Here is a 42138-nt window from a genome sequence, read left to right on the forward strand (position 1 = left end):
GACGACGAAATCGAATTCTAACGAATTACCGATTTCTGTCCCACTCTCTTTTTTTTGACCAAATTTTGAACAAGTTCATAAGATATCCATGGTGTGGTATAATAGGAGAAAGTATAGGTACTAATTTGATTGGGATTTCTCTCCTTATAATGAGATTGGATTAAGTGTTAGGAACTAGATTCCTGTGAAGGAATAAGACGATATGAGAATTATAAAAGAAAATGGGTTTATTATAACTGAAGAAAATGGCAAATATACAATGTCCTGGATGACAGGAGGTTTTCAAGATATAGAAGTTACTTATCCAGTTAGTAAAGAATTTGTGGACAAGGCTTTAAGGTCAGAACAGGATGCTTATGAGGTTGAGCTATTCTTACAAACTGGAGAATGGGTGACAAAGGAGAGTAAAGAAGTAGCTAGGCAAAATTACTTTAGATCCTCACCGGTTCGTATTTTGGTAAATCCATCATCCATTAAACAGTTGTTTTCTATTCAAGAATTTGAAAAACTGATACGAAAAGCTATTAGTTCAGAACTAAAACCAACTGAACTTGACGCTATTGGTAAAGTTGATAATCATTTAGAGCTTCTTCTGGTGGATTCAATCGGCTGGGAGGAAGAAATAGAAGCAGTCCATCTTGAAATTCTGCAAGAAAAAATTAACAATTATATTCATTTCCTTGAAAGCAAGCAATATGTAGAGAGATATGGCGATAGCTTTGATAAAAAAGTCATCCATATCACATTCCAGTATTCTCCATCGGATAATGGACTAGCCTTTCTCACAGCTGTTCAGAAGGTATTGCAACCAACGGATATGAGCTTGAAGGTAGAATTGCCGGAGTGAGTTCAGGGAAGTGAATATAAGAAGAGACGTTTGTCTTTTCTTTTTCATTATTAATGAGACTTTCCCATCCTTTCTGTACTTGATTTTAATCTGGTATAATGGGAAAAGGAAACTCTTTCCGACTAGTACCTTGCGCTTCAGAATTTGGTGTTGAGCCAAGTGATGGGCTTTGGTTTCGGCAAGGCGAGCGATTATATGAATACGAAGTTTGGTCGTGGTGGTACACCAGACCTAGCAGTTGATTTGCCAGGTGGCAGCAGAAAGTGTAGCTGGAGTTGTCGGCGGAGTCGAGCCAAGTGATGTTGATGTACCGAAGGTGAAGGATATACATAGCTCTGGGGATGCCAGTTTTCCAAAACCAACTTTTCAACCAAGTTCTGGAAATTCTTCAGTGGTGTCAAGGGTAGAATTCGAGAACAATTCAGTACCATCTGTAGGAAAAGCACAGAATGCAAATTTACAGTTTAATAGTAAGCAAAAATTAGTGAATCATTTTGATAAACACAGTGCAGAGGTTGCTCACGCATTGAAAAGAACGGATTACTCAATAGAACAATATTTAAAAGACGCAAATTTTGTAATTGAAACGGGTACTTATGTACCAGAATTAAATGCATATGTAAAATTTATAGAATATGAAGGCAAAAATACTTTGTACGCCTTTGTCGGATTAGATCTAAATACTGGAAATATAACGACATATCATGCAAAAACTGTTGATTATCTTATCAAAAAGGGACCTAGTCTAGGATTTCAACGTTAAGGAGAAATTTAATGATTTTTGTAAAAAAAATAGAATGGATAGATATTGATACCAAAGAAGCGGAGGTCACTTTATCGGATAATCAATATGAATTAGTTTGCTTTTCAGATGAATTTTTTGGAAAGATTGGGGGAAAGTTTGATGACATGCTATATGCTATTGTTGATGGAGACGTATATAAAAGCGAAGATAAATTATTTCTAGTAAAGCACCTGAATAGTTTTGAATATTTTATAATTGCTAAAATAATTGATAAAACAAGAAATATCGCTCAGGTAGGAGAATTTTTGATTAATATAGGTGGAGGAATTCCAAATGATCTTGAGAATGGTGAATTTGTTGAATTTCGTGTTAGAAGGATTGATATTTATTAATGCTCAGTGAAAGTCATACGAAAAATTGATTAACTCTATTGGAAAAGATTTTTGAAGACTACCAAGAAACGAAGTAAACTATAAAAATTTAGGTATCTGAGGTTATAGTAATTAATGAATAACACAGAATTCAAAAAAATTGTTGGCGAAACTTTGAAATCACAAGGTTTTGCTTATGAAAATAAATATTATACATTTGAAAATACTGATTTAAAGGTATTTATTGGCTTTTAAAAATCTAACTTTGAGAAGTCTTTCTATATCAATTATGGCTTTTTGATCAAAGGCATTTATGATGGGAAATTACCTCTATATAAACAAGGTTTGGAAGACTTTGGTGGTAGAGTCAATAAAAATGGTAAAATGTATTACGTGGAGGGATGATGGATAAATTATACATAGTTGTTGATGGAATTGAACATCAATACTTTGATTGTGATAGTACAGGATAATATTTGATTTCCTATGATCCTTTATCAGAGAATAATGGTTATAAATTATTTGATTCAGAATTGAAACAATATAGAGAATACTTGACAGAAAAACAGATTGAAAAAAAGTATAAAATTATAAATCATATTTGGTTCAATGAACAGAAATGGGATATTTTTCAACGAAGTGACGATAATTTAGATAAGCCTAATTCATGGGTAACTATTGTTTCTGACGATATACAATTTTTAAAAAGAAACGGACTATGGAAGAAGGAGAATTTAGTTGAAAGTAGGTATGGACATTTGTATTATTGCTCTCTACCAATCGAGGCTGAAAAGTTTTCTCTAATTCGAACTAGAAAAAATCTCCCTATATAGTTAAGATAGTAAGAAAGTAGTCTATGATGAAATCAGTTAGTTTTACAATAAAAAGCAACCAATCACTAAGAGCTCTGTTATTTCGAATGGTCCAAAATGTCATAAATAATTAGCAGCAATCAGTAGTCGCCATTTCCGTAGCCTTTTATTGTTTTTTTAAGCTTTTCCTGTTACAATAGCCTTATAGATAAAAAGACTGGTTTTCCAGCCTTTTTAATTGTTTTGAAGAAAGGTTTTTTATGAAACGCAAATCGATTTTGTTTCTATTTTTATTCTTGCTCTCGATTGGTCTGGCCTATGAGACGCAGTCTATCACAGCTGGTTGGATGACAGGCAGTCAGTATGGGATCATTGGTATCTCTGTCCTCTTGCTCCTAGTTTATGCGATTCCTGCAGTTTGGGCTCTCTTTCATTTCGCCAAGAAGTGGAAGTTGTCTTGGATTCCGGTTCTTTTTTCTCTTCTAGGTGGGGGCTTTATCGCAGGTTGGCTGTCAAGTTTTGCCAATACCTATTTCCACGAGATGATTCAAGCGGTAGCGCCAAATAGCGATTTTTGGAACCAGTATGAGAGTGCCATCGCAGGACCACTCTTTGAGGAACCCTTCAAGTTGATTCCGATCTTCTTTGTTCTCTACTTGTTCAATGTGCGTCGGATCAAATCCATCTTCCTTTTAGCGATTGCGTCTGGTCTTGGTTTCCAGATTGTGGAGGACTTTGCCTATATCCGTCAAGATATGCCAGAAGGTTTTGCTTACGCAGTATCTGGTATCCTAGGTCGGGTCATGAATGGGGTCGTATCACACTGGGTCTACACAGCCCTCTTCATGGTGGGTCTCATCTTAATCGTTCAAGCGACAAAAGGTCGCAAGGAGTTGATGTCCACTGGTTGGTTCTATTTTGTATCTGGTTTTGGCCTTCACTTTGTCGGCAATTCACCATTTGGTCAAATCGAGACAGAACTCCCTCTCGCTATTCCATTCTTGACAGCAGTAGGACTCTTCTTGGTCTACCAAGACTATCAAACCGTCGAGCGATTAGAACAAGGGAAATAAAAAAGAATGCGTATGTTTGCACACATACGCATTTTTGTTATTATATAAAAAGTGATTTACAATTTTTTAATAATGAGTGATACTGTAGCTGTTAAACAAATTTTATTTTTGAAGAAATACTTGAGACTTTCCGCCGTGAGAAAAGTGCTTGAAACATTATTGTTTCAAGCACTCGGGAGTTTTGAAACGTTAGATTCAAAACTAAGTCATGGAACTTCTTCGAAGTTCGCTGACGTCCGTACTCACCTAAGGAAAGTCTCTAATAGTATAGTATCTTTTAATTGATTTACTTACCAAGACAGAACTGGCTGAAGAGTTGGGTGATGAGCTCGTCTGGAGCAGCATCCCCTGTGATCTCTCCAAGGATTTCCCAAGTGCGGGTTAGATCGACTTGAAGCAGGTCCACTGGCATACCCATGGCCAGGCCTTCGTTGACTGCTTGGAGGCTTTCAACAGCTTTCTCAATGAGAGAGATGTGGCGGGCATTTGAGAGATAAGTAGCATCTTGCTCGACCAGGCCAGCATTTTCGAAGAAGAGGGCATTGATTCGGTCTTCGATCTGGTTGATATTTTGGTTTTTCAGAACGGAAATCTTGATATGATCGGCAGGAATCTCGTCCAACTCGATTTGCTGCGGGAGATCGACCTTGTTGAGGAGGATGATGCGGTTGCTATCTTGAGAGATTTCAAGGAGCTGGCGATCCTGATCGGTCAAGGGTTCACTGGAATTGAGGACCAGAAGGACCAGGTCGGCTTCTTTAAGGGCTTTGCGAGAGCGCTCCACCCCGATGCGTTCGACGATGTCCTCGGTCTCGCGGATCCCAGCTGTGTCGACCAGCTTGAGGGGCACCCCGTTGATGTTGACGTATTCCTCGATGACGTCACGGGTTGTCCCTTCGATATCGGTCACGATAGCTTTTTCCTCACGCAGGAGGTTGTTGAGAAGGCTAGACTTGCCGACGTTTGGCCGGCCGATGATAGCAGTAGAGATCCCTTCGCGGAGGATCTTGCCACGGCGAGCTGTCTTGAGGAGATTAGTCAAGAGGGCTTCAAACTCAGTGGTCTTCTCACGGATGATCTCAGTCGTTGCTTCCTCGACATCGTCGTACTCAGGATAGTCGATATTGACTTCGACCTGAGCCAGGGTATTGAGGATCTCTTGGCGCGTGTTGTTGATGAGATCAGAGAGGGATCCGTCCAACTGTTTGACAGCGATGTTCATAGCCTTGTCAGTCTTAGCTCGGATAATATCCATGACCGCCTCAGCCTGGGTCAAATCGACACGACCATTGAGGAAGGCCCGCTTGGTAAATTCACCTGGCTCAGCTAATCGAGCACCTTCGCGGATCACCAATTGCAGGATTTCATTAGTCACCGCAATCCCGCCGTGGGTATTGATCTCGATGATGTCTTCGCGAGTGAAGGTCTTAGGAGAGCGCATGGCTCCAACCATGACTTCGTCGAGGATCTCATCCTTATCTGGATCCACGATATGGCCGTAGTTGAGGGTATGGCTAGCCACACTATTCAAGTCTTTACCCTTGAAGATCTTTTGTGCGATTTTAAAGCTATCCGTTCCGCTTAGGCGGACAATTCCGATAGCCCCCTCACCGAACGGAGTCGAGATCGCAGCGATAGTATCAAATTCTCTAGTAATCATGTATCTTCTCTTTTCCTGTGTATTCTCTTCTATTCTATCGTAAACTAGCAAGAGGGGCAAGATATTGCTTTTAGAAGGAGAGGTTGAAAAGGTTTTCAGTTAACTAGTGAAATCTGTCGGCCAATATGCTATACTAAATATGAATAGAAATGGAGGTCTATGATGGTAAACCTAAAAGAACAGGTTGGCATTAAGGCGGCTGAGTTTGTTACTGACGGCATGATTGTCGGTCTTGGTACAGGGTCAACTGCTTATTATTTTGTGGCTGAATTGGGACGTCGCATCAAGGAGGAAGGCTTGAAGATTACTGCTGTAACGACCTCAAGCGTGACCTATGAACAGGCAGAAGGTTTGGGAATTCCTCTCAAAGCCATTGACGATGTAGAAGTGGTAGACTTGACCGTAGATGGTGCGGATGAAGTAGACCCAGCTTTGAACGGGATTAAAGGTGGGGGCGGTGCCCTCTTAATGGAGAAAATCGTTGCGACCAACTCAAAAGACTGCATCTGGATTGTCGATGAGTCTAAACAAGTGGAGACGCTTGGTGCCTTTAAACTGCCGGTAGAAGTGGTTCAATACGGAGCAGAGAATCTTTTCCGTCATTTTGAGAAGAAGGGTTATTCACCAGCTTATCGTGAGAAAGATGGCCAGCGCTTTGTGACCGACCAAGGCAACTTTATCATTGATTTGGATTTGAAAGTGATCCCAGATGCTGAAGCCTTAGCAGAAGAGTTGGACCGGACTGTCGGTGTTGTCGACCATGGTCTCTTCTTAGGAATGGTTTCTAAAGTCATCGTAGGGACACCAGAAGGTCCAAAAATCATTAGCAAATCACTTTAAAAAGGGCATTTTGTCCTTTTTTCTACGGATATGAAACTTATTTATAAAATTTTATATGAAAGCGTTACATTTTCAAAAATTTGTGTTATACTGTATTCAGTTTAAATTATAAAGGAGACATTCAAAATGCCAAAATTTAATCGTATGCATTTAGTTGTATTGGATTCAGTAGGGATCGGAGCAGCTCCAGATGCTAATAACTTTGTCAATGCTGGTGTACCTGATGGCGCATCTGACACACTTGGACACATCTCAAAAGCAGTTGGTTTGAATGTACCAAACATGGCAAAGCTTGGTCTTGGAAATATTCCGCGTGAACAACCCTTAAAGACTGTACCTGCTGAGAGCAATCCAACTGGTTACGCAACGAAGTTAGAAGAAGTCTCTCTTGGAAAAGATACCATGACAGGTCACTGGGAAATCATGGGTCTTAATATTACAGAACCGTTTGATACTTTCTGGAATGGTTTCCCAGAAGAAATTATTACTAAGATTGAAGAATTCTCAGGTCGTAAGGTCATCCGCGAAGCTAACAAACCTTATTCTGGTACTGCGGTTATTGATGACTTCGGACCACGTCAAATGGAAACAGGCGAGTTGATCATCTATACATCAGCTGACCCAGTTCTTCAAATCGCAGCCCACGAAGACATCATTCCTTTGGATGAACTCTACCGTATCTGTGAATACGCTCGTTCTATCACATTGGAACGTCCAGCTCTTCTTGGACGGATCATTGCTCGCCCTTATGTTGGAGAGCCAGGAAACTTCACACGTACGGCTAACCGTCGTGACTTGGCCGTTTCACCATTTGCGCCAACTGTTTTGGACAAATTGAATGAAGCTGGTATCGATACTTACTCAGTTGGTAAGATCAGTGATATCTTCAATGGTGCTGGTATCAACCACGATATGGGCCACAACAAATCAAACAGCCACGGTATTGACAACTTGATTAAGGCAATGAAATCAGAAGACTTTAAACATGGCTTCTCATTCACTAACTTGGTAGACTTCGATGCCCTTTATGGACACCGTCGTGATCCACACGGTTACCGTGATTGCTTGCATGAGTTCGATGAGCGCTTGCCAGAAATCATCGCTGCTATGAAAGAAGATGATCTCTTGATGATCACGGCTGACCACGGAAACGACCCTACATACGCTGGTACTGATCATACGCGTGAGTACATCCCGTTCTTGGCTTACAGCCCATCCTTCAAAGGTAGTGGCTTGATCCCAGTTGGACACTTTGCGGATATCTCAGCGACAGTGGCGGATAACTTCGGTGTTGAGAAAGCTATGATCGGTGAAAGCTTCTTAGATAAATTGGTCTAAGATGACGCGATTTGCCTTACTCGTAAGAGGAATCAATGTTGGCGGCAAGAATAAGGTAGCCATGGGGGATCTGCGTCAACAATTGACGGATCTAGGCCTCGGCCAAGTGGAAACCTACATCAATAGTGGCAATATCTTCTTTACGACGGATCTTCCGCGGACCCAATTAGCGGAGTGCCTGTCGACCTTCTTTGAGAACCATTATCCCTTTATTGAGCGCTTTTCTCTCCTGAGTCGAGAAGACTATGAAGCAGAATGTGCGAGCTTGCCGGAATGGTGGTCAAAAGAAATGGCTCGTAAGGATGTCCTCTTTTACACCGAGAGCTTGGGTAGGGAATCCGTAGAAGAGAAGCTGCTGGCTTTAGATTTAGGAGAAGAAGTGATCCACTTTGGCAAGCTAGCGGTTTTCTGGGGGAAATTCTCGGAAGCAAGCTATGCTAAAACGGCCTACCACAAACATCTGATGAAGATGCCTTTCTATCGCCAGATGACTATTCGCAACGCCAATACCTTTGACAAAATCGGTACATTACTTAAGAAATAATAGGAGGAACACAATGACATTATTAGCAAAAATCAATGAAACAGCAGCATTTTTGAAGGGTAAAGGAATCGAAGCTCCTGAGTTTGGTTTGATCCTTGGATCAGGTCTTGGAGAATTAGCCGAAGAAATCGAAAATGCCGTCGTAGTAGACTACTCTGACATTCCAAATTGGGGTCAATCAACAGTAGTTGGACACGCTGGTAAATTGGTTTATGGTGATCTTGCTGGACGTAAAGTCTTGGCCCTTCAAGGTCGTTTCCACTTCTACGAAGGAAACCCATTGGAAGTGGTGACTTTCCCAGTTCGTGTCATGAAAGTGTTGGGCTGTGAAGGGGTTCTTGTCACCAACGCTGCTGGAGGTATCGGCTTCGGTCCTGGTACCTTGATGGCTATTACTGACCACATTAACATGACAGGTCAAAACCCATTGATCGGTGAAAACTTGGATGACTTTGGTCCACGTTTCCCTGATATGTCCAAAGCTTACACTCCAGAATACCGTGAGACTGCTCATCAAGTAGCAGACAAATTGGGCATTAAATTGGATGATGGCGTTTATATCGGTGTGACAGGTCCTACATACGAAACTCCAGCTGAAATCCGTGCGTATAAGACTCTTGGAGCAGATGCTGTTGGTATGTCTACAGTTCCAGAAGTCATCGTTGCTGCTCACTCTGGTTTGAAAGTTCTTGGTATTTCATGCATTACTAACTTTGCAGCTGGTTTCCAAGAAGAGCTCAACCACGAAGAAGTCGTAGAAGTGACAGAACGTGTCAAAGGTGACTTTAAAGGATTGCTAAAAGCGATTCTTGCTGAATTGTAAGAACCTTGGAAAGAATTGTGAGATCTCTTCAAACAATTCCCAATAAACGAAGACTAGTCCTAGCAGCTTGTCTGCTAGGGCTTGTTTCGGGTTTAGCGGGTATCCTGCTTCATTACCTTTTAGAGTTAGTGGAAGGATTGGCTTTTGGTCGTTCAGAGCACCAGTCTGGCTTCTTGACGGATGGAGTGGCGCCTTCACGGATTTGGCTCAGTCTGTTTCTTGTTGGTTTCAGCTCAGCCTTGGTCTGGTATCTCCTACAGCGAAAGGGAAATATTCTCTCTGTTAAGGGCCAGATGAAGGAGGAATCTTCCCATCATCGTCTTCATTTCTGGAAACAGTTGCTTCATTCCACCTGGCAAATTATTGCCGTAGGAGCTGGAGCACCAGTTGGAAAAGAAGGGGCACCACGGGAGATTGGGGCCTTGCTGGCGCCTCCTCTTGTACGAGCACTAGACTTATCGTTTCAGGACCGCATGTTTCTGATTGCTTGCGGGGCTGGCGCAGGCTTGGCAGCGGTCTACCAAGTACCACTAACCAGTGTCTTTTTTATCTTTGAAACCTTGGGGCTGGCATTTTCGATGAAACGCTTTGTCTTGGCTGGGATTACAACTTATGTGGCTGCTTATACGGCAGGCTGGGTCATCTCAGATCGGGCCCTCTACCAAGTGTCTGAAATAACTTGGTCACCTACTGTCTTATGGCAGATGCTTATTGGAATAGTCATCCTTACTCCAGTCGCCTGGCTCTTTGCCCGTTTCACAAAGAAGGCATCCATTTATCGAATTAAGGACAAACGAATTCTCATCACTTTGCCATTAGCATTTGTTTTCCTAGCTGGTCTAGCAAGCTTTCAGCCCCACCTGCTTGGAAATGGGCGGATGATGGCTCAGGAGATTCTCAATGGGGCCACATGGCAGACGATTCTACTCCTGTTTACCCTAAAAGCTCTAGTCGTTCTGCTTACCTTTTGGGCAGGTGCCTATGGAGGGACTCTGACGCCTTCCTTTGCACTAGGAATGGCAGGAGCAGCTCTTATCTCTTTGGTACTTGGTTTTGGAAATGCGCCAGCTTTCTTGCTCCTGGGTTCGGTTATCTTCTTGACAGTGACCTTAAAAGCTCCCTTATCTGCGACGGGCTTGGTCCTTGGGTTTACTGGACAAGGCTTAACAGCTCTTCCCTATCTCTTGCTGACAGCTTTTCTAACTGTTGGTTTCTCCAAAGGATTGGATCATCTCATGGGGAAAAAAATCAAGGAGTCTCCAGTATATAAGATTCAGTAGTTTTTATGTAGGGGATTTAACCTATAAGCTAGATGAAACCTATCTTCTTATGGTATAATTTAACTAAGCATATAAATGAACCAGGGTTGTTGGGGCTGGAATAAACCCCACTTTTGATGCCTGGCCTCTATGATGAATTCGGAAATCTAGAGTTTGTGTTGCGATGTAAACATGAGCAGAAAGCTTTTCAAAAAAATACACACAGAAAGGTAGAGCATGTGTTCTGATTTGAACACGAGCGGAAAGCTTTTCAAAACAAAAAATTAAAGGAAGGGTAGTTCGGGTTTGAATTGAACCCGGGCTAGAGGCTGTGTAAAAAAGATAAATCCTTCTAGATGCGTAGCATCTTTGTCGGATTTCCTATTTTTACTTTGCCTCTTTAACGCCTATTCTAAAAAAATAAAAAAGAAAGGTAGAGCATGTGTTCTGATTTGAACACGAGCGGAAAGCTTTTCAAAACACTCAATAAAAAAAGAAAGGATGGGTTAACTGTATTCGCTGAACTGAATACGGGCGGAGAACTGTGTAAAAAAGATAAACTGTCTAGCATCTGCGATGCGTCGTCAGTTTCCTATTTTTACTTTGTTCTCTGTCACCCTTTATATCTTAATTATGTCTATCCATATTGCTGCTAAGCAAGGTGAAATTGCTGATAAAATTCTTCTTCCTGGAGATCCTCTTCGTGCGAAATTTATCGCTGAGAATTTCCTTGAGGATGCTGTATGTTTTAACGAAGTCCGGAACATGTTTGGTTACACAGGTACTTACAAGGGTCATCGTGTATCTGTTATGGGAACTGGAATGGGGATGCCATCCATCTCTATCTATGCGCGTGAGTTGATCGTGGACTACGGCGTGAAGAAATTGATCCGTGTGGGTACAGCTGGTTCTTTGAATGGCGATGTCCACGTCCGTGAATTGGTCTTGGCGCAAGCTGCCGCAACCAACTCAAACATCATCCGTAACGACTGGCCTCAATACGATTTCCCACAAATCGCAAGCTTTGATTTGCTTGATAAGGCCTACCACATTGCCAAAGACCTTGGTATGACCACTCACGTTGGGAATGTCTTGTCTTCTGATGTCTTCTATTCAAACTACTTTGAAAAGAACTTGGAGCTTGGTAAATGGGGCGTGAAAGCTGTGGAAATGGAAGCAGCGGCTCTTTACTATCTTGCTGCTCAACACCATGTGGATGCCCTTGCCATCATGACCATTTCTGATAGCTTGGTCAATCCAGATGAGGATACGACTGCAGAAGAACGTCAAAATACTTTCACTGATATGATGAAAGTTGGTCTTGAAACCTTGATCGCAGACTAATGACAGAAAACCTTCATGATGAGTGGCTCTACGACCTTCAGACCTACCAGTATAGTCGGGCCCTACGCTCTGCTAGGAAGCAGAAGAGTGTGCCAGAACTGGTCTTGATATTATTGCAGTTAATGGCCGAGCGTCGAGAGCTCAATATCCAACCAATCATGAACCAAAAGTTGAAAACTGACTTGCTAGATGCAACAGGTTTTCAGCTTTTTTGGCATGAAAATCCTGAAGAGGAACAGTTGGCGAACTATCTGTATGATTTAGAAGCCAAGCTCCGCAACGAGCAGATTATCGACTTTATTCGGGCGGTGAGTCCAGCTATTTATCGGATCTTTATGCGTTTGATTGAGATGCAGATCCCTGATATTGCGGACTACATTCACAACTCTAAAGAGTCCAGCTATGACCATTGGAAGTTTGACAAGATCCGGGCCTCTGAAAATCCAGCATTGCAACAATTCCATAGCGAGAGTGCGGTCAATTCGTCCAGTTTGACGGAGTTGATCTTACTCTTGGACTTGACAGATTCCATCAAGGATGCGGCCAAGCAACTGCGGGAGTTGGAGAAATCTGTCCGCAATCCTCTGGCCCACTTGATCAAACCCTTTGATGAGGAAGAATTGCACCGGACGACTGGTTTCTCCTCCCAGCATTTTATGGAACTCTTGGTGAGTTTAGCCCAGGAGACGGGGATTGTTTACCGGCGAGAACCTTTTTACTTTGACCAGGCCAATGCTGTTATCGAGGCACTCTTGTAAGGAGGAAGACATGGATAAACTGAAAGAGTTGCAAGAAATCATTGATCAGAGTCAACGGATTGTTTTTTTCGGTGGGGCAGGCGTCTCAACAGAGTCCAATATCCCTGATTTTCGGAGCTCTGATGGTGTTTATAGCGTCACCTTAGGGCGCCATTTTACAGCAGAGCAACTGGTCTCTCATACCATGTTTGAGCGTTATCCAGAGGACTTTTTCGACTTTTACAAGAAGTACCTGCTCTATCCAGATGCCAAGCCCAATGCAGCCCATCGCTATCTGGCTTGGCTAGAAGAGACCGGTAAGCTCATGGCAATCGTGACGCAAAATATTGATAGTCTCCATGAAATGGCAGGGTCTAAAAAAGTCTTGAAACTCCATGGTAGTGCCGACCGCAATTACTGTACGGGTTGCCAGCGCTTTTATGATCTGGAAGCCTTTCTAGCTTTGGAAGGGCCTGTTCCGCGTTGCTTGGACTGTGGCAAGGTGGTCAAGCCGGATGTGACCCTCTATGAGGAAGCCCTTGATATGGAGATCTTTAGCCAAGCAGCCAAAGCCATCCGAGAGGCAGATCTGCTGATTATCGGTGGTACCTCCCTCGTCGTCTACCCAGCAGCCAGCCTGATCCAGTATTTACAAGGGGAGAAGCTGGTCGTCATCAATAGGACCAGTATCCCACAGGACAAGCAGGCAGACCTGGTCATCGAAGGGAAGATTGGCCAAGTGTTTTCGAAATTAAGACAATAAAAGAACACCTGAGAGAAGTGGAAATCCACTTGTTTCAGGTGTTTTTATTGTGCATGTGTAGCTAGTTAGTTCCTATTTATCAAATTGGACTTCCTCAAGTAAGTATTCGATAAATTTCTCACCCATCTTAGAGAGGCTAGCTTTCTCGTGTTGGATGTAGACCAGCTCGATTGGGTCATCGATATCTAGCGGGATGGAGACGATATTGTCTCCGTTGAGGTTGCTGTTAAGGATACCAGTCGCAATGGTGTAGCCGTCCAGACCAATCAAGAGATTGAAGAGGGTGGCACGGTCACTGACGACGATGGACTTTTTGTGATGCTCTTGGGAGAGGATTTCTTCTGAGAAGTAGAAGGAGTTGTGGGTCCCTTGGTCGTAGCTGAGATAAGGGAAGTCTTCTAGATCTTCTAATTTCACCACCTCTTTGTTAGCTAGAGGGTTGGTCTTGCTGACGAAGATATGAGGTTGGGCAGTGAAGAGGTGGGTTGCCTTGAGGTGGCTGTCATCCAGCATTTTAGAAAGGACATCCCGGTTGTACCCATTGAGGAAGAGGACACCGATCTCACTACGGAAGTTCTTGACGTCATCGATGATTTCCCAGGTTCTGGTCTCCCGTAGGAAGAGCTCGTATTTCTCCATATCGCTTTTCTTGAGGAGAGAGACGAAGGCTTCGACTACGAAGGCATAGTGCTGGGAGGATACGCTAAAGAGCTCCCGATTGGCTACTGGGTTTTTATAGCGTTCTTCTAAGAGTTGGGTCTGCTCCACGACTTGTCGTGCATAAGAAAGGAACTCCATCCCATCCTTAGTCAGAGTGATCCCTTTGGGGTTACGGATGAAGATATCAATTCCCATTTCTTTTTCCAAGTCCCGCACAGCATTGGACAAACTTGGCTGGGTGATGAAGAGTTGCTTGGACGCCTCATTCATAGAGCCTGTTTCGACGATTTTGATAATGTAATGTAATTGTTGGATTCTCATGCTTATATTTTAACATACTTTTGACAGAAAATCCTAGCTAGTATCAGTCTCTAGAATGATTTTTCCCTATAAAACAGGTTTAGAATTGAAGGATTAATTGTAGCTTGATAAAATGAGGGAAATGATGGAGGAGATGTGATGAAGAAAATCGTTTTCTGGTACAAAAAATGGAACCAGGAACTGGAGACCAAATTTTTAGCCAGTCTATTAAAGATTAACTTTATGACCAACTTATTGATCTTTCTTGGATTGTACGTCTTTCTAATCCTTGGTAGCTTACCAGGAAATATCCAATCTTTGGGTTTCTGGAATGCTATTTTTGGAGTCGCAATATACAGTGTTACAATTCTTGTTCATGCCCTAGGGGTTAGTTATTTTGTTCCCAATATCTTTGTGATTCTGTATGTTATTACTCGCTGGTCTACGATACAGGCCCAGACCTTGGAAAAGGAACTGGTCGGTGTCTATGAAGAAAAAGAAGAAGAAAAAATTAAACGAAGGGTCAACAATCGCAAGTACTTTGTGATCCTATGGATAGGAGTCTTTGGCTGTATCCTGGAATCCTTCGTCATCTATCTGGTAAAGGATCTGACTGGTTATGATTGGACCCATCAGCTCATCAATGAGCAGAAGCATACCATAATTTGGTCGGAGGCTCTCCCGACGATTCTTACCTTAGCACTGATTTCCTTCCTAGCTCTGGTCATCTATTCTTATAGGGATGCCAATTCCTTGTCCCCGCTTTTGAACATTTTTTGTATTAGTGGGATATTGATGGGCTTGGTATTGTTAGGGGTGTTTGACATCCAGGTACAAGTCATCGGTTGTCACACGGTCTTCTTGTTGGTTTATTCTATTAGTCTCCTGCGGACCAGGATGAAGGAGTGGGAGGGCGAGTCTGATCCCAATAGGGCCTATGACAATCCAATTCTCCAGCGCTTTCACCTGATTCTCCACCAATCCAAACACTGGCCTTGGCTGGCAGTCGTCTTTGCCCTTCCCTTGTTAGCGGTATTGGTCATGGTCCTCATGCTCTTTGGTCAACGTCCTGATAGCTTGGTCAAGGCCTGGACCAATACGGCAGATTGGACCTTCTCAGAAAAGATCCCTCCTCAGAATCTCATCATGGATGAGCACTATCTCTGTACAGTTGCGGCTGGTGGCCATGAAAAAGTTGTCAAGCCCCAACGTATGGGTGTCCGGCACGGTCATCCTGTTGTGGTGAATCGCCAGCTCTGTATTGCCAATGCCTTTGAGCAGGTCTTAGAAGAAAAGACGCCACGTTTCCATCGATTCCTGCGTCGTAATTATGACCGCTATGGCTATCCCTTTGCCAAACATATCAAGAAGAAATGGGCCATGGATATCATTTACTATCTGATGAAGCCCCTGGAATGGCTCTTCTTGTTGGTTCTCTACTTGGTCGATCGCAAGCCTGAAAATCGCATTGCTTTACAGTATATCCCACCGGTACCAGAAGGGTTTTCTCCTGAGACAGATGGGAAATGAGCGGAGCCATCGGGCTTCTACTTGACAAGCGACAAGGAGAGCGATATAATGAGACAAATTTAACCTTTAAGGGGTCCAGAGAGGCCTGCAAGGAAAGACAGAAAAAGATCAACGGACCGAGTCTAGCTGATCATTTGTAGGACCTTGCTTTTGCGAGGTCTTTTTTGCTGGAAGAAAGAAGAGGAAGCCAATGGTCAGTGACAGCTGTAAGAAACGGTTTGGAAAAATCATGATGGAAGACATGGAGTTAATCGCTCAAGAAGAGATTGCGCCACGGATTTTTTCAATGGTCTTGAAGGGGGAAATGGTGGAGCAGATGCTACCGGGGCAGTTTCTCCATATCCGTGTACCGGATGACTCTAAGCTCCTCCGTCGTCCTATTTCTATCTCTGAGATAGATCCAGACAGCCAGACCTGTCGCCTCATCTATCGGGTAGAAGGGGGAGGGACAGCCATCTTTTCTCAGCTGGCTATTGGTAGCTTCCTCAGTGTCATGGGCCCTCAAGGAAACGGCTTTGACCTAAAAGGTCTTGGTCAAGGGGCGCGTGCCTTGATCATTGGTGGCGGGATTGGTGTTCCTCCTTTGGTCCAAGTGGCTAAACAGCTACATGAGCAGGGAGTAGAAGTCCATTCTGTTCTTGGATTTGCCAATAAAGAAGCGGTTATCCTGGAAGAAGAGTTGAAGCAGTACGGCCAAGTAACCATTACAACAGACGATGGTTCTTATGGTATCAAAGGTTATGTCTCTACGGTCATTGATCAGATGGATCAGGAGTTTGACGCTATCTATTCTTGTGGAGCACCTGGCATGCTCAAATATGTCAATACCAAATTCCATGACCATCCCCGCGCCTACATTTCTATGGAATCGCGTATGGCCTGTGGGATGGGTGCTTGCTATGCCTGTGTGGTGCATTTAGAAAATGAAAGCCAAGCGGCCAACAAGCGCGTGTGTGAAGACGGTCCAGTCTTTGAAACTGGTACGATTGTGATGTAGGGAGGAAAGTATGACAAGTAATCGATTAGCTGTATCCTTACCAGGATTAGACTTGAAAAACCCCATCATTCCGGCTTCCGGCTGTTTTGGCTTTGGTCAGGAATATGCCAAATACTATGACTTAGACCTGCTTGGATCCATTATGATCAAGGCGACAACTGCTGAGGCTCGCTTCGGAAATCCCACGCCACGCGTTGCCGAAACACCTGCAGGTATGCTCAATGCTATTGGTCTCCAAAATCCAGGGGTAGACGTGGTCCTAGCAGAGAAACTCCCTTGGTTGGCCCAGCATTATCCAGATCTACCGATTATCGCCAATGTAGCTGGCTTCTCCAATGAAGAGTATGCAACGGTATCTGGCAAGATCTCGCAAGCGCCAAATGTCAAGGCCATCGAGCTCAATATCTCTTGTCCCAACGTAGACCATGGCAATAATGGTATCTTAATCGGACAGGTTCCTGAATTGGCCTATGCAGCCGTGAAAGCAGCTGTAGAAGCCTCATCCGTTCCTGTCTACGTTAAGTTGACCCCTAGTGTTGCAGATATTACTCATGTCGCCAAGGCTGCAGAGGATGCAGGGGCTAGTGGCTTGACCATGATCAACACGCTGGTCGGGATGCGCTTTGACCTCAAGACAGGCAAGCCGATTATTGCCAATGGCACAGGCGGTATGTCAGGTCCAGCTATTTTTCCAGTAGCCTTGAAACTCATCCGCCAAGTATCCCAATCGACCAAACTACCAATTATTGGAATGGGTGGCGTGGATTCAGCAGAAGCAGCTATTGAGATGATGATTGCAGGAGCCTCTGCGATTGGAGTTGGAACCGCTAATTTCACTGATCCATACGCATGCCCGACCATTATCCAAGACTTACCAAAGGTCATGGATCAGTATGGAATAACTAGCTTGGAAGATTTGCGTCGGCATGTCCGAGAAAATCTATTATAAGGATTAGCAAGAAAATAAAAAATGCCTGTTGGCTACAACCCCAACAGGCTACTGAGTAAGCTACAACTAAAACAACCCTTACTCAGCATAGAAAATATCTTACAGGAAAATCGGTAATATGTCAAGTTTTTTGTTATGATCAAGGACTCATACTAGTCTAATCCGAAAAGACAGACTGAATCCGAACGTTTTATGATTATTTCTTGACTTTTCTTTCATATCGTACTACAATGTAGAAAAACCTTTAAAGCGGTCCAGAGAGGCTCCTAAGGTCTAGACGGTGAATCAGGGTAGATACTACCTAATTTTCGTGTAACCTTGCCTCGGGCAAGGTTTTTTTGTGGAAAAAATGTCAGCCATAAAAAGGAGAAACCCATGCGTGAAGAACGTCCCATCATCGCCCTTGATTTTCCAGCTTTTGAAGATGTCAAAAACTTTCTAGAACATTTCCCAGAAGATGAAAAACTGTTTGTAAAAATCGGAATGGAATTTTTCTATGCAGTCGGCCCAGAAATTGTTCACTATCTGAAAGGTCGTGGCCATAGCATTTTCTTGGATTTAAAATTGCACGACATCCCAAATACGGTTAAGTCAGCCATGTCTGTCCTAGGCACCTTTGGTGTGGATATGGTGACAGTTCATGCAGCAGGTGGTGTAGAGATGATGCGCGAAGCCAAAAAAGCACTTGGACCAGGAGCTAAGTTAGTAGCGGTGACTCAATTGACTTCTACCAGTGAAGAAGACATGCGTGATTGCCAAAACATCCAAACCACTGTCCAAGAATCAGTAGTTAATTATGCCCGTAAGGCGCAAGAAGCAGGCTTGGATGGCGTTGTCTGCTCAGCCCATGAAGTAGATTTGATCAAGAAAGCTACATCAGAAGAGTTTGTTTGTGTGACCCCAGGGATCCGTCCTGCAGGAGCAGAAATTGGTGACCAAAAACGGGTCATGACCCCACAAGAAGCCCATAAAATTGGCTCTGACTACATTGTTGTTGGACGTCCAATTATCCAAGCAGAAAATCCATGGGACGCTTACCATGAGATTAAGAGACAATGGAACTCGTAAGAGCTACTAAAAGTGAAACTTTTGTAGCTCTACGGGAAGCCCGACGGGGCCTTCCCTAACGAGTTCACTAGATTTAGAGGATAAAAATGATAGTTTTATCCTCTAAATCGTCGGAATAAACAGAGCCCGATAGGGCCTTCCCTGAACTATTCACTAACCTGTACAGTCGTTTAAAAATAAATCATTGATTTAATTCGTATTCGATTAAAATCGTGAAAAGGAGTTATCATGTCATTAGCTAAAGATATTGCCAGCCATCTTCTAAAAATTGAAGCTGTTTATTTGAAACCAGAAGAGCCTTTTACGTGGGCTTCTGGGATTAAGTCCCCTATTTATACGGATAACCGTGTGACCCTCGCTTATCCTGAAACTCGTACCTTGATTGAAAATGGATTTGTAGATAAAATCAAGGAAGCTTTCCCTGAAGTAGAAGTGATTGCTGGAACTGCAACTGCAGGGATTCCTCACGGAGCCATTATTGCGGATAAGATGAATTTGCCATTTGCCTACATTCGTAGCAAACCAAAAGACCACGGTGCTGGTAATCAAATTGAAGGTCGTGTACCACAAGGTCAAAAGATGGTCGTAGTGGAAGATTTGATTTCTACTGGTGGATCTGTCTTGGATGCTGTCGCAGCTGCGAAGCGCGAAGGGGCAGATGTCCTTGGTGTGGTGGCTATCTTCACCTACCAATTGGAGAAAGCCGATAAGAAATTTGCGGAAGCTGGCGTTCAACTTGAAACCTTGTCAAACTACACTGAATTGATTCATTTGGCTGAAGAACAAGGTTATATCACTTCTGAAGGTTTGGAACTGTTACGCCGTTTCAAGGAAAACCAAGAAACTTGGCAAGACTAAAGTATAATGGAGGAGGGCCAACGCTTGGCTCTCCTTTTCTTTTGTAAAGGAAGGATAAAATAATGAAGCTTGAAAGACGCACTCGTCTGACTATAGAAGAAAAGAAACAGTGTGAACAGCTTGTGAGAGCCTGTCACCAAGTCGATCAAACCTATCGCCTGCCCTATTTGGACAATCTCTATAATGATGATCCTACGATGCCAGCATTTATCCTTGCATTGGTGGAGGGGCAACTGCTTGGATTTTTGTCCATCTATGCGGATGAACCCAAGGAAGCTGAAGTTCAGCTCTTTGTGACTCCTTCTTTTCGTAGACAAGGTATTGCCCGTTCCTTATGGGAAGACTTTATGGACTTGGCCAAGGACTATCAGCTAGAAGAACGACTATATGTGTCAGAGGTTCGGTTTTTGGATCAAAACACGGACTTACTTAGCCATTTTCATTTAGTGGAGGCAGAAGAGGAAGACCACGAACTGTGGTTGGAGGCCCCATGTCAGGTCACCGACCATGAGAAGAGAGAAGGGCTGATGGTATTGGAAGCTGTGGAGTCCATGCTCCAAGAGATTGCTCATTTTCAATCCAAGGCTTTTGAGACAGATCTTGACTATGCCCTCAAGTATGCGACCGAGTCTCTCGAGGGCCAGGATACCCGTCTCTTTGTCTTGCGTGACCAAGAGCAAGTCCTTGCTTCTGTTACGGTGGATCTATCTCAAGGAACGACCTATTTCTTTGGACTAGCCGTTGACCCGGATCATCTCCGCAAAGGGTATGCGTGCTATCTCTTGCGAAGCGTGATGAATCAGATGGCTGCAGAAATGGAGCAGCAATTTCAGATTGTCGTTGAAAAAGAGAATCAAGCAGCCCTCAGCCTTTATCTAGGCCTGGGCTTCACCATCCAAACTGAAGTCCTCTATTTGATGGAGAGCCGATAGAATCCAGCGAAATCCCTATTTTTTTGCTATAATGGAGCTATGTTAGTAAAAAGTAAAAAAGTCTTATTTGGCTTTCTCCATCTGGTCATGTTGTTCCTGATGGTGCACTGGTTTATCATTAGTGTCGTATACCTAAAAGATATTTCGGGATGGGGACTTGTAGTTGGGGGACTTGTCTTCCTCCTAGCTTATGTTGGTCGCTCCTATCTCAAAAGAGCCTTTTCCTGGTTGATGAAACATAAGACAGGATTTATGCTGGGAGCAATTCTGGTTCAGATTGTTTTTATGCTATCTGCAGAATTGTTGATTCGTCGGGATGCTGCGGTGGTCTATACGGGAGCCTTTAGCCTTCTAAAAGAGTCCTCTATCTCAAGCTACCTGAGTCGGAATCCCAATAACCTTCCCTTGTTCTTGTACGAACGCTTTTTCTACCAAATCTTTGGTGGAGCAGGCCTCTGGGTCATGCAAGTTCTCAACATGGTTTTTGTGAATGCAGGAGCTATCCTCTTGTATCGTTTAGGACTAAAACATTATGACCAAAAAGTGGCAGATTTGGTGTATACCCTCTATGTGGCCTTAATCTGTTATTCCCCTTATTTTTACTCCATGTACACGGATATTCCGCCTCTTCCTCTCATCGCCTTGCAATTAGGGCTAGCCTTGGATCTCTTAAAAGGGGGCGACAGTGATGCACAATGGAAAACCTCCTTGTTATTTGGACTATTATCAGGTCTGACCATGCTTATTCGTCCGACGACCATTATTGTCGTGATAGCCTTTTGGATGGTTCTTTTCTTTAAAGGGCAGTGGAAGGTCTTTGGTAAAGTCTTTGCTTTAACCCTTTTATCAACTGGTCTGGTCTATGGAGCCCTTAATACAGCTGTCAAACACCAAACAGCCGTTCCTATTCTCGAAGGGGAAGGTCTGGCCAAGGGTCCTCTCTTGTTTATTAACTTGGGCTTGACGGATATTGGTCATAACCAAGCAGATATGAAAGAGGGGCTCTTGAAATATGTCGACGAAGATAAGCGAGACGAGTACAATAATGGGATGTTCAAGAACGAATATATCATTAAAGAAATCAAACGGCGCTTGAAGGAATATGGCCCGATTGGACTCCTGGGACACCTTTATACCAAGCAATCCTTGACGGTGGCAGAAGGGACACTTGGTTGGCTCTATCGGGATGTGGAGTATGAGAAGACTCCCGTTATCAATCCTCTTTACGAGCGTTACACTAAGGATTTCCCCTTTGCTAAGTGGGTTCGGACCTACTTCTTGAGTACGGATCGTCCTCAATACAAATATTATGAGTTCCTTAAACAAGTCATTTGGATCATCATGGCAGCTGGGCTGGTCTTTGTCTATCTGAAGAAAAGAGAAGAGGATGATATCCACTTCTTGTCATTAGCTGTATTTGGTGGTCTTCTCTTTTTGACCATCTTTGAAGGTGGCAAGACTCGTTATCTGATCCAATTTCTACCACAAATTCTCTTGTTAGCCTCTATTGGTTTGGCTGCTGGTCCGAGGAAATCTCAAGAGAACGGTTAATTATTTTATGCTGTAAGGAGAAGCGATGGAACATTCAAGATGGCACCAATTGCTTAAGGAGCAGCTTCCAGAGGGCTACTTTAAGCAAATCAATCAATTTTTAGATCAGGTCTATGCATCAGGGACCATTTACCCACCTCGTGAAAAGGTTTTTCAGGCCTTAAAGACAACGAATCTGGAAGAAGTTAAGGTCGTGATTCTGGGTCAGGATCCCTATCACGGTCCTGGTCAAGCACAGGGACTCAGCTTTTCTGTACCGGATGACATCCCAGCACCTCCATCCTTGCAAAACATTTTAAAGGAGTTAGCGGAAGATGTGGGGCCTAAGCCTTCCCATGATTTGATGCCTTGGGCAGAGCAAGGGGTTCTCTTACTCAATGCCTGTCTGACAGTGCCTGCTGGCCAAGCCAATGGGCACGCTGGCCTGATTTGGGAAGAGTTTACAGATGCAGTTATTCGCCTAGTCAGTCAAGAGGAGGAGCATGTTGTCTTTATTCTGTGGGGTGCCTATGCTCGGAAGAAGAAGTCTTTGATTGATGCAAGTAAACACTTGATTATTGAAAGTGCCCATCCCAGTCCCTTATCGGCCTATCGCGGTTTCTTTGGCTCCCGTCCTTTTTCAAGGGCTAACGCTTATTTAACGGAGATGGGTCGCGAGCCTATTGATTGGTTGCGAAGTTAGGAAAATAGAAAGAAGAAATAATGCCACAGTTAGCTACAATTTGCTATATCGATAATGGAGAAGCGTTTTTGATGCTTCATCGCAATAAAAAGCCCAATGATGTCCATGAAGGCAAGTGGATCGGGGTTGGTGGAAAATTAGAACGCGGGGAAACTCCTCAAGAATGTGCTACTAGAGAAATTCTTGAAGAAACGGGTCTAGTTGCTAAGCCAGTTCTAAAAGGAATTATCACCTTCCCTGAATTTACACCTGACCTGGACTGGTACACCTATGTCTTCAAGGTGACCGAATTTGAAGGGGAGCTCATCGAGTGTAACGAAGGGACACTGGAGTGGGTGCCTTATGATCAAGTCTTAAGTAAGCCAACTTGGGAGGGGGACCACACCTTTGTCGAGTGGCTCTTGGAGGATAAACCCTTCTTTTCAGCTATGTTCCGCTATGATGGGGATCACTTGCTAGAGACCCATGTTGATTTCTATGAATAAAGGAGTAGAAGATGTTAGTCATTAAAAATGGTCGGGTAATGGACCCAAAAACTGGTTTGGACCAAGTATGTGATCTTTTGGTAGATCAGGGGAAAATTGTGGAAATAGGTCCATCTCTTTCTTATGAAGGAGCCCAAGTCATCGATGCGAGTGGCAAGGTGGTAGCGCCAGGTTTGGTGGACATTCACGTTCACTTCCGTGAACCAGGTCAGACCCACAAGGAAGATATTCACACAGGAGCACTGGCAGCTGCAGCAGGTGGTTTTACCACAGTCGTCATGATGGCTAATACCACTCCAACCATCTCAGATGTCGAGACCTTAAAAGAAGTCTTGGATTCTGCTGCTAAGGAAGCCATTCATGTTAAAACCGTAGCGACGGTTACCAAGAACTTTGATGGCCAACACCTCACTGACTTTGAAGGTTTGTTACAAGCTGGGGCTGTCGGTTTCTCAGATGATGGGATCCCGTTGCAAAGTACCAAGGTAGTCCGTCAGGCCTTGGAAGAAGCTAAACGTCTGGGGACTTTCATTAGTCTCCACGAAGAAGATCCAGAGTTGAACGGCATTCTGGGACTCAATGAGCACATTGCCCGGGAGCATTTCAAGGTTTGCGGAGCGACTGGTGTAGCAGAATACTCTATGGCAGCGCGGGATGCTATGATTGCTCATGCGACAGGTGGCCACCTCCACATCCAACACCTCTCGAAAGCTGAGAGTGTCAAGGTTGTCGAGTTTGCCCAAGCGATCGGTGCTCCTGTTACAGCAGAAGTAGCTCCTCAGCATTTCTCTAAGACTGAAGACCTCTTGCTGTCTAAGGGAAGCAATGCCAAGATGAATCCGCCTCTTCGTCGGGAAGAAGACCGCGGTGCAGTCATCGAAGGCTTGAAGTCAGGAGTCATTACCGTAATCGCAACGGACCACGCGCCTCATCATGCGGATGAAAAGAACGTAGCCGATATCACCAAGGCTCCTTCCGGCATGACAGGATTAGAGACCTCTCTATCGCTTGGTTTGACCTATTTGGTCCATGCAGGAGAGCTCAGCTTGATGGAACTCTTAGAAAAAATGACCTATAATCCTGCTAAATTATATAATTTTGAAGCGGGTTATTTGGAAGTCGGTGGACCAGCAGATATTGTGATCTTTGATCCGGATGCTGACCGTTTAGTGTCTGATCATTTTGCTTCTAAGGCAGCTAATTCACCGTTTGTTGGTGAATCCCTCAAGGGACAGGTGGCCTATACTATCTGCCAGGGCAAGATTGTCTACCAAGCCTAAACCTGACTTAAAAATAAGAAAGTCAAATTGAAATCTGGACGAATGAAGAGTATATGAATAGTAGAAAAATACTAGAGATGATCTTGTATTGTTTGGTCACTTTTCTGGTCTGCTTTTTTCTGGTCAATTGGCTCCTTCCTTCGGCAGAACCAGTGATGACCAAACCGTCAACAAGTGCCAAAAAGAAGGTAGTCACCTATGTAGCGATTGGGGATTCCTTGACCAAAGGCGTGGGAGATAGCACCAATCAGGGAGGTTTTGTCCCTCTGCTCGCTCAGAGTTTGACCAATGAAACAGGTCTTGAATTCAAAGCGATCAACTATGGTGTCTCTGGCAACACGAGTAGTCAAATTTTGTCACGCATGCAGGAGAAAAAGGAGATTCGAAAGGACCTGAAGCAGGCTCAGTTACTGACCATTACTGTCGGGGGCAATGATCTGCGAAAGGCCATTCTTGAGGATACCAGTAACTTAGATCTGGACCGCTTCGAAAAAGCATCGAAGACCTACGAGAAAAATCTCAAGCAGATCATCGAATTGGCCCGCAAGGACAATCCGGATCTGCCCGTTTACGTGGTGGGGATCTATAATCCCTTGTATCTCAACTTCCCCGATCTAACGGAATTGCAGACCCTTGTCGATCAGTGGAACCAAAGAACGGAGGAGACCCTCTCTGCCTATCAAGGCGTCTACTTTGTTCCAATCAATGACCTCCTCTATAAGGGCATTGATGGCAAGAGTGGGGTGACAGAATCCGAATTAGGAAAAGAAACTGTGACCAATGATGCCTTGTATGATGAGGGTAGTTTCCATCCCAATAATACTGGCTATGAGATCATGAAAGAAGCCGTACTGGAGAAAATACATGCAACTGAGAAAAAATGGTTCGAGTGAGAAGAAGGTTAAACCAGCAACCACAGGACGTCATTTTAAGGAGAGACGAGAAAAAACGCCGATTAACATCTGGAAATGGCTCTTTCTAGGCTTGGTCAGTTTCTTGCTGGCAACAAGTCTAGTCATATGGACTCGTTTCTCAACGGTACGAGAGGATGTCCGGCAACTACAGACTCCTAGCCAAGGAGGAGATGTCAAGATCGGCAGTATGACCACAACTAGGGCTCAACTAAATGAAACCATCAAGGTCATGCTGAAAAGTTATCATTTGAGTGATTATCAACTGTATGCAGACAACCAACAGATGTTACTAGAGGGGAAGATGGACTTTTTAGGAAAGGAGTACCCGCTCTATATCTATTTCCAGCCAAGTAAGCTAGAGGATGGGAGTATCCTCCTGACCCTCAAGGATTTTTCAGTTGGGACCTTGAAACTTCCTAAGAAGACCGTGATGCAGGTGCTGTCTACAAACAAGGATCTACCTGACTTTGTAAAAATTGATAGCAAAGAAGCGACGATCAAGATCGAGCTTGCTAAGATTAAAAATGAGATGGATTTCTATGTCAAGGCCAATACCATTGATCTATACAATGATCAAATCATCTTTGATCTCTACAGGAAAAAATAAGAAGATCAGGCGAAAGTAAGAAAGCGACTTTCGCCTTTATTTTGTTTCTATTCAAAAAATTCAGAATATTGTAGAAAATTCTTGACATTCAATTTTCCCTATGCTAAAATACTAAACAAGACATCAATCAAAGGAGAAAGTCAAACATGAAAACAGCTAAGTTTATTCAATTTGCTTTGTTGTTGAGGTACTCGGGCTAGTGCAAAAGCATTAGTCCTGTTTGGCTTACCAAGCGGGAGTAACAAGACATCTCGCTTAGGTAACTGGCGAGATGTTTTTATTTTATTCACTATGTTTAGAAATGAGGAGACCCTATGCGTAAAGTTGAATTTTTAGATACCAGCCTTCGGGACGGTGAACAGACTCCAGGAGTTAATTTCTCTATCAAAGAAAAGATTGCCATTGCCAAGCAATTGGAAAAATGGGGTATTTCTGCTATTGAGGCAGGTTTTCCTGCAGCCAGTCCGGATTCCTTTACTGCTGTGCAAGAGATTGCGAAGGTCTTGACAAAGACAGCCGTTACAGGTTTGGCTCGCTCCGTTAAATCCGATATCGATGCTTGCTATGAAGCCTTGAAAGACGCCAAGTATCCGCAAGTTCACGTCTTTATCGCAACGAGTCCCATTCACCGGGAGTTTAAACTCAACAAGACCAAGGAAGAAATTCTTGAAGCGATCAAGGAACACGTTTCTTATGCGCGTTCTAAGTTTAAAGTTGTTGAATTCTCGCCCGAAGATGCGACACGGACGGAGTTGGATTTCCTCTTGCAAGTTGTCCAGACTGCAGTCGATGCTGGCGCTAGCTACATCAATATTCCTGATACAGTCGGTTTCACGACACCAGCAGAGTACGGAGCTATTTTCAAATACTTGATTGACCATGTCAAGTCGGATCGTGAGATTATTTATTCCCCTCATTGTCATGATGATCTGGGAATGGCAGTGGCAAATAGCCTCGCCGCTGTCAAAAATGGAGCTGGTCGGGTCGAAGGTACTATCAATGGGATCGGGGAACGGGCTGGAAATGCTGCCCTTGAAGAAGTAGCGGTCGCTCTTAATATTCGCGAAGACTATTTCCAAGTGGAGAGTCCGATTGTCCTTAATGAAACCATCAACACCTCTGAGTTGGTCTCTCGTTACTCTGGGATTCCAATTCCTAAAAACAAGGCGGTTGTTGGTGGTAATGCCTTCTCACACGAGTCTGGGATTCACCAAGATGGAGTTCTTAAAAATCCACTTACCTATGAAATCATCACGCCTGAGTTGGTGGGGGTTAAGAGCAATAGCCTTCCACTTGGTAAATTGTCTGGTCGCCATGCCTTTGTCGAAAAACTGCATGAGTTGGGACTGGATTTCACAGAAGAAGACATCAAGCCATTGTTTGCTAAGTTTAAATCTCTGGCAGACAAGAAACACGAGATCACCGATGCCGATATCCGCGCCCTTGTTGCTGGTACAGCAGTGGAAAATCCGGAAGGCTTCCACTTTGATGATCTTCGCCTCACAACCAATGAAGATGAAAGCATCACTGCAGCAGTCAGTCTGAAAAATGAAGATGGTGAAATTCTTGAATACCTTGCCAAAGGTCAAGGTTCAGTGGAAGCGATCTTTAACGCTATTGATCAATTCTTCCACCAAGAAGTTCGTCTGACTTCCTACACCATTGATGCGGTGACAGATGGAATTGATGCCCAAGCGCGTGTGCTGGTCACTGTTGAAAACGAAGCAACGGATACCATCTTTAACGCTTCTGGTTTAGACTTTGACGTATTGAAGGCGTCAGCGATTGCCTATATCAATGCCAATACCTTGGTGCAAAAAGAGAATGCTGGAGAGATTGGTCACATTGTATCCTATCGTGATCTACCAGATGCCTAAAGGAGAACACTATGACGAAGAAGATTATCGCCCTAGCTGGAGACGGGATTGGACCAGAGATCATGGAGGCTGGCCTGTCCGTGCTGAAAGCAGTGGCAGAAAAAACAAATTTTAACTATTCAGTCCAAGCTCATCCATTTGGGGGAGCAGGGATTGATGCGGCTGGTCATCCTCTACCAGCTTCTACTCTAGAAGCTACAAAGGAAGCGGATGCCATTCTCTTAGCGGCTATCGGAAGTCCTCAGTATGACCAAGCACCGATTCGTCCGGAGCAAGGCTTGTTAGCTCTTCGTAAGGAGCTCAACCTTTATGCCAACATTCGTCCGGTCAAAATCTACGATGCCCTCAAGCACCTCTCTCCATTGAAGGAGGAGCGCATCCATGGTGTGGACTTCATAGTGGTTCGCGAGCTCACCGGCGGGATCTACTTCGGAGAGCATATCTTAGAAGAAAATCAAGCACGGGATATCAACGAATACTCGGTTGAAGAAGTAGAGCGAATCGTGCGGAAGGCTTTTGAGATTGCACGGGGACGTCGCAAGAAAGTCACCAGCATTGATAAGCAAAATGTCCTCGCAACCTCCAAGCTTTGGAGAAAAGTAGCTGATCGAGTGGCTCAAGACTTCCCGGATGTGACCCTGGAGCACCAGTTAGTAGACTCAGCAGCCATGCTCATGATTACCAATCCTTCTCGCTTTGATGTCATCGTGACAGAAAACCTCTTTGGTGATATCCTTTCAGACGAGTCAAGTGTCTTGTCTGGCACTCTTGGGGTCATGCCATCGGCTAGCCATTCAGAGTCAGGTCCAAGCATGTATGAGCCTATTCATGGATCAGCTCCAGATATTGCAGGTCAAGGAGTAGCCAATCCAGTCTCGATGATCCTCTCTGTTGCCATGATGATGCGAGAAAGTTTTGATCGAGAAGAAGATGCTAGCCGCATTGAAAAAGCAGTTGAAGCGACTCTTGCTGCAGGGATCTTTACGAGAGACTTAGGTGGCAGTGCTTCGACAAAAGAAATGACAGAAGAGATTATAAAACGCTTATGAGTGTAAAAGGAATGATTACTGGCTTGATCCTTCTATGGAATCTCTTCGTAGGGATTCTCTACGGAGTGGATAAGGAAAAGGCCAAAAGAAATACTTGGCGGATACCAGAAAAGACCTTGCTCTTTTATGCTTTTGCAGTTGGAGGGCTAGGAGCCTGGATAGGAGGGCTACTCTTTCATCACAAGACACAGAAGTGGTATTTTAAGGTCACCTGGCTCTTAGGAACCCTTCTCACACTTTACACACTCTACGCTTTATGGAGGTAAGGATGGCAGGAAAATCAATTTTTGATAAAATCTGGGAACGGCATGTAGTGACCGGTGAGGAAGGCCAGCCCCAACTCATGTATGTGGACCAACACTATATCCACGAGGTGACCAGTCCCCAGGCTTTTCAAGGGCTTAGAGACACTGGTAGAAGGGTTCGGAGACCAGATTTAACCTTTGGAACCTTTGATCACAATGTCCCGACTGTTAACATTTATGATATCCGGGATGTGATTTCCAAGGCTCAGATTGATAAATTAGCTGAAAATGTCAAGGACTTTGGGATCGATCATGCAGGTCATGGTTCAGAAAAACAGGGAATTGTCCATATGGTTGGTCCTGAAACAGGACGTACCCAGCCTGGAAAGTTCATTGTCTGTGGAGACAGCCATACGGCGACCCATGGAGCTTTCGGCGCCATTGCCTTTGGAATTGGGACCAGTGAGGTGGAGCATGTCTTTGCGACTCAGACCATCTGGCAGGTCAAACCGAAGAAGCTCTTGGTCGAGTTTACTGGAAAGCCTCAGAAGGGGATTTATGCCAAGGACTATATTTTGGCCTTGATTGCTCATTATGGCGTAGCCTGTGGGGTTGGCCATGTGGTCGAGTATAGAGGGGAAGCAATCGATAGCCTCACCATGGAAGAGCGGATGACCATCTGCAATATGTCCATTGAATTCGGCTCTAAGATGGGGATTATGAATCCAGATGAGACGACTTTTGACTATCTCCGTGGTCGTGAATGTGTGCCAAAAGATTTTGAAGCTGCAGTAGCCGATTGGCAGTCCCTGGTCAGTGACAACGATGCGACATATGATAGAGTCATCACCATCGATGTATCCCAGTTAGCACCCATGGTGACCTGGGGGACCAACCCTTCTATGGGAGTCGACGTGGAAACAGCCTTTCCAGAAATTCGGGATATGAATGATGAACGGGCCTATGCCTACATGGATCTCCAACCAGGTCAAAAGGCTTCAGACATCGAGTTGGGCTATATCTTTATCGGATCTTGTACCAATGCCAGACTCAGCGATTTGCAGCTGGCTGCCCGTTTCGTAGAAGGGAAGAAAATTGCCCCTAATTTAACCGCCATCGTAGTTCCAGGTTCCCGTCCTGTCAAACGAGCAGCGGAAAAAATGGGTTTGGATAAGATCTTTCTGGATGCTGGCTTTGAATGGCGTGATCCAGGATGCTCTATGTGTCTCGGGATGAATCCAGACAAGGTGCCGGATGGCGTCCACTGTGCCTCTACTAGCAACCGAAACTTTGAAGACCGCCAAGGATTTGGGGCTAAGACCCATCTCTGTAGCCCCGCAATGGCCGCTGCAGCAGCAATAGCCGGTCGCTTTGTCGATGTGCGCCAAATGCCAGAAGTTGAGTAAAAGGAGGAATCATGGAGAAATTTACCATTTATACGGGAACTACGGTTCCTTTGATGAACGATAATATCGATACCGACCAAATCCTCCCCAAGCAATTTTTAAAGCTGATTGATAAAAAAGGCTTTGGTAAATACCTCATGTACGCTTGGCGCTACTTGGATGATCAATACACCGAGGATACAGAATTTATCTTTAACAAACCAGAATACAGCAAGGCAACCATCTTGATTACTGGCGACAATTTTGGGGCTGGTTCTTCTCGGGAGCACGCAGCCTGGGCTTTAGCTGATTATGGCTTTAAAGTCGTTATCGCCGGCTCTTTTGGAGATATCCATTACAATAATGAACTCAATAATGGGATGCTACCAATAGTCCAGCCTTTAGAGGTTCGTCAAAAGCTGGCAAGCTTGAAGCCGACAGATGAGGTAACGGTGGATTTGGAAGAGCAGAAGATCATCTCGCCTGTTGGAGAATTTAGCTTTGAGATCGATGGGGATTGGAAGAACAAATTACTCAACGGTCTAGATGATATTGGGATTACCCTCCAATACGAGGACTTGATTGCTGCTTATGAGAAGAATCGGCCCGCCTATTGGCAATAAAAATTGTATAGTTAATTAAGAATTTTCAGAAAATACATTGAAGCTTTTTGGGAATTTTGATAGAATAGAAAAAAAGAAATAGAAGAGGACGAAATTTATGACAAAACACATTCAATGGGACGGAACACTTTCACAAGAAGGATTTGACATTCTTAAAGGAGAGGGTGGCTGTATCGTCTGCCCTACCAAAGTCGGCTACATCATCATGACCAGTGACAAGGCTGGCTTGGAACGGAAGTTTGAAGCCAAAGAACGTAACCGCAACAAACCTGGTGTAGTTCTTTGTGGAAGCATGGATGAACTTCGTGCCCTTGCTCAATTGAATCCTGAAATCGAAGCCTTCTACCAAAAACATTGGGATGAAGATATCTTGCTTGGTTGTATCCTTCCTTGGCGTGAAGATGCTTATGCAAAATTACAAGCCTTCGGAGATGGACGCGAAGAACTCATGACAGACGTTCGTGGAACCAGCTGTTTTGTCATTAAATTTGGTAAAGCTGGTGAGCAAATCGCCAAAGAAATGTGGGAAAAAGAAGGCAAGATGGTTTACGCCTCTTCAGCCAATCCTTCAGGTAAAGGAAACCGTGGTAAGGTTGAAGGAATCGGTGAGCGCATTGAAGGTGCCGTAGACTTGGTCATCGAAGCTGACGATTATGTAGCCTCTATCCAACCAGACAAAACCATTGAAACACGCTATGAACAAGGGGTGATGGTCTCAATGGTGGATGCAGAAGGAAAACTCATCCCAGAACAAGGAGCAGGCAGCCGTTCTGTTAATACTTGTCCAGTTGTGATCCGTAAAGGATTGGATATCGATAAGATCATGATGCACCTATCCGATCATTTCAACTCTTGGAACTACCGCCAAGGGGAGTACTATTAAAAGATAGATGGATTAAAAAGGTCGTTACTTACAGTAACGACCTTTTTGCGTTTTTTTATTATTTACTAATAGCTGACTTCCAATCTTAGTAAGTCACTACATTAATCTCGCCCTTATCGTACTCAGCGATAAAGATGTCATCAACAGTTTCGAATCCTTTTTTATTGAGTTCGGCCATGAGCCATTCTTCAGTTTTACCAATGGTCTCTAAGATCTCTACTTGGACCACACCATCTGTAATGATTGGGTATTTGGGATTTTCATCTCCCATTCGAACGATTATGAGTTGGCCATTTTGTTCGATGACGGCTCTTTTGACTTCTTTCAATTGGAAGACCCCTTGAGAGCGCAACTTAAGAGCGACGTCAGAAGCAGAAAGGCCTTTTGAGCGACAAGCTTCTGGATCTAATTTTCCGTTTTTTATGATAATAGTTGGTTTTCCATCAATCAGATGTTTGATGAAGTAAACATTGGTATTAAGCCATTTGAGTGACAGAATCAAAATCGTCCAGATGATGAGGATGACGATATATTGAAGGATGGTAATCGAGCTATTGTAGATGACCCCGCCGATAATACCCCCGAGAACAAAGTTCTGTATTTGGTCTACTGCAGAACTTGGAGCTAAATTTCCTTTTCCTGTTACGTTAATAACAAAAACAAGAGAAAGAAGCCCCAAGGCCAATTTAATTGCAATTGTAGCAAAAAAGCTTATCATTTTTCAACCTCCACCAGTTCTACATCTGTTTTATATAAGTCCATTTTTTCAAGTAAATAGCTATCTGGGTCTGTTCCGCTAATCGCACGATAGAATTGCTTGTCTACCTTGATAATAGCTCCGTCGGTCGTATCCGAAGTATTGACATAGACATCTTCTTTATCTACACCTAATTCTTTTGAAACAACTTCGATAAAGTGTAGGGAAGAGCGGAATTGATTGTCATTAGACTGATTGTTTTGAAAATTTGAAATGCCAATCAAAACAACGGCTACTAAGATTAAGACAGAAATAATAGACAATTCACGGAACTTACTTCCACGTTTATCCTTATATGCCTTAAAGACAAAAAAAGCCGTTACCAACACTAAGAGAATGGACATGATTACCATGACCCAATTTTGCTGGCTAATCTGACTCAATACATAATCATATGAATAGAATTTCATAAAAATCCTCCCGATTTTGAATTCAAGATATTATAAACTAAATCCTCCTTAATTGCAATGATTAAAAACAAAAGGAAGAAAAAACTTATAGAACTTTTTTGAAGAGAAGTGCTGACAAAGTGATCGCAAACAAAAAAACTAGAGCAAAAGTTCTAGTCTTTATGTTTTTGATGGGTGATGTTTTTTCCCCAGGAGATGATATTTTCATTCTTGTTGAGGATTCGTTTGATATTGTCCTTGTGGCGGATAATAATCAAGGTCGCTAAAGCGAGGACGACGATGGTAAAAATCAGATCGTAGCTCGGGAGAACCCAACCAGTCAGCGGGAGGATGAGGACTCCGATACTAGCCAGAATAGCGACCGTCACACTTGAAAAGGAAATCATACTTGTCAAGTAAAGGCTAGCAAAGAAATAAATGGCTAAAAGGATGAGGAAAACGGGAGAGAAGCCGATGAGGACCCCTGCACTAGTCGCTACTGCCTTGCCTCCTTTAAAGCCTGCAAAAATTGGGAAGGTGTGTCCAAGGACTGCTAAAAGACCAAAGACCATAGGAGAAATTCCTGAAACCCCAAAAATAGTCGGCAATAAAACAGCCAAGGTTCCCTTGAGGAAATCAACAGCAAAGACGACCAGACCTGCCTTTGTCCCTAGGATACGGAAGGTATTGGTGGTTCCTGTATTTCCAGAACCGTGTTCGCGGAGATTGATGTTAAAGAAGGCTTTTCCTATCCACAAACCAGAAGGGATAGAGCCTAATAGGTATGCTAATACGAGTAAAAGAATTGTTTTCATCATAGTTTCATTATATCAAAAATGCTTTGAATGAAAAAGAAAATATCTAGCTGATTTGTCACATCGGATAGTTGGTTTGAATCAATCGCACTTAAATAGCCTAGTTAAAGGGAGAGAAGAAAGAAAAATTTTGCAAAATTTCCTAAAAAACTGTAATATAGAAAAGATGAACAAACAGGAGGTTCCTTGTGTCTAAAAAGGAAATCAACATTAATAATTATAATGACGATGCCATTCAGGTACTAGAAGGGTTGGATGCGGTCCGTAAACGTCCAGGGATGTATATTGGATCCACGGATGGAAATGGGCTTCACCATTTGGTCTGGGAAATTGTCGACAATGCTGTCGATGAAGCCCTATCTGGTTTTGGTTCTCAAATTGACGTTACCATCAACAAAGACGGGTCCTTATCTGTAGCAGACCAAGGTCGGGGGATGCCGACAGGGATGCATGCTATGGGTAAACCAACCGTTGAGGTCATCTTTACCGTCCTCCATGCGGGTGGGAAGTTTGGTCAAGGTGGCTATAAGACTTCTGGTGGTCTCCACGGGGTAGGATCTTCGGTCGTGAATGCCCTCTCCAGCTGGCTTGAGGTAGAGATTACCCGTGATGGAGCGGTCTACAAGCAACGCTTTGAAGGTGGTGGGAAGCCTGTTACCACTCTTGAGAAGATTGGGTCGGCTCCTAAGTCTAAGACGGGAACCAAGGTTACTTTCATGCCGGATGCCACCATCTTCTCAACGACGGATTTCAAGTTTAATACCATTGCGGAGCGGATCAAAGAATCAGCTTTCTTACTCAAGGATGTAACACTGACGTTGACCGATCTCCGTAAGGAAGAAGACAACTATGTCGCCTTCCATTACGAGAATGGTGTTCAGGATTTCGTTGAGTACTTAAATGAAGATAAAGAAACCTTGACGCCGGTGCTCTACTTTAATGGAGAATCAGAAGGCTTCCAAGTAGAAGTTGCCCTCCAATACAATGATGGTTATTCTGATAATATCTTGTCCTTCGTTAATAATGTCCGCACCAAGGATGGGGGAACCCACGAGACGGGACTGAAGACAGCTATTACCAAGGCCATGAACGACTATGCAAGAAAGACGGGGCTTCTCAAAGAAAAAGACAAGAACCTAGAAGGATCCGACTACCGGGAAGGACTTTCTGCAGTACTTTCGATCTTGGTGCCAGAAGCTCATTTGCAGTTTGAAGGGCAGACCAAGGACAAACTAGGAAGTCCACTTGCTCGACCAGTTGTTGACGGGATTGTCGCTGACAAGTTGACCTTCTTCCTCATGGAAAATGGGGAGTTGGCTTCCAATCTCATTCGTAAGGCTATTAAGGCCCGGGATGCGCGTGAAGCTGCTCGAAAGGCGCGGGATGAAAGCCGAAATGGCAAGAAGAGCAAAAAGGACAAGGGACTTTTGTCTGGTAAATTGACACCAGCCCAGTCTAAAAATCCTAAGAAAAACGAACTCTATCTAGTCGAAGGAGACTCAGCCGGCGGTTCTGCCAAACAAGGACGGGACCGGAAGTTCCAAGCGATTCTTCCACTTCGTGGGAAGGTTCTTAATACTGAGAAGGCCAATATGAGTGATATCCTCAAGAACGAGGAAATCAACACTATGATCTACACCATTGGTGCAGGAGTTGGGGCAGATTTCTCTGTGGAAGACGCCAACTACGATAAGATCATTATCATGACCGATGCGGATACAGATGGTGCCCACATTCAAACCCTCCTCTTAACCTTCTTCTATCGCTATATGCGCCCTTTGGTAGAAGCAGGGCATGTCTACATTGCACTTCCTCCTCTTTATAAGATGTCGAAAGGCAAAGGCAAGAAAGAAGAAGTAGCCTATGCTTGGACAGATAGCGAATTAGAAGAGTTGCGTCGGACCTTTGGCCGTGGAGCAACCATTCAACGGTACAAAGGGTTGGGTGAGATGAATGCAGACCAGCTTTGGGAGACCACCATGAACCCAGAAACCCGTACCTTGATCCGTGTCACGATTGATGACTTGGCGCGTGCAGAACGCCGTGTCTCCGTACTCATGGGGGATAAGGCTGCACCACGTCGTCAATGGATTGAAGATAACGTTAAGTTTACCTTGGAAGAAACGACCGCGTTTTAAGGAGTGTGAGTGATGGATAGTTCAGGACATTCGATTATATGGACTTACTTAGGTTTTATTTTCATAGTCTCGTCGCCCTAGGTGTTCCTATGATCGTGATTGCCTTGCTTTATCACGTCATCCGATTATTTCCTGTTTTTCCTAAATATGGATGGAAAATAATCCTAATTTTCCTTGCTTATCTAGCGAGTGCTGTCCTTTTTTACCTGGTTGTGCTAGTATGTCGGAAAAGTTTTTGCAACATCGAAGCATGATGATAGGGGTAATGTTCCTTTCTCTTGTTCTATCTTATTTGCCAGCCATATTTTTGAATATTATTTAGAATCGTAGGAAGGTCTGAAATGAATGATATCTTATTACCTATAACTTTCTCTACTTTCCCATTCTTACCGGTCGTATTAGTCGCTACATTTATTTATATTGCAATTAAGAAAAATAAATCCAAGATCCATTTTTTAGGATATTATTTCCCTATTGCAGGGATTTTAACCATGAATGCAATCAGTGATTATTCCTCTAAGAATTTTGAAGGACATTTGTCAATTATCATAGTATTGGTGACGTTTTACTTGCCTTTATTATATACATCCCTAGTTTATAGTGGCATACGTCTCTATTCGGTTTATAGCCATCAATTATTGAAAGCCTCTCTGATTTTAGGGATCTATCTCCTAGCTAGCATCTATATGCATTTGATGATCTTTAAAGTTCAAGGTCAATTTATTAAGGTGGTCATCAACTTCCATTTAGCGAAACTTATAATTATGATTTCCTCGTTTCTTCCATCTGTTTATCTATTTTTTGATAAAAACCAACAATTCCAAGGATTTGTAAGTAATGAAGGAGTAAAAGATGAGAACTGATACAGAAATGATGAATCTGATTGTGCAAATAGCTGAATCTCTGCAAGTGGAAGCAGTGGCCTTATCCGGATCGAGGACTAGCCCACATCCCCTGAAAGATGAGTTCCAAGATTATGATGTGGTCTATATTGTTGAGAATCTAGAAGACCTGGTTTCAGATTTATCATGGATGGATCAGTTTGGTAAACGCATCATTGAGCAAGAAGTTACTCTAGGACACCGTCATCTTTACCTCATGCTCTTTGAAGATGGCAATCGTATTGATTTGACACTCTGTCCCAAGGAACATATTCAAGAGTGGGTGGATAGCGAAGCAGATTTTAGAGCGCTTAAAGACGACAAAGGTTTGTTTGACTCTTACATTCCTAGTCCGAAGCGCTACTGGACCGCTCCGCCTACTGAAGAGGAATTTGCTGTATCCTGCAATGAATTTTGGTGGGTATCGACTTATGTCGTCAAAGGGATTCGAAGAAATCAGCTTCTCTATGCGACTGATCACCTCTATGGCATCTGCCAGCAAGAACTTCTCAAGGTATTAGCTTGGCAGGTGACAACCTATAGAGGATCAGTTGATATCGGAAAGAACTACAAGTACCTCTTCCAGTATCTACCAGCTGAGCAAGAGAAGGAGTTCTCAGCACTTCTTGATTTATCTAGTTTAGAGAAGGTTAGTCAATCCTTATTTGCTACCATGAAGTTATTCGATTGTGAAGCACAAAGTCTGGCCCAAAAGATGGGATTTGACTATGATCAGGAAGTGGCTGTAAAGATGATGACTTATGCTGAAGAGAAACTTTCTAATCATTAATTAATCTATTTTAAACAGCAGAAAGGATAGTTTAGTTACTTGTAGTAACTGAACACCTTCTTTTATAAAAATCTACTCAACATTCTTTGAAAGGAGTTGAACACGCCCTAAATACTGTGTGAAAAAGATAAATTCTTTTGTGAGCATCGCTCACTGCAAGAATTTCCTATTTTCACTTTGTATTTTACGGGCTTTGTATCCTATATGAGTAATATCCAAAACATGTCTCTAGAGGACATCATGGGAGAGCGCTTTGGTCGCTACTCCAAATACATTATTCAAGAACGGGCTCTTCCTGATATTCGGGATGGCTTGAAGCCAGTTCAACGGCGGATTCTTTATTCTATGAATAAGGATGGCAATACCCATGACAAGGGCTACCGCAAGTCTGCCAAGTCTGTCGGAAATATCATGGGGAATTTTCACCCTCACGGGGATTCTTCTATCTATGATGCCATGGTCCGTATGTCTCAAGACTGGAAGAACCGCGAGATCCTAGTTGAGATGCACGGTAACAATGGTTCTATGGACGGTGATCCACCGGCTGCCATGCGTTATACGGAAGCCCGTCTGTCTGAAATTGCTGGTTATCTCCTTCAAGATATCGAAAAGAACACAGTGCCATTTGCCTGGAACTTTGACGATACAGAAAAAGAGCCAACTGTTTTGCCTGCAGCCTTTCCAAACCTCTTGGTCAATGGAGCTACGGGTATTTCTGCTGGTTATGCGACAGATATTCCGCCCCATAACCTTGCTGAAGTCATCGATGCGGTGGTCTACATGATCGACCATCCTTCTGCTAAGGTAGACAAACTCATGGAGTTTCTACCTGGACCTGATTTCCCGACTGGTGCTATTATCCAAGGTCGTGATGAGATCAAGAAAGCCTATGAAACAGGTAAGGGACGGGTGGTTGTCCGCTCTAAGACAGAGATCGAGCAACTCAAAGGTGGCAAGCAGCAAATCGTCGTCACTGAGATTCCTTATGAGATCAACAAGGCTGTCTTGGTCAAGAAGATCGACGATGTTCGTGTCAATAACAAGGTGGCCGGTATTGCTGAAGTTCGGGATGAGTCTGACCGGGATGGTCTTCGCATTGCCATTGAGTTGAAGAAAGATGCCAATGCAGATCTAATCTTGAACTACTTGTTCAAGTACACAGATTTACAGGTCAACTACAACTTCAATATGGTGGCAATTGACAACTATACCCCTCGTCAAGTGGGGATTGTACCGATTTTATCAAGCTACATTGCTCACCGTCGAGATATCATTGTCGCTCGCTCTCGCTTTGACAAGGAAAAAGCCGAACGACGCCTCCACATTGTAGAGGGATTGATCCGCGTCATTTCCATCCTTGATGAAGTCATCGCCTTAATCCGTGCTTCTGATAACAAGGCAGATGCTAAGGAAAACCTTAAGATTAGCTATGATTTCACAGAAGAGCAAGCAGAAGCCATTGTCACCTTGCAATTGTACCGTTTGACCAATACAGATATCGTCACCTTGGAAGAAGAGCATGCTAACCTCAAGGAGCAAATCGCGACCTTGGCTGCTATCATAGGGGATGAACGGACTATGTTCAATCTCATGAAGAAGGAATTGCGTGAAGTTAAGAAGCTCTTTGGCAATCCGCGTCGTAGTGAGCTACAAGACACTGCTAAAACAATTGAGATTGATACAGCCAGCCTCATTGTCGAAGAAGAAACCTTCGTTAGCGTGACCCGTGCTGGTTATATCAAACGGACCTCTCCTCGTTCTTTCAATGCATCTACAGTGGAAGAAGTCGGTAAGCGGGACGACGATGAATTGATTTTCGTAGAGCCTGCTAAGACTACCCAGCATCTCTTACTCTTTACCAACTTGGGAAATGCCATTTATCGACCTGTTCATGAATTAGCAGATACCAAGTGGAAGGACATCGGTGAACACCTCAGTCAAACCTTGACCAATTTTGAGCAGGAAGAAGAAATACTGTTTGCGGAGATTGTAGATCAGTTTGAGGGTGTGACCTACTTTGCAGCTACCCAACAAGGCCAAATCAAGCGCTTTGAACGCAAGGAATTGAGCCCATGGCGGACCTACCGCTCCAAATCAACGAAGTACGCTAAGCTGAAAGACCAAGAGGACCGTATCGTAGCGGTTGCACCAGTTGTCCTCGAGGACATCATGATCATTACCCAAAATGGCTATGGTCTGCGCTTCAATATTGAAGAGGTGCCAGTAGTTGGGGCTAAAGCAGCAGGAGTCAAAGCTATTAACCTGAAAGATGGAGATCAAGTGGTAGCCGTCTTTAAGTCGACGACTCCAAGCATGTACATTCTGACCCAGAGAGGCAGTCTGAAACGGATGTCCCAGGACGATATTCCAGTGACTAGCCGGGCCAAACGCGGATTGCAAGTCTTACGTGAATTGAAGTCTAAACCACACCGCGTCTTCAAGGCAGGTCCAGTCTTCACGGACCAAGGGGATTTTGATCTCTTCACGAGCCAGGAAGAAGTAGCAGAGCAGGATCAAATCCTTCAGATTACCTCCACTACAGGTCAGGTGACAGAAGTGGATGTTACCCAACTCAACTTATCAGAACGAACTAGCAATGGTTCCTTTGTCAATGATCAAATTTCTGATCAAGAAGTCTTTACTGCTAGAATCAAATAAAACCAAAATTAGCCAGTTTATGGCTAATTTTGTTTGCTCGATAAATTTTCTGAAAATTGCAAATTTCACTTGAAATTCTCATGAAATGGTGTAAAATAGAGTACATGAATAAAGTCATCCTTTGTGGTGGCTCTTGCTATTTAGCAAGTCTTGAATGGAAGAAGGATAACAGACATGACAGTATCACTTGATTGGGAAAATCTTGGATTTTCTTATATGAAATTACCTTACCGCTACATCGCCTATTACCGCAATGGTGCTTGGGAAAAAGGAGAACTATCCGAAGATGCTACACTTCATATTTCGGAATCTTCTCCAAGTTTGCACTATGGACAGCAAGCTTTCGAGGGGCTGAAAGCCTACCGTACAAAAGATGGCAGTATTCAATTGTTCCGTCCAGATGAAAATGCCAAACGCCTGCAACGGACTGCTGATCGTCTTTTGATGCCTCAAGTTCCAACGGATATGTTTGTGGAAGCTTGTAAAGCAGTAGTGCGTGCCAATGAAGAATATGTCCCACCGTATGGAACAGGTGGAACACTCTATCTTCGTCCGCTTTTGATTGGAGTCGGAGATATCATAGGAGTAAAGCCAGCAGAAGAATACATCTTTACCATTTTTGCTATGCCAGTTGGAAACTACTTCAAGGGTGGCTTGGTTCCAACCAACTTCTTAATCCAAGACGAATATGACCGGGCAGCTCCTCATGGGACGGGTGCAGCGAAAGTCGGTGGAAACTATGCCGCTAGCCTCTTACCTGGTAAATTAGCTAAGTCTCGGAACTTCTCAGACGTGATTTACTTGGATCCAGCGACCCACACCAAGATTGAAGAAGTGGGATCTGCTAACTTCTTTGGGATCACAGCTGATAATGAGTTTGTGACTCCACTTAGCCCATCAATTCTGCCATCTATTACCAAGTATTCCTTGCTCTATCTTGCTGAGCATCGTCTTGGTTTGAAACCAATCGAAGGTGATGTCCCAATCGATCATCTAGACCGATTTGTCGAAGCAGGGGCTTGTGGAACTGCTGCCGTTATTTCACCAATAGGTGGAGTTCAACACGGAGATAACTTCCATGTCTTCTATTCAGAAACAGAAGTAGGACCAATTACCCGCAAGCTTTATGATGAATTAACGGGCATCCAGTTTGGTGATATAGAAGCACCAGAAGGATGGATCTTCAAGGTAACTGAATAAATCAATCATAAGAGGGGGGACTCCCTCTTTTTTTCATAGGAATAAATACTAGCAAAATAAAATAATTTAATCATGAAACATTTTCGGCTTGCAAGCATGTGAAAATTTTTGTAAAATAAAGGGGTTGAAATGAGGTAGAAGAATGAGTAAAAAAGATAAAAAAATCGAAATTCAAATTGCAGATAGTAAAGTGGTTGTAGGTAAGGAAACCTTTGATGGCTACCAATTAACGATTGGGAAGAAGGCTATTGCTGAGATTGCTGATATGGGGGCTCAATTTGCCCTCGTAAAAAACGCATCTGTAGACAGTCTTTATAAATCCCTTGAAAAAGCAGTGGAAAGTGCCATCGAAAATTATAATTTGAACAAATAAGGGGTTGCATTTTCATGAAATCAATGGTATAATTGTGACTGTTGATTTGCTTGGAGAGATAGCGAAGAGGCTAAACGCGGCGGACTGTAAATCCGCTCCTTCGGGT

42 protein-coding genes are annotated in these 42138 nt (G+C 43.6%); 37 read left to right on the top strand and 5 right to left on the bottom strand.

Going from position 1 to position 42138, the window contains the following annotated elements; all coding sequences use genetic code 11:
- The first annotated feature begins 202 nt into the window (after positions 1–202).
- The 5 genes from RCH62_RS02825 (at position 203) to RCH62_RS02845 (ending at position 3848) form a co-directional block, all read left to right on the top strand.
- Positions 203–847, top strand: a complete 645-nt coding sequence (locus tag RCH62_RS02825) for a DUF6572 domain-containing protein (protein WP_306474577.1) — start codon at positions 203–205, stop codon at positions 845–847.
- 250 nt (positions 848–1097) lie between these two features.
- A complete protein-coding gene (locus tag RCH62_RS02830; protein ID WP_185946458.1) occupies positions 1098–1610 on the top strand; it encodes a hypothetical protein in 513 nt (170 codons plus the stop codon).
- Positions 1611–1621: 11 nt separating this feature from the next.
- Positions 1622–1984 (top strand): hypothetical protein, encoded by a 363-nt coding sequence (locus tag RCH62_RS02835; protein WP_126404154.1) that lies wholly within the window; start codon positions 1622–1624, stop codon positions 1982–1984.
- Positions 1985–2439: 455 nt separating this feature from the next.
- Positions 2440–2796, top strand: a complete 357-nt coding sequence (locus RCH62_RS02840) for a hypothetical protein (protein WP_306474578.1) — start codon at positions 2440–2442, stop codon at positions 2794–2796.
- 239 nt (positions 2797–3035) lie between these two features.
- Positions 3036–3848 carry a PrsW family glutamic-type intramembrane protease gene (locus RCH62_RS02845; protein WP_306474579.1) on the top strand — a complete coding sequence of 271 codons (813 nt, stop codon included), beginning with the start codon at positions 3036–3038 and terminating at the stop codon, positions 3846–3848.
- Positions 3849–4134: 286 nt separating this feature from the next.
- Here the strand turns inward: RCH62_RS02845 and mnmE are convergent, their stop codons facing one another.
- Complete coding sequence (gene mnmE, locus RCH62_RS02850; protein ID WP_306474580.1) at positions 4135–5508, bottom strand: tRNA uridine-5-carboxymethylaminomethyl(34) synthesis GTPase MnmE; 1374 nt, start codon at positions 5506–5508, stop codon at positions 4135–4137.
- Positions 5509–5670: 162 nt separating this feature from the next.
- Between mnmE and rpiA the strand changes: the two genes are divergently transcribed.
- From rpiA to RCH62_RS02890, 8 genes are all read left to right on the top strand, one after another.
- Positions 5671–6348, top strand: coding sequence for a ribose-5-phosphate isomerase RpiA (gene rpiA, locus RCH62_RS02855; RefSeq protein ID WP_040803071.1), 678 nt, complete (start codon positions 5671–5673; stop codon positions 6346–6348).
- 126 nt (positions 6349–6474) lie between these two features.
- Entirely contained in the window at positions 6475–7686 is a 1212-nt protein-coding gene (locus RCH62_RS02860) for a phosphopentomutase (protein ID WP_156676335.1), read from the top strand.
- A gap of 1 nt (position 7687) precedes the next feature.
- Positions 7688–8230: a DUF1697 domain-containing protein gene (locus RCH62_RS02865; RefSeq protein ID WP_306474581.1), complete on the top strand. Its 543-nt coding sequence runs from the start codon at positions 7688–7690 to the stop codon at positions 8228–8230.
- Between the two features lie 13 nt (positions 8231–8243).
- Positions 8244–9053, top strand: a complete 810-nt coding sequence (locus RCH62_RS02870) for a purine-nucleoside phosphorylase (protein ID WP_061563907.1) — start codon at positions 8244–8246, stop codon at positions 9051–9053.
- Positions 9054–9070: 17 nt separating this feature from the next.
- Positions 9071–10333, top strand: coding sequence for a chloride channel protein (locus RCH62_RS02875; RefSeq protein ID WP_306474582.1), 1263 nt, complete (start codon positions 9071–9073; stop codon positions 10331–10333).
- A 612-nt stretch (positions 10334–10945) separates the two neighbouring features.
- Positions 10946–11656 (top strand): purine-nucleoside phosphorylase, encoded by a 711-nt coding sequence (gene deoD, locus RCH62_RS02880; protein ID WP_048716249.1) that lies wholly within the window; start codon positions 10946–10948, stop codon positions 11654–11656.
- Entirely contained in the window at positions 11656–12414 is a 759-nt protein-coding gene (locus RCH62_RS02885; RefSeq protein ID WP_140813953.1) for a hypothetical protein, read from the top strand. The genes deoD and RCH62_RS02885 overlap by 1 nt, the downstream gene beginning before the upstream one ends.
- A gap of 10 nt (positions 12415–12424) precedes the next feature.
- Positions 12425–13156: an NAD-dependent protein deacylase gene (locus RCH62_RS02890; protein ID WP_140813954.1), complete on the top strand. Its 732-nt coding sequence runs from the start codon at positions 12425–12427 to the stop codon at positions 13154–13156.
- Positions 13157–13228: 72 nt separating this feature from the next.
- On the opposite strand, the gene RCH62_RS02895 is transcribed toward RCH62_RS02890, so the two are convergent.
- Positions 13229–14137, bottom strand: coding sequence for a LysR family transcriptional regulator (locus RCH62_RS02895; RefSeq protein ID WP_048689847.1), 909 nt, complete (start codon positions 14135–14137; stop codon positions 13229–13231).
- A 138-nt stretch (positions 14138–14275) separates the two neighbouring features.
- Between RCH62_RS02895 and RCH62_RS02900 the strand changes: the two genes are divergently transcribed.
- From RCH62_RS02900 to RCH62_RS02985, 18 genes are all read left to right on the top strand, one after another.
- Positions 14276–15646: a DUF6688 family protein gene (locus RCH62_RS02900; RefSeq protein ID WP_306474583.1), complete on the top strand. Its 1371-nt coding sequence runs from the start codon at positions 14276–14278 to the stop codon at positions 15644–15646.
- A gap of 190 nt (positions 15647–15836) precedes the next feature.
- Complete coding sequence (locus tag RCH62_RS02905; protein ID WP_306474584.1) at positions 15837–16643, top strand: dihydroorotate dehydrogenase electron transfer subunit; 807 nt, start codon at positions 15837–15839, stop codon at positions 16641–16643.
- Between the two features lie 10 nt (positions 16644–16653).
- Positions 16654–17592: a dihydroorotate dehydrogenase gene (locus RCH62_RS02910; RefSeq protein ID WP_306474585.1), complete on the top strand. Its 939-nt coding sequence runs from the start codon at positions 16654–16656 to the stop codon at positions 17590–17592.
- Positions 17593–17967: 375 nt separating this feature from the next.
- The gene (pyrF, locus tag RCH62_RS02915) at positions 17968–18660 is read left to right on the top strand and encodes an orotidine-5'-phosphate decarboxylase (RefSeq protein ID WP_061563914.1); all 693 of its coding nucleotides are present in this window, start codon (positions 17968–17970) and stop codon (positions 18658–18660) included.
- Positions 18661–18888: 228 nt separating this feature from the next.
- Positions 18889–19518: an orotate phosphoribosyltransferase gene (gene pyrE, locus RCH62_RS02920; protein WP_061563915.1), complete on the top strand. Its 630-nt coding sequence runs from the start codon at positions 18889–18891 to the stop codon at positions 19516–19518.
- Positions 19519–19580: 62 nt separating this feature from the next.
- Positions 19581–20450, top strand: a complete 870-nt coding sequence (locus RCH62_RS02925; protein WP_306474586.1) for a GNAT family N-acetyltransferase — start codon at positions 19581–19583, stop codon at positions 20448–20450.
- Between the two features lie 39 nt (positions 20451–20489).
- Positions 20490–22001 carry a glycosyltransferase family 39 protein gene (locus RCH62_RS02930; RefSeq protein WP_306474587.1) on the top strand — a complete coding sequence of 504 codons (1512 nt, stop codon included), beginning with the start codon at positions 20490–20492 and terminating at the stop codon, positions 21999–22001.
- Between the two features lie 25 nt (positions 22002–22026).
- Positions 22027–22683 carry a uracil-DNA glycosylase gene (locus RCH62_RS02935; RefSeq protein WP_306474588.1) on the top strand — a complete coding sequence of 219 codons (657 nt, stop codon included), beginning with the start codon at positions 22027–22029 and terminating at the stop codon, positions 22681–22683.
- Positions 22684–22703: 20 nt separating this feature from the next.
- Entirely contained in the window at positions 22704–23168 is a 465-nt protein-coding gene (locus RCH62_RS02940) for an 8-oxo-dGTP diphosphatase (RefSeq protein ID WP_306474589.1), read from the top strand.
- An 11-nt stretch (positions 23169–23179) separates the two neighbouring features.
- Positions 23180–24448: a dihydroorotase gene (locus RCH62_RS02945; RefSeq protein WP_306474590.1), complete on the top strand. Its 1269-nt coding sequence runs from the start codon at positions 23180–23182 to the stop codon at positions 24446–24448.
- Positions 24449–24501: 53 nt separating this feature from the next.
- Positions 24502–25341, top strand: coding sequence for an SGNH/GDSL hydrolase family protein (locus tag RCH62_RS02950; protein ID WP_306474591.1), 840 nt, complete (start codon positions 24502–24504; stop codon positions 25339–25341).
- Positions 25313–25969 (top strand): YpmS family protein, encoded by a 657-nt coding sequence (locus RCH62_RS02955; protein WP_306474592.1) that lies wholly within the window; start codon positions 25313–25315, stop codon positions 25967–25969. Before RCH62_RS02950 ends, RCH62_RS02955 begins: the two co-directional genes overlap by 29 nt.
- A 314-nt stretch (positions 25970–26283) precedes the next feature.
- Positions 26284–27846, top strand: a complete 1563-nt coding sequence (locus tag RCH62_RS02960; protein WP_306474593.1) for a 2-isopropylmalate synthase — start codon at positions 26284–26286, stop codon at positions 27844–27846.
- Between the two features lie 11 nt (positions 27847–27857).
- Positions 27858–28895, top strand: coding sequence for a 3-isopropylmalate dehydrogenase (gene leuB, locus RCH62_RS02965; RefSeq protein WP_306474594.1), 1038 nt, complete (start codon positions 27858–27860; stop codon positions 28893–28895).
- The gene (locus tag RCH62_RS02970) at positions 28892–29161 is read left to right on the top strand and encodes a DUF1294 domain-containing protein (RefSeq protein ID WP_048689804.1); all 270 of its coding nucleotides are present in this window, start codon (positions 28892–28894) and stop codon (positions 29159–29161) included. The genes leuB and RCH62_RS02970 overlap by 4 nt, the downstream gene beginning before the upstream one ends.
- A 2-nt stretch (positions 29162–29163) precedes the next feature.
- Positions 29164–30546: a 3-isopropylmalate dehydratase large subunit gene (gene leuC, locus RCH62_RS02975; RefSeq protein ID WP_306474595.1), complete on the top strand. Its 1383-nt coding sequence runs from the start codon at positions 29164–29166 to the stop codon at positions 30544–30546.
- A gap of 11 nt (positions 30547–30557) precedes the next feature.
- Positions 30558–31148: a 3-isopropylmalate dehydratase small subunit gene (gene leuD, locus RCH62_RS02980; protein ID WP_306474597.1), complete on the top strand. Its 591-nt coding sequence runs from the start codon at positions 30558–30560 to the stop codon at positions 31146–31148.
- Between the two features lie 97 nt (positions 31149–31245).
- The gene (locus tag RCH62_RS02985) at positions 31246–32031 is read left to right on the top strand and encodes an L-threonylcarbamoyladenylate synthase (protein ID WP_006596430.1); all 786 of its coding nucleotides are present in this window, start codon (positions 31246–31248) and stop codon (positions 32029–32031) included.
- Positions 32032–32116: 85 nt separating this feature from the next.
- Here the strand turns inward: RCH62_RS02985 and RCH62_RS02990 are convergent, their stop codons facing one another.
- The 3 genes from RCH62_RS02990 to plsY form a co-directional block, all read right to left on the bottom strand.
- Positions 32117–32749: a DUF421 domain-containing protein gene (locus RCH62_RS02990; RefSeq protein ID WP_048689792.1), complete on the bottom strand. Its 633-nt coding sequence runs from the start codon at positions 32747–32749 to the stop codon at positions 32117–32119.
- Entirely contained in the window at positions 32746–33198 is a 453-nt protein-coding gene (locus RCH62_RS02995; RefSeq protein ID WP_048689788.1) for a DUF3290 family protein, read from the bottom strand. The genes RCH62_RS02990 and RCH62_RS02995 overlap by 4 nt, the downstream gene beginning before the upstream one ends.
- Before the next feature lie 152 nt (positions 33199–33350).
- Positions 33351–33992 carry a glycerol-3-phosphate 1-O-acyltransferase PlsY gene (plsY, locus tag RCH62_RS03000; protein ID WP_185761540.1) on the bottom strand — a complete coding sequence of 214 codons (642 nt, stop codon included), beginning with the start codon at positions 33990–33992 and terminating at the stop codon, positions 33351–33353.
- Between the two features lie 188 nt (positions 33993–34180).
- On the opposite strand from plsY, the gene parE reads away from it, so the two are divergent.
- From parE to RCH62_RS03030, 6 genes are all read left to right on the top strand, one after another.
- Entirely contained in the window at positions 34181–36130 is a 1950-nt protein-coding gene (gene parE, locus RCH62_RS03005) for a DNA topoisomerase IV subunit B (protein WP_048788975.1), read from the top strand.
- 341 nt (positions 36131–36471) lie between these two features.
- The gene (locus RCH62_RS03010; RefSeq protein ID WP_048788977.1) at positions 36472–36993 is read left to right on the top strand and encodes a hypothetical protein; all 522 of its coding nucleotides are present in this window, start codon (positions 36472–36474) and stop codon (positions 36991–36993) included.
- Positions 36983–37801: an aminoglycoside 6-adenylyltransferase gene (locus tag RCH62_RS03015; protein WP_048788978.1), complete on the top strand. Its 819-nt coding sequence runs from the start codon at positions 36983–36985 to the stop codon at positions 37799–37801. The genes RCH62_RS03010 and RCH62_RS03015 overlap by 11 nt, the downstream gene beginning before the upstream one ends.
- Positions 37802–38005: 204 nt before the next feature.
- Complete coding sequence (parC, locus tag RCH62_RS03020) at positions 38006–40459, top strand: DNA topoisomerase IV subunit A (protein WP_306474598.1); 2454 nt, start codon at positions 38006–38008, stop codon at positions 40457–40459.
- A 174-nt stretch (positions 40460–40633) separates the two neighbouring features.
- The gene (locus RCH62_RS03025; protein ID WP_306474599.1) at positions 40634–41659 is read left to right on the top strand and encodes a branched-chain amino acid aminotransferase; all 1026 of its coding nucleotides are present in this window, start codon (positions 40634–40636) and stop codon (positions 41657–41659) included.
- Positions 41660–41801: 142 nt separating this feature from the next.
- Positions 41802–42032: a DUF2969 domain-containing protein gene (locus tag RCH62_RS03030; protein WP_006596420.1), complete on the top strand. Its 231-nt coding sequence runs from the start codon at positions 41802–41804 to the stop codon at positions 42030–42032.
- The last annotated feature ends 106 nt before the right edge of the window (positions 42033–42138 follow it).

This window comes from Streptococcus sp. (genome assembly GCF_030825805.1).
GTDB lineage: Bacteria > Bacillota > Bacilli > Lactobacillales > Streptococcaceae > Streptococcus.

What these genes read in the sequence shown, in the direction of transcription:
- RCH62_RS02825 (WP_306474577.1), top strand. Translation starts at nt 203, where the DNA reads ATGAGAATTATAAAAGAAAATGGGTTTATTATAACTGAAGAAAATGGC.
- RCH62_RS02835 (WP_126404154.1), top strand. Translation starts at nt 1,622, where the DNA reads ATGATTTTTGTAAAAAAAATAGAATGGATAGATATTGATACCAAAGAA.
- RCH62_RS02845 (WP_306474579.1), top strand. Translation starts at nt 3,036, where the DNA reads ATGAAACGCAAATCGATTTTGTTTCTATTTTTATTCTTGCTCTCGATT.
- mnmE (WP_306474580.1), bottom strand. Translation starts at nt 5,508, where the DNA reads ATGATTACTAGAGAATTTGATACTATCGCTGCGATCTCGACTCCGTTC.
- rpiA (WP_040803071.1), top strand. Translation starts at nt 5,671, where the DNA reads ATGGTAAACCTAAAAGAACAGGTTGGCATTAAGGCGGCTGAGTTTGTT.
- RCH62_RS02860 (WP_156676335.1), top strand. Translation starts at nt 6,475, where the DNA reads ATGCCAAAATTTAATCGTATGCATTTAGTTGTATTGGATTCAGTAGGG.
- RCH62_RS02865 (WP_306474581.1), top strand. Translation starts at nt 7,688, where the DNA reads ATGACGCGATTTGCCTTACTCGTAAGAGGAATCAATGTTGGCGGCAAG.
- RCH62_RS02870 (WP_061563907.1), top strand. Translation starts at nt 8,244, where the DNA reads ATGACATTATTAGCAAAAATCAATGAAACAGCAGCATTTTTGAAGGGT.
- deoD (WP_048716249.1), top strand. Translation starts at nt 10,946, where the DNA reads ATGTCTATCCATATTGCTGCTAAGCAAGGTGAAATTGCTGATAAAATT.
- RCH62_RS02885 (WP_140813953.1), top strand. Translation starts at nt 11,656, where the DNA reads ATGACAGAAAACCTTCATGATGAGTGGCTCTACGACCTTCAGACCTAC.
- RCH62_RS02890 (WP_140813954.1), top strand. Translation starts at nt 12,425, where the DNA reads ATGGATAAACTGAAAGAGTTGCAAGAAATCATTGATCAGAGTCAACGG.
- RCH62_RS02895 (WP_048689847.1), bottom strand. Translation starts at nt 14,137, where the DNA reads ATGAGAATCCAACAATTACATTACATTATCAAAATCGTCGAAACAGGC.
- RCH62_RS02900 (WP_306474583.1), top strand. Translation starts at nt 14,276, where the DNA reads ATGAAGAAAATCGTTTTCTGGTACAAAAAATGGAACCAGGAACTGGAG.
- RCH62_RS02905 (WP_306474584.1), top strand. Translation starts at nt 15,837, where the DNA reads ATGGTCAGTGACAGCTGTAAGAAACGGTTTGGAAAAATCATGATGGAA.
- RCH62_RS02910 (WP_306474585.1), top strand. Translation starts at nt 16,654, where the DNA reads ATGACAAGTAATCGATTAGCTGTATCCTTACCAGGATTAGACTTGAAA.
- pyrF (WP_061563914.1), top strand. Translation starts at nt 17,968, where the DNA reads ATGCGTGAAGAACGTCCCATCATCGCCCTTGATTTTCCAGCTTTTGAA.
- pyrE (WP_061563915.1), top strand. Translation starts at nt 18,889, where the DNA reads ATGTCATTAGCTAAAGATATTGCCAGCCATCTTCTAAAAATTGAAGCT.
- RCH62_RS02925 (WP_306474586.1), top strand. Translation starts at nt 19,581, where the DNA reads ATGAAGCTTGAAAGACGCACTCGTCTGACTATAGAAGAAAAGAAACAG.
- RCH62_RS02930 (WP_306474587.1), top strand. Translation starts at nt 20,490, where the DNA reads ATGTTAGTAAAAAGTAAAAAAGTCTTATTTGGCTTTCTCCATCTGGTC.
- RCH62_RS02935 (WP_306474588.1), top strand. Translation starts at nt 22,027, where the DNA reads ATGGAACATTCAAGATGGCACCAATTGCTTAAGGAGCAGCTTCCAGAG.
- RCH62_RS02940 (WP_306474589.1), top strand. Translation starts at nt 22,704, where the DNA reads ATGCCACAGTTAGCTACAATTTGCTATATCGATAATGGAGAAGCGTTT.
- RCH62_RS02945 (WP_306474590.1), top strand. Translation starts at nt 23,180, where the DNA reads ATGTTAGTCATTAAAAATGGTCGGGTAATGGACCCAAAAACTGGTTTG.
- RCH62_RS02950 (WP_306474591.1), top strand. Translation starts at nt 24,502, where the DNA reads ATGAATAGTAGAAAAATACTAGAGATGATCTTGTATTGTTTGGTCACT.
- RCH62_RS02955 (WP_306474592.1), top strand. Translation starts at nt 25,313, where the DNA reads ATGCAACTGAGAAAAAATGGTTCGAGTGAGAAGAAGGTTAAACCAGCA.
- RCH62_RS02960 (WP_306474593.1), top strand. Translation starts at nt 26,284, where the DNA reads ATGCGTAAAGTTGAATTTTTAGATACCAGCCTTCGGGACGGTGAACAG.
- leuB (WP_306474594.1), top strand. Translation starts at nt 27,858, where the DNA reads ATGACGAAGAAGATTATCGCCCTAGCTGGAGACGGGATTGGACCAGAG.
- RCH62_RS02970 (WP_048689804.1), top strand. Translation starts at nt 28,892, where the DNA reads ATGAGTGTAAAAGGAATGATTACTGGCTTGATCCTTCTATGGAATCTC.
- leuC (WP_306474595.1), top strand. Translation starts at nt 29,164, where the DNA reads ATGGCAGGAAAATCAATTTTTGATAAAATCTGGGAACGGCATGTAGTG.
- leuD (WP_306474597.1), top strand. Translation starts at nt 30,558, where the DNA reads ATGGAGAAATTTACCATTTATACGGGAACTACGGTTCCTTTGATGAAC.
- RCH62_RS02985 (WP_006596430.1), top strand. Translation starts at nt 31,246, where the DNA reads ATGACAAAACACATTCAATGGGACGGAACACTTTCACAAGAAGGATTT.
- RCH62_RS02990 (WP_048689792.1), bottom strand. Translation starts at nt 32,749, where the DNA reads ATGATAAGCTTTTTTGCTACAATTGCAATTAAATTGGCCTTGGGGCTT.
- RCH62_RS02995 (WP_048689788.1), bottom strand. Translation starts at nt 33,198, where the DNA reads ATGAAATTCTATTCATATGATTATGTATTGAGTCAGATTAGCCAGCAA.
- plsY (WP_185761540.1), bottom strand. Translation starts at nt 33,992, where the DNA reads ATGAAAACAATTCTTTTACTCGTATTAGCATACCTATTAGGCTCTATC.
- RCH62_RS03010 (WP_048788977.1), top strand. Translation starts at nt 36,472, where the DNA reads ATGAATGATATCTTATTACCTATAACTTTCTCTACTTTCCCATTCTTA.
- RCH62_RS03015 (WP_048788978.1), top strand. Translation starts at nt 36,983, where the DNA reads ATGAGAACTGATACAGAAATGATGAATCTGATTGTGCAAATAGCTGAA.
- parC (WP_306474598.1), top strand. Translation starts at nt 38,006, where the DNA reads ATGAGTAATATCCAAAACATGTCTCTAGAGGACATCATGGGAGAGCGC.
- RCH62_RS03025 (WP_306474599.1), top strand. Translation starts at nt 40,634, where the DNA reads ATGACAGTATCACTTGATTGGGAAAATCTTGGATTTTCTTATATGAAA.
- RCH62_RS03030 (WP_006596420.1), top strand. Translation starts at nt 41,802, where the DNA reads ATGAGTAAAAAAGATAAAAAAATCGAAATTCAAATTGCAGATAGTAAA.